This is a genomic window from Kineosporia sp. A_224 (assembly GCF_002198655.1).
Taxonomy (GTDB): Bacteria; Actinomycetota; Actinomycetes; order Actinomycetales; family Kineosporiaceae; genus R-H-3.
On record NZ_MWLN01000202.1, the window covers coordinates 1 to 57,671 of the forward strand.

At 72.8% G+C, this 57,671-nt stretch carries 45 protein-coding genes, 3 rRNA genes and 1 other RNA gene (1 of these 49 running past the window's edge); 11 read left to right on the forward strand and 38 right to left on the reverse strand.

Going from position 1 to position 57,671, the window contains the following annotated elements:
* Window positions 1–240: 240 nt before the first annotated feature.
* Window positions 241–610: a transfer-messenger RNA gene (gene ssrA / locus EDJALFJO_RS24160) on the reverse strand.
* Between the two features lie 281 nt (window positions 611–891).
* Here ssrA and EDJALFJO_RS24165 point away from each other — a divergent pair.
* Window positions 892–3,351 carry a bifunctional diguanylate cyclase/phosphodiesterase gene (locus tag EDJALFJO_RS24165; RefSeq protein ID WP_158220553.1) on the forward strand — a complete coding sequence of 820 codons (2,460 nt, stop codon included), beginning with the start codon at window positions 892–894 and terminating at the stop codon, window positions 3,349–3,351.
* Between the two features lie 23 nt (window positions 3,352–3,374).
* On the opposite strand, the gene smpB is transcribed toward EDJALFJO_RS24165, so the two are convergent.
* From smpB to ftsE, 4 genes are all read right to left on the reverse strand, one after another.
* Entirely contained in the window at window positions 3,375–3,845 is a 471-nt protein-coding gene (gene smpB / locus EDJALFJO_RS24170; RefSeq protein ID WP_143448768.1) for an SsrA-binding protein SmpB, read from the reverse strand.
* 163 nt (window positions 3,846–4,008) lie between these two features.
* Complete coding sequence (locus tag EDJALFJO_RS24175) at window positions 4,009–5,406, reverse strand: M23 family metallopeptidase (protein ID WP_088288882.1); 1,398 nt, start codon at window positions 5,404–5,406, stop codon at window positions 4,009–4,011.
* A gap of 103 nt (window positions 5,407–5,509) precedes the next feature.
* On the reverse strand, window positions 5,510–6,427 hold the full coding sequence (gene ftsX, locus EDJALFJO_RS24180; RefSeq protein ID WP_088288883.1) for a permease-like cell division protein FtsX: 918 nt from the start codon (window positions 6,425–6,427) through the stop codon (window positions 5,510–5,512).
* Between the two features lie 16 nt (window positions 6,428–6,443).
* Window positions 6,444–7,133 carry a cell division ATP-binding protein FtsE gene (gene ftsE / locus EDJALFJO_RS24185; protein ID WP_088288884.1) on the reverse strand — a complete coding sequence of 230 codons (690 nt, stop codon included), beginning with the start codon at window positions 7,131–7,133 and terminating at the stop codon, window positions 6,444–6,446.
* Between the two features lie 404 nt (window positions 7,134–7,537).
* Here ftsE and EDJALFJO_RS24190 point away from each other — a divergent pair, with 404 nt between their 5' ends.
* Window positions 7,538–8,503 carry an RIO1 family regulatory kinase/ATPase gene (locus EDJALFJO_RS24190; RefSeq protein ID WP_088288965.1) on the forward strand — a complete coding sequence of 322 codons (966 nt, stop codon included), beginning with the start codon at window positions 7,538–7,540 and terminating at the stop codon, window positions 8,501–8,503.
* Window positions 8,504–8,602: 99 nt separating this feature from the next.
* Here the strand turns inward: EDJALFJO_RS24190 and EDJALFJO_RS24195 are convergent, their stop codons facing one another.
* Window positions 8,603–9,316 (reverse strand): AIM24 family protein, encoded by a 714-nt coding sequence (locus EDJALFJO_RS24195; protein WP_088288885.1) that lies wholly within the window; start codon window positions 9,314–9,316, stop codon window positions 8,603–8,605.
* Window positions 9,317–9,431: 115 nt separating this feature from the next.
* Window positions 9,432–10,544: a peptide chain release factor 2 gene (gene prfB, locus EDJALFJO_RS24200; RefSeq protein WP_088288886.1), complete on the reverse strand. Its 1,113-nt coding sequence runs from the start codon at window positions 10,542–10,544 to the stop codon at window positions 9,432–9,434.
* A gap of 99 nt (window positions 10,545–10,643) precedes the next feature.
* Here prfB and EDJALFJO_RS24205 point away from each other — a divergent pair, with 99 nt between their 5' ends.
* The gene (locus EDJALFJO_RS24205; RefSeq protein ID WP_088288887.1) at window positions 10,644–10,931 is read left to right on the forward strand and encodes a hypothetical protein; all 288 of its coding nucleotides are present in this window, start codon (window positions 10,644–10,646) and stop codon (window positions 10,929–10,931) included.
* 78 nt (window positions 10,932–11,009) lie between these two features.
* On the opposite strand, the gene EDJALFJO_RS24210 is transcribed toward EDJALFJO_RS24205, so the two are convergent.
* The 8 genes from EDJALFJO_RS24210 to EDJALFJO_RS24245 form a co-directional block, all read right to left on the reverse strand.
* Window positions 11,010–11,711, reverse strand: coding sequence for an SDR family oxidoreductase (locus EDJALFJO_RS24210; protein WP_233150011.1), 702 nt, complete (start codon window positions 11,709–11,711; stop codon window positions 11,010–11,012).
* Window positions 11,712–11,767: 56 nt separating this feature from the next.
* Entirely contained in the window at window positions 11,768–12,292 is a 525-nt protein-coding gene (locus tag EDJALFJO_RS24215) for a pilus assembly protein TadG-related protein (protein ID WP_143448755.1), read from the reverse strand.
* Window positions 12,293–12,300: 8 nt separating this feature from the next.
* Window positions 12,301–12,768, reverse strand: a complete 468-nt coding sequence (locus EDJALFJO_RS24220; RefSeq protein ID WP_233150012.1) for a pilus assembly protein — start codon at window positions 12,766–12,768, stop codon at window positions 12,301–12,303.
* 32 nt (window positions 12,769–12,800) lie between these two features.
* Window positions 12,801–13,148, reverse strand: a complete 348-nt coding sequence (locus EDJALFJO_RS24225; RefSeq protein WP_198950598.1) for a TadE/TadG family type IV pilus assembly protein — start codon at window positions 13,146–13,148, stop codon at window positions 12,801–12,803.
* A 139-nt stretch (window positions 13,149–13,287) separates the two neighbouring features.
* Window positions 13,288–13,500: a hypothetical protein gene (locus tag EDJALFJO_RS24230; protein ID WP_198950611.1), complete on the reverse strand. Its 213-nt coding sequence runs from the start codon at window positions 13,498–13,500 to the stop codon at window positions 13,288–13,290.
* A 103-nt stretch (window positions 13,501–13,603) separates the two neighbouring features.
* Window positions 13,604–14,596: a type II secretion system F family protein gene (locus tag EDJALFJO_RS24235; protein WP_198950599.1), complete on the reverse strand. Its 993-nt coding sequence runs from the start codon at window positions 14,594–14,596 to the stop codon at window positions 13,604–13,606.
* The gene (locus tag EDJALFJO_RS24240) at window positions 14,593–15,468 is read right to left on the reverse strand and encodes a type II secretion system F family protein (protein ID WP_088288891.1); all 876 of its coding nucleotides are present in this window, start codon (window positions 15,466–15,468) and stop codon (window positions 14,593–14,595) included. Before EDJALFJO_RS24240 ends, EDJALFJO_RS24235 begins: the two co-directional genes overlap by 4 nt.
* 7 nt (window positions 15,469–15,475) lie before the next feature.
* The gene (locus EDJALFJO_RS24245) at window positions 15,476–16,699 is read right to left on the reverse strand and encodes a CpaF family protein (RefSeq protein ID WP_088288892.1); all 1,224 of its coding nucleotides are present in this window, start codon (window positions 16,697–16,699) and stop codon (window positions 15,476–15,478) included.
* A gap of 183 nt (window positions 16,700–16,882) precedes the next feature.
* On the opposite strand from EDJALFJO_RS24245, the gene EDJALFJO_RS24250 reads away from it, so the two are divergent.
* The 4 genes from EDJALFJO_RS24250 to EDJALFJO_RS24265 all read left to right on the forward strand — a co-directional run bounded on the left by EDJALFJO_RS24250 (window position 16,883) and on the right by EDJALFJO_RS24265 (window position 23,245).
* Window positions 16,883–21,256: an FtsK/SpoIIIE domain-containing protein gene (locus tag EDJALFJO_RS24250; RefSeq protein ID WP_158220554.1), complete on the forward strand. Its 4,374-nt coding sequence runs from the start codon at window positions 16,883–16,885 to the stop codon at window positions 21,254–21,256.
* Window positions 21,257–21,288: 32 nt separating this feature from the next.
* On the forward strand, window positions 21,289–21,912 hold the full coding sequence (locus tag EDJALFJO_RS24255; protein ID WP_088288894.1) for a GNAT family N-acetyltransferase: 624 nt from the start codon (window positions 21,289–21,291) through the stop codon (window positions 21,910–21,912).
* 134 nt (window positions 21,913–22,046) lie between these two features.
* Window positions 22,047–22,454 carry an ATP-binding protein gene (locus EDJALFJO_RS24260; protein WP_088288969.1) on the forward strand — a complete coding sequence of 136 codons (408 nt, stop codon included), beginning with the start codon at window positions 22,047–22,049 and terminating at the stop codon, window positions 22,452–22,454.
* A complete protein-coding gene (locus tag EDJALFJO_RS24265; protein WP_158220555.1) occupies window positions 22,454–23,245 on the forward strand; it encodes a SigB/SigF/SigG family RNA polymerase sigma factor in 792 nt (263 codons plus the stop codon). The genes EDJALFJO_RS24260 and EDJALFJO_RS24265 overlap by 1 nt, the downstream gene beginning before the upstream one ends.
* Before the next feature lie 37 nt (window positions 23,246–23,282).
* On the opposite strand, the gene EDJALFJO_RS24270 is transcribed toward EDJALFJO_RS24265, so the two are convergent.
* Window positions 23,283–23,576 (reverse strand): hypothetical protein, encoded by a 294-nt coding sequence (locus EDJALFJO_RS24270; RefSeq protein ID WP_088288896.1) that lies wholly within the window; start codon window positions 23,574–23,576, stop codon window positions 23,283–23,285.
* Window positions 23,577–24,090: 514 nt separating this feature from the next.
* Between EDJALFJO_RS24270 and EDJALFJO_RS24275 the strand changes: the two genes are divergently transcribed.
* Window positions 24,091–24,342 carry a WhiB family transcriptional regulator gene (locus tag EDJALFJO_RS24275; RefSeq protein ID WP_088288970.1) on the forward strand — a complete coding sequence of 84 codons (252 nt, stop codon included), beginning with the start codon at window positions 24,091–24,093 and terminating at the stop codon, window positions 24,340–24,342.
* A 235-nt stretch (window positions 24,343–24,577) separates the two neighbouring features.
* Here EDJALFJO_RS24275 and EDJALFJO_RS24280 read toward each other — a convergent pair whose 3' ends face one another.
* Window positions 24,578–26,113 carry a histidine kinase N-terminal domain-containing protein gene (locus EDJALFJO_RS24280; protein ID WP_088288897.1) on the reverse strand — a complete coding sequence of 512 codons (1,536 nt, stop codon included), beginning with the start codon at window positions 26,111–26,113 and terminating at the stop codon, window positions 24,578–24,580.
* An 86-nt stretch (window positions 26,114–26,199) separates the two neighbouring features.
* A complete protein-coding gene (locus EDJALFJO_RS24285) occupies window positions 26,200–31,188 on the reverse strand; it encodes an NAD-glutamate dehydrogenase (protein ID WP_088288898.1) in 4,989 nt (1,662 codons plus the stop codon).
* Between the two features lie 280 nt (window positions 31,189–31,468).
* Here EDJALFJO_RS24285 and EDJALFJO_RS24290 point away from each other — a divergent pair, with 280 nt between their 5' ends.
* The gene (locus EDJALFJO_RS24290; protein WP_233150013.1) at window positions 31,469–31,966 is read left to right on the forward strand and encodes a DUF2505 domain-containing protein; all 498 of its coding nucleotides are present in this window, start codon (window positions 31,469–31,471) and stop codon (window positions 31,964–31,966) included.
* Between the two features lie 90 nt (window positions 31,967–32,056).
* On the opposite strand, the gene pruA is transcribed toward EDJALFJO_RS24290, so the two are convergent.
* Window positions 32,057–33,685: an L-glutamate gamma-semialdehyde dehydrogenase gene (gene pruA, locus EDJALFJO_RS24295; RefSeq protein WP_088288900.1), complete on the reverse strand. Its 1,629-nt coding sequence runs from the start codon at window positions 33,683–33,685 to the stop codon at window positions 32,057–32,059.
* A gap of 223 nt (window positions 33,686–33,908) precedes the next feature.
* On the opposite strand from pruA, the gene EDJALFJO_RS24300 reads away from it, so the two are divergent.
* Window positions 33,909–34,850, forward strand: a complete 942-nt coding sequence (locus EDJALFJO_RS24300) for an alpha/beta fold hydrolase (protein ID WP_143448758.1) — start codon at window positions 33,909–33,911, stop codon at window positions 34,848–34,850.
* Window positions 34,851–34,910: 60 nt separating this feature from the next.
* Here EDJALFJO_RS24300 and EDJALFJO_RS24305 read toward each other — a convergent pair whose 3' ends face one another.
* The 7 genes from EDJALFJO_RS24305 to EDJALFJO_RS24335 all read right to left on the reverse strand — a co-directional run bounded on the left by EDJALFJO_RS24305 (window position 34,911) and on the right by EDJALFJO_RS24335 (window position 44,220).
* Window positions 34,911–35,597: an alpha/beta fold hydrolase gene (locus EDJALFJO_RS24305; RefSeq protein WP_088288901.1), complete on the reverse strand. Its 687-nt coding sequence runs from the start codon at window positions 35,595–35,597 to the stop codon at window positions 34,911–34,913.
* A 124-nt stretch (window positions 35,598–35,721) separates the two neighbouring features.
* Entirely contained in the window at window positions 35,722–36,144 is a 423-nt protein-coding gene (locus EDJALFJO_RS24310) for a VOC family protein (protein ID WP_088288902.1), read from the reverse strand.
* A gap of 87 nt (window positions 36,145–36,231) precedes the next feature.
* A 5S ribosomal RNA gene (gene rrf, locus EDJALFJO_RS24315) occupies window positions 36,232–36,348 on the reverse strand.
* A gap of 184 nt (window positions 36,349–36,532) precedes the next feature.
* Window positions 36,533–39,641 (reverse strand): 23S ribosomal RNA (locus EDJALFJO_RS24320).
* 473 nt (window positions 39,642–40,114) lie between these two features.
* Window positions 40,115–41,630, reverse strand: a 16S ribosomal RNA gene (locus tag EDJALFJO_RS24325).
* The 16S, 23S and 5S rRNA genes sit together here, the layout of an rRNA operon.
* Window positions 41,631–42,215: 585 nt before the next feature.
* Entirely contained in the window at window positions 42,216–43,490 is a 1,275-nt protein-coding gene (gene tyrS / locus EDJALFJO_RS24330; RefSeq protein WP_088288903.1) for a tyrosine--tRNA ligase, read from the reverse strand.
* Window positions 43,491–43,557: 67 nt separating this feature from the next.
* Window positions 43,558–44,220, reverse strand: a complete 663-nt coding sequence (locus EDJALFJO_RS24335; RefSeq protein WP_088288904.1) for a DNA-3-methyladenine glycosylase — start codon at window positions 44,218–44,220, stop codon at window positions 43,558–43,560.
* Between the two features lie 39 nt (window positions 44,221–44,259).
* Between EDJALFJO_RS24335 and EDJALFJO_RS24340 the strand changes: the two genes are divergently transcribed.
* A complete protein-coding gene (locus EDJALFJO_RS24340) occupies window positions 44,260–45,009 on the forward strand; it encodes an alanyl-tRNA editing protein (RefSeq protein ID WP_088288905.1) in 750 nt (249 codons plus the stop codon).
* 72 nt (window positions 45,010–45,081) lie between these two features.
* On the opposite strand, the gene argH is transcribed toward EDJALFJO_RS24340, so the two are convergent.
* The 12 genes from argH to EDJALFJO_RS24400 all read right to left on the reverse strand — a co-directional run.
* The gene (gene argH, locus EDJALFJO_RS24345; RefSeq protein ID WP_088288906.1) at window positions 45,082–46,569 is read right to left on the reverse strand and encodes an argininosuccinate lyase; all 1,488 of its coding nucleotides are present in this window, start codon (window positions 46,567–46,569) and stop codon (window positions 45,082–45,084) included.
* A 77-nt stretch (window positions 46,570–46,646) separates the two neighbouring features.
* Window positions 46,647–47,183 (reverse strand): arginine repressor, encoded by a 537-nt coding sequence (locus EDJALFJO_RS24350; RefSeq protein ID WP_233150014.1) that lies wholly within the window; start codon window positions 47,181–47,183, stop codon window positions 46,647–46,649.
* Window positions 47,180–48,121 (reverse strand): ornithine carbamoyltransferase, encoded by a 942-nt coding sequence (gene argF, locus EDJALFJO_RS24355; protein ID WP_088288907.1) that lies wholly within the window; start codon window positions 48,119–48,121, stop codon window positions 47,180–47,182. The genes EDJALFJO_RS24350 and argF overlap by 4 nt, the downstream gene beginning before the upstream one ends.
* A gap of 30 nt (window positions 48,122–48,151) precedes the next feature.
* Entirely contained in the window at window positions 48,152–49,408 is a 1,257-nt protein-coding gene (locus EDJALFJO_RS24360) for an acetylornithine transaminase (RefSeq protein WP_088288908.1), read from the reverse strand.
* Window positions 49,405–50,394, reverse strand: coding sequence for an acetylglutamate kinase (argB, locus tag EDJALFJO_RS24365; RefSeq protein ID WP_088288909.1), 990 nt, complete (start codon window positions 50,392–50,394; stop codon window positions 49,405–49,407). Before argB ends, EDJALFJO_RS24360 begins: the two co-directional genes overlap by 4 nt.
* The gene (argJ, locus tag EDJALFJO_RS24370; RefSeq protein ID WP_233150015.1) at window positions 50,391–51,575 is read right to left on the reverse strand and encodes a bifunctional glutamate N-acetyltransferase/amino-acid acetyltransferase ArgJ; all 1,185 of its coding nucleotides are present in this window, start codon (window positions 51,573–51,575) and stop codon (window positions 50,391–50,393) included. Before argJ ends, argB begins: the two co-directional genes overlap by 4 nt.
* Window positions 51,572–52,045: an ACT domain-containing protein gene (locus tag EDJALFJO_RS24375; protein WP_198950600.1), complete on the reverse strand. Its 474-nt coding sequence runs from the start codon at window positions 52,043–52,045 to the stop codon at window positions 51,572–51,574. Before EDJALFJO_RS24375 ends, argJ begins: the two co-directional genes overlap by 4 nt.
* 185 nt (window positions 52,046–52,230) lie before the next feature.
* Window positions 52,231–53,280, reverse strand: coding sequence for an N-acetyl-gamma-glutamyl-phosphate reductase (gene argC, locus EDJALFJO_RS24380; RefSeq protein WP_088288912.1), 1,050 nt, complete (start codon window positions 53,278–53,280; stop codon window positions 52,231–52,233).
* 83 nt (window positions 53,281–53,363) lie between these two features.
* Window positions 53,364–54,923 (reverse strand): GGDEF domain-containing protein, encoded by a 1,560-nt coding sequence (locus tag EDJALFJO_RS24385; protein WP_088288913.1) that lies wholly within the window; start codon window positions 54,921–54,923, stop codon window positions 53,364–53,366.
* Between the two features lie 168 nt (window positions 54,924–55,091).
* Window positions 55,092–55,919 (reverse strand): SDR family NAD(P)-dependent oxidoreductase, encoded by an 828-nt coding sequence (locus EDJALFJO_RS24390; RefSeq protein WP_088288914.1) that lies wholly within the window; start codon window positions 55,917–55,919, stop codon window positions 55,092–55,094.
* 88 nt (window positions 55,920–56,007) lie between these two features.
* Window positions 56,008–57,054, reverse strand: coding sequence for a CapA family protein (locus tag EDJALFJO_RS24395; RefSeq protein ID WP_198950601.1), 1,047 nt, complete (start codon window positions 57,052–57,054; stop codon window positions 56,008–56,010).
* Between the two features lie 107 nt (window positions 57,055–57,161).
* Window positions 57,162–57,671, reverse strand: partial view of a CapA family protein gene (locus EDJALFJO_RS24400; RefSeq protein ID WP_088288915.1) — the final stretch only. Its footprint extends 582 nt past the window's final position; only the last 510 of its 1,092 coding nucleotides appear in the window; the start codon falls outside the window, past its right edge; the stop codon is at window positions 57,162–57,164.

The window sequence follows — 57,671 nt, forward strand, 5'->3', positions numbered from 1 at the left end:
TTGCGGGGTGGGCTCGCGGCTTCGCCGCATTGCGGGGTGGGCTCGCGGCTTCGCCGCATTGCAGTTGGTTCTTCGGCCCTTCGCGGCTTCGCCGCGACGTGGAGGTGGCGGGATCCGTCGCGCATGCTCTGCGGCTCGTGCCTCGCCGCAGAGCATGCGCTCCTCCCGATTCCCACGGGCTTCATGAAATGGGTCGAGGCCCCTCGCACGGTGGTGCTGTGCGAGGGGCCTCGACCCATTTCGTGGAGGTGGCGGGAATCGAACCCGCGTCCGTCGGCGGTGAACCAGGTCTTCTCCGGGCGCAGCCTGCTACGGCTTTTCTCAGCCCCGGCGATCCAGCATGCATGTCGCCGAGCCGGGCTCAGTCACTGTTGGTGTCGCCGCAGATCCCGTGACCGGACCCTTGGCCAGTGGCCTTCTAGCTGACGCCAGCGACCGGGCCGAAGGCGTGCCCGGGCTGACGGACTATCACACTCGCTCAGGCGGCGAGGGCGTAGTCGGCGCTGTTTGTGTTAGCACCTATTGGTTTGCGACGAGGTTTACGAGATCACGTCACCTTCTCGGCCCGCTTCTCCTGGAACGACGTCCAACGTCGAAACCTGTCACCCCCTGTGCAGTTGTCAACCACGGGCCCCGAAGGCCCCGCACCGACACTGTAGCCGCCGCGCCGGACAGGCCGCGACGTCCTCTCGGTCCAACAGCCGGCGCCCGGCGCCTGTTCCCGGCGGCGCGCGGGGACGCCACGCGGGGCGATACCGTCCCGTGCCATGTCCGCAGTAGCCCGGACGGGTGATCCAGGATCACCCGGGGCGGGCCGAGACCACACATGTGACGACATCCGCCGCGCGCGACAGCCCCATGCCGCCGACGCCGCGCGCCGGTGACGCCGCCATGACCCCGCGCACGGCCGCCGGCCGCGTGCCGGTCCCGCACGGCCCGGCAGGCCCCGGGACGAGGCCGTCCCGACCCGGCCCTGCCGCGCTCGACGACACCCGGGGCGACGACGCCGCCCAGCTCGGCCTGCTCTTCGACCGGCTCGCGCAGGGCATGCTGCTGCTCTCGGCAGACGGCGTCGTCCTCGACGCCAACCCGACCGCCGCGGTTCTCCTCGACGTCCCCCGTGACGCGCTGCTCGGGTCGCACCCCCCGTTCGACCTGCCCGCCGACCCCCTCGGCCACCGCCGGCTCGTCCCGGTCACGACGTCCGCCGGGCCCCGCTGGCTCTCCGCCGCGACCACCGCCGTGACCCCTCGGATGCACGCCGCCGCCGCGTCCGTCGTCACCCTCGTCGACGTCACCGAGGACGTCGCCGTCGCCGGTGACGCGTCCGAGGCGCAGCGCCACCTCGCCGTCGCCCGCAAGCTCACCGGGATCGCGATCTGGGAGTGGGACCTGCGCAACGACACGATCCACTGGTCGCCGCAGATGTTCGCGCTCGTCGGTCTCGACCCGGGCACCCCCGTCGACCTCGACGCCTGGAGCACCTGGCTCGACCCGCAGGACCGGGAGCGCACCCGGCTCCAGGAGGAGGCGTGCCTCGCCGCCGGGGTCGGCTGGCGCAACGAGTTCCGGACGACGCCCCCCGACGGCCGGCCCCGGACCCTGCGCGCCTGGACCGAACCGGTCCACGACGGCGAGGGGAACATCGTCGGCATCATCGGCGCGACCCTCGACGTCACCCAGGAGGCCGAGCACGTCGCCGTCCTCGAGCTGAGCCGGGAGAAGTTCCGCCTCGCCTTCGACGAGGCCCCGATCGGGATGGTCATGTTCGACGTCGCCCCGGACGGCACCCGGTCCGCGCACCGGATCAACCGGGCCATGAGCGACCTCCTCGGGCGTGACCTGCCGGAGCAGCCCACGGGGCTCGCGGCCGGGGTGATCCACCCCGAGGACCGCGCCGCCGTCGCGGCCTTCCTCGGCAGCCTCACCGGTCCCGCCCCGCAGAGCTCGCTCGAGGTCCGTGCCGTCCGCGACGACGGGCGCGACATCCCCGTGTGGGTGCACGCCGCGGTCGCCGACGTCCGCCGGGACGGCACGACCCGGGTGCTGCTCCACATCACCGACATGACCGCCAAGCGGGCGGCCGAGGAGGAGCTCCAGCGGCTCGCCCTGACGGACCCCGTCACCGGCCTCGGCAACCGGACCTGCCTGGAGCAGCAGCTCGAGCAGGCGCTCGCCGTCGCCTCGCCCGCGCACCCGGTCGGGCTGCTGCTCCTCGACCTCGACCGCTTCAAGGTCGTCAACGACTCCCTCGGCCACGTCGCCGGCGACGCCCTGCTCGTCGAGGTCGGCCGCCGCCTCGTCGGGCTCGCACCGAGCGGCGCGACCGTGTGCCGGCTCGGCGGCGACGAGTTCGCCGTCCTGCTCGACCCGGCCCCCGGGGACGCCGCCCTCCTCGTCGTCGCGACGAGCGTGCGGGAGCGGCTCTCCGAGCCCTTCGTGCTCGCGGACGGCGCGTCGCTCGTGACGACGGCGAGCGTCGGCGTCACCGGGTGCGCCGAGCCGGGCCGGTCCGTCGTCGACCTCTACCGGCAGGCCGACCTCGCGCTCTACCAGGCCAAGGACGCCGGCCGGGACCTGTGCGCCGTCTTCGACGACGCGCTGCGGGCCCGCGCGGACGCCCGGATCGAGTCCGAGCTCCGGCTGCGGACGGCGCTCGCGCACGACGGCGTCCGGCTGCACCTGCAGCCCGTCGTCGACCTCGGCAGCCGGGACCAGGTCGCGGGTGAGGCCCTCGCCCGCCTCGAGCACCCGGAGCACGGGCTCATGCAGCCCGGCGAGTTCATCTCGGTCGCCGAGGACACCGGCCTCGTCGTCGAGATCGACAGCCGGATCACCGAGCTCGCCGTCGCCTACCTCGCCCGGCCCGACGTCCCCGGGCACCTGCGCGTCGCCGTCAACGTGTCGGCGCGCACGCTCGACGACCCGACCTACCTGCGACGGCTCTCGGCCGCGCTCGCGGCGCACGACGTCCCCGCCGACCGGGTGCTCGTCGAGCTCACCGAGTCCAGCCTCCTCGACGCGACCGGGCGGCGGGCCCGCGAGGTGCGCCGGCTCAAGGACCTGGGCGTCCACGTCGGCCTCGACGACTTCGGCACCGGCTACTCGGCCCTGGCCTACCTCGACCGCTTCCCGCTGGACTTCCTGAAGATCGACCGGTCGTTCGTCAACCGGCTCGGCACGAGCGCCCGGGCGGACGCCGTCGTGTCCGCGATCGTGTCCCTCGCGCACGCGCACGGGCTCGTCGTCACCGCCGAGGGCGTGGAGACCGAGGAGCAGGCGGACGCCCTGCGCCGCTACGGCTGCGACCGCGGCCAGGGCTGGCTGTTCGGCCGCCCGCAGCCGATCTGACGAACGAACCCCCGGGAGCGGGGTCAGCGGTCGGCGCGCGTCGACATCGCGCGGTCGGCCTCGCGGCGGTCCTGACGCTCGCGGAGCGTCTGCCGCTTGTCGTACTCCTTCTTGCCCCGGGCCAGGGCGATCTCGACCTTGGCCCGGCCGTTGAGGAAGTACAGCTGCAGCGGGATGAGCGTGAAGCCCTTCTCCTTGGACTGCGAGGCGAGCTTGTCGATCTCGAGGCGGTGGAGCAGGAGCTTGCGCTTGCGGCGCGGCGCGTGGTTGGTCCACGTGCCCTGCGCGTACTCGGGGATGTGCACGCCCTCGAGCCAGATCTCGCCGTTGTCGACCGACGCGTACCCGTCGACGAGGGACGCCCGCCCGGCGCGCAGCGCCTTGACCTCGGTCCCCATGAGGACGATGCCCGCCTCGTAGGTGTCGTCGATGTGGTAGTCGTGCCGGGCCTTGCGGTTGCTCGCCACGAGGACGCGCCCCGCGCCGTCCTTGATGCTCGCCTTCTTGGCCTTGCGGGCCTTCTGGTCTGCTGCCCTGCCCACGGCTGCGCCCTCCCTCCGGCGTCACGCGGCCCGCGCGGTACGGGCCGACGGACGAGTCTACGAGCCGGGCGCCGTCCACGTCGTCCGGGATTCCCGGACGACGCGGCCCCGCGGCTCAGAGCCAGCGCATCGGGTTGACCCGGGAGCCGTTCTGGTAGACCTCGAAGTGCAGGTGGCAGCCCGTCGACAGACCGGTCGTGCCCGTGAGGCCGATGACCTGCCCGCGCCGGACCCGGCCGCTGTGGACGTAGATCCGCGACAGGTGGTTCATCGAGGACGAGAGGTCGACGCCGCGGACGTACCCGTGGTCGACGACGATCTGGTTGCCGAAGCCGCCCGCCCAGCCGGCCCGGACGATCGTGCCGTCCGCCGGCGCACGCAGCGGGGTGCCGCACGCGGCACCGAAGTCGGTGCCGCCGTGCAGGCGCCAGTAGTGCAGGATCGGGTGGTAGCGCATGCCGTAGCCGGAGGTCACCCGGGCGTTGACCGGGTACGACAGGTACCCGCCGCGGTTGGTCTGCGACCCGCCGGACCCGGCGCTCGTGCCGCCGCCCGAGCCGCCTCGCGAGCTGCCGCCGGAGCTGCCCCCGGACTTGCCCCGGTCCCGCCGCTCACGGGCCTCGCGGGCCTCGCGCTCCTTGCGGGCCTTCTCGGCACGGGCGCGCAGGATCTTCTCGAGCTGGTCCTGCTCGGACTGGGCCTTCGCGAGGCGGGCCTTCTCCTGCGCCTGCTTGTCCTTGATGACCCCGAGCGCCGCGGTCTGCGCGTCGACGAGGCGGGTCTGCTCGGCCTCGGCCGCGGCGGCCCGGGACTGCGCCGCCTCCCGCTCCACGACGACCTGCGCCGCGAGCTTCTTGAGCTCGGCGGTACGGGCCCGCAGCGCGGTGAGCTTCGCCGTCCGCGCCCGCATCTCCGACCGGGCGACGACGAGCCGGTCGACCTCGCTGTTCTCGCTGCGCATGACGGCCCCGGCGACGGCCATCCGCTCGGCGAACTGGTCCGGGCTGTCGGCCTGGAGAGCGATCGAGAGGCCGGTCATCCCGGAACCCGAGTACGCCTCGCGGGCCAGGCGCCCGAGCTGGGCCCGGGTCTGCGCCTCGGCCTTCGCCTGCTCGTCGAGCGCCTTGACGGCCTTGGCCTCCTCCTCGCGGGCGACGGCCAGCTCGGTCGCCAGCTCGGCGTCCCACCTCTCGGCCGCGGCCAGCGCGGCCTGGGCCGCCGCGAGCTCGGCCCGCACGGTGACCAGGCCCGCCTCGGACCGCTTGAGGGCGACCGCGGCGTCGACGAGGTCGGCGGAGGTGCCCTCGAGGGTCTCCCGGATGTCGTCGATCTGCTTGTCGAGGTCGTTCTTGCGCTCGGTGACGCGGTCCGACCTGGCCGGACCGCCCGCGGCGGCCACGGCCGGTGCGGCCGCTCCGGCCGGGGCGGCCGACGCGGTCGAGGACGTCAGACCCGTGACGACCAGGGACGTCGCGGCGAGCACGACGACAGCACGCAGCCCGGTCGGGCGCATGGGCACTCCTCCACCGGCGTCCGCGAACGACGCCGCACACCTCGCCGTCCGACGTGGTGCTGGGGAAGTCGCCGTCGGGCAAGTCTCGACAACTTGTCGAGACTTACACCTTGAGGTATCGCCGCAGCGAGAGGAACGACGACACGCCAGCGATCAGCAAACCGACCACGAAAAGGAAGGGGACGATCGACAGCGCGTCGCCGACGGTGACGTAGTTCTCGACGAACCGCAGCGAGTTCTTCAACCAGCCCTGCACCGCGAAGTGCGTGAACGCGACGAGCACGCCCGAGGCGAGGACGGCACCCAGGAAGGCCGCGATCATCCCCTCGAGGACGAACGGCAGCTGGATGACGAGGTTCGAGGCGCCGACGAGCCGCATGATGCCGGTCTCCCGGCGCCGGGTGAACGCCGTGAGCCGGATCGTCGTCGCCACGAGCAGGACCGTGCAGAGCAGGGTCAGGCCGGCGACGAACCAGGCACCCCACTTGAGGCCGTTGAGGAGGGCGAAGAGCCGGTCGAGGAGCTGGTTCTGGTCCTGCACCCGTTCGACGCCGGGCTTGTCCCGGAAGGCGTCCGAGACGACCTGGTACTGCTGCGGGTCCTTGAGCTTGACCCGGAAGGACTCGGGGAGCTGGTCCGCGACGACGTTGTCCGCGAGGACGCTGCCCTTGAACTGCTCCTTGAAGTGCGCGTACGCCTCTTCCTTCGACTCGTAGTACACGGTGTCGATGTAGGGCTTGAGCGCAGGCGAGCCGAGGTCGGCGCGGATGGCGGCGGTCTGGTCCTGGGTGACCTCGCCGTCGGCGCAGCTCGTCGAGTCGGAGTCCTTGCCGCACAGGAAGATCGAGACCTGGACCCGGTCGTACCAGTAGCTCTTCATCGCCGAGACCTGCTTCTGGGCGAGGATCCCGACGCCGAGCAGCAGGAGCGACACGGTCGTCACGAGGATGACCGAGATCGTCATGGACAGGTTGCGCCGCAGGCCGATCCCGATCTCGGACAGCATGAACTGGAACCGCATGGTCTGTTCGCCTCTCTCAGCGCGCGTAGCCGTAGACGCCGCGGTCCTGGTCCCGGATCAGGCGGCCGTCCTCGAGCTCCACCACGCGCTTGCGCATCTGGTCGACGATCTCGTCGTCGTGGGTCGCCATGACGATGGTCGTCCCGGTCCGGTTGATCCGGTCGAGCAGCCGCATGATGCCGACGCTCGTCGTGGGGTCGAGGTTGCCGGTCGGCTCGTCGGCGAGCAGGATCGCCGGCCGGTTGACGAACGCGCGCGCGATGGCGACGCGCTGCTGCTCACCACCGGACAGCTCGTGCGGGAAACGCTGCTCCTTGCCGGCGAGCCCGACGAGGTCGAGCACCTCGGGCACCGTGTGGACGATCGCGTGGCGCGGCTTGCCGATGACCTGGAGCGCGAACGCGACGTTCTCGAAGACCGTCTTGTTCGGGAGCAGCCGGAAGTCCTGGAAGACGACGCCGATCTGGCGCCGCAGCTGCGGCACCTTCCACCCGGGGAGCCGGGCGACGTCCTTGCCCGCGACGTGGATGACCCCGCGCGTCGGCTTCTCCTCCTTGAGGCTGAGCCGGAGGAACGTCGACTTCCCCGATCCGGACGCACCGACGAGGAAGACGAACTCCCCCTTGCCGATCTCCAGGCTCACGTTGTCCAACGCGGGCCGGGTGGTGCCCTGGTAGATCTTCGTGACGTTCTCGAAGCGGATCACGGAAGGTCGTCCTCGGCCGGTCTCGGGGTCAGGTCCGTCGTCACGGAACGTATCCGCAGCGACACTGTGTAGCAGGCGTACGTCGTCCGGCCTGATCAACTCTATGCACACGGAGCGGGCCGGGCGGTCCGCCACGCACGCGGCGGACCGGGGTCCAGTGTCACACGCCCGTAAAACCAGTTGCGCGCACCGGGCCGCGCGCGTCACGCTCACGACGTCCGCGTCGAGGACAACCGCGCCCTCCCCCGGGTGCGCACCGATCGGAAGGAGACACGTCATGGCGCCTGTCAAGGGCTGTGCCCTGCCCCTGTCCTTCCGACCGAGGAGTTCCTCCGTTGACCACGTACGACCTCTCGCACGACCTGGACGACCTGTCCGACGACCCGTCTGACGACGGCAGCCACATCCCCGCGCGCCGCAGGCGCGCCGGCAAGAACGGACGCCGGGTCACGGCGTCCGACCTCGAAGGCCCGGCCCCGGGCGAGCCGCCGGGGCGCGGCCGCCCGGACGACCGATCCGACGGCTTCGACGACCCGTCCGGGCTCCCACCGGACGGGCTCACCGAGGACGACCTGCCGGACGGCGTCACGTACTCCTCGTGGTTCGGGTCCGAGCACGGCCCCACGCCACGCCCGGAGTGGGTCATCACCGACCACAACGCGCTCGACGTCGAGCGGGGCGTCGTCAAGACGGGCAAGGAGGCCGACGTCCACCTCGTGGAGCGCTGGCTGCCCGGCACGGACGCCGTGACCCTGCTCGCCGCCAAGCGCTACCGGTCGAACGAGCACCGCCAGTTCCACCGCGACGCCGGCTACCTCGAGGGCCGCCGGGTGCGCCGGTCCCGCGAGATGCGGGCGATGCAGCGGCGCACCGAGTTCGGCCGCGAGGTCATCGCCGGGCAGTGGGCGCGCGCCGAGTTCGGCGCCCTCTCCCGGCTGTGGTCGATCGGCTTCGCCGGCGGCCGCGCGCTCGTGCCCTACCCGGTGCAGCTCGACGGCACCGAGATCCTCATGGAGTTCATGGGGACGCCGGACGGCGTGGCCGCACCCCGGCTCGCCGCCCTGCGGCCGGACGTGGCGCTGCTCGCCGACCTCTGGGAGCAGATGCTCGACGCGCTCGGGACGCTGGCGCTCGCTGGGTACGCGCACGGCGACCTGTCGGCGTACAACCTGCTCGTCCACGAGGAGCGGCTCGTCCTCATCGACCTGCCGCAGGTCGTGGACGTCGTGGGCAACCCGCAGGGCCCGGCGTTCCTCGCCCGTGACGTGCAGAACGTCGCGACGTGGTTCGTCGGCCACGGGCTGCCGGAGCACCTCGCGGACGTCGGGGAGATCACCGCGCGGCTGCTCGGCGACGCCGGGCTGCGCTGACCGGGCAAGAGCCCCGCGTCGCCGGGCACGACGGACGGCGACCGGCAGCAGGTGCTGCCGGTCGCCGTCCGTGCTGCGCCGTGCGGGCCGTGCGGAGGGTCAGCTGAAGAGCTGGCCGAGCCCGCCGGCCTGCTGCTGCTGGCCGCCGCCCGGGCCGCCGAGGGGCTGGCCCTCGCTCGGCTGGACGACGACGAAGCCCGGGCCGTGGAAGGCGAACTGGAACGCCTCGCCGGAGCCGCCGCGCAGGAGCGACTTCATGTTCATGCTCGACACGACCTGCGGGGAGAGGTTCGCCGACCAGGCGACGGCGGCCTGCATGTCGACGAACGTCGGCTGCTGCGAGCAGTCGAGGATCATCGGCGGGCCGTCGCTCGTGATGGCGACGTTGCCCTGGCCCTGGATGATCGTGTTGAACGACCCGCCGGAGAGCATCCCCGCGCCCTGGACGCGGTGGACGTCCCAGGAGAGGTTCGCGTCGAACGCCAGCAGGTTGGTGCCGTTGATCGAGATGCCGTCACCCTCGAGCTGGATGAAGAAGATGTCCTCCGCCATCCGCGCGAAGAAGACCTCGCCCTGGCCGGCGACCCGCATGAGCGGGGTGTCCTCGTTGGTGAGCGCCCGGCGGATGAATTTGCCGACGCTGCCGGAGCCCTCGTGGTTGAAGGTCACCTGCCCCTGGTAGGCGACCATCGCGCCCTTCACGGCCAGGACGTCCTGGCCGAGACTCACCTTGACCATCTTGCTGTTCTGCTTGACCCACCGCTCCTGGGTCTGGACCTCGGCGTTCGCCGTGTCGAACAACTGGCTGCGCACCCTGCGCTCCTCTCGGACGGGCCCGGACCCCTGGGCCCTGCGAACTGTCGCCGGGATCATCCCAGCGTCACGCGGGTACCGACGACCAGTTGGCCGAACCGGTTCCGTGCCGTCGTCAGCCGGCGGCCTTCTCCGAGTTGAGCCGCCAGCGGATCCCGGACTCGAGGAAGGCGTCGATGTCGCCGTCGAAGACCGCGGTCGGGTTGCCGGTCTCCTCCTCGGTCCGCAGGTCCTTGACCATCTGGTACGGGTGGAGCACGTAGGACCGCATCTGGTTGCCCCACGAGCTGCCGCCGTCGCCCTTGAGCGAGTCGAGCTCGGCCTGGCGCTCCTGGCGGGCCCGCTCGAGGAGCTTGGCCTGGAGCACGCGCAGCGCGGACGCCTTGTTCTGCAGCTGCGACTTCTCGTTCTGGCAGGTGACGACGACGCCGGTCGGCAGGTGGGTGAGGCGGACGGCGGAGTCGGTCGTGTTGACCGACTGGCCGCCGGGGCCGGACGAGCGGTAGACGTCGACCTTGATGTCGTTCTCGGGGATGTCGATGTGGTCGGTCTCGGCGACGACCGGAAGCACCTCGACGCCGGCGAACGACGTCTGCCGGCGGCCCTGGTTGTCGAAGGGGCTGATCCGGACGAGCCGGTGGGTGCCCTGCTCGACGGAGAGCGTGCCGTAGGCGTACGGCGCGGCGACCTTGAACGTCGCCGACTTGATGCCCGCCTCCTCGGCGTACGAGGTGTCGAAGACCTCGGTCTTGTAGCCGTGCCGCTCCGCCCAGCGCAGGTACATCCGCAGGAGCATCTCGGCGAAGTCGGCGGCGTCGACGCCGCCGGCCTCGGAGCGGATCGTCACGAGCGCCTCGCGCTCGTCGTACTCGCCGGAGAGCAGGGTGCGGACCTCGAGCCGGCCGAGCGCCTCCTTGACCTTGACGAGCTCGGTCTCGGCCTCGGCCAGGGTGTCGGCGTCGCTCTCCTCGGTCGCCATCTCGACGAGGGTCTCGAGGTCCTCGATCTGGCTGACCATGGCGCTGAGCCGGTCGAGCTCGGCCTGGACGTGCGACATCTTGCTCGTCACCTGCTGGGCGTGCTCGGGGTCGTCCCAGAGGTCGGGGGCGGACGCCTGCTCGGAGAGCTCGGCGACCTGCTTCTCGAGCGCGCGGACGTCGCTCACCTCGAGGATCGAGCCGAGGGTCTGGCGGAGCTCACGCAGTTCTGCGGGGAAGTCGACGGCCACAACCGGTCAGGTTACGCGGAGGGCGGCCCGGGGCACGAACCAGATGCCGCCCAGCCCGCTCCCAGCGACTTCCCAGCCGGGTACCCCCAGACTGGTCCCATGGAGGAGCGAGAGGCACAGCGCATCGCCGACGGCCTGCGCAAGCACGGGATCATGGCGGCGGTGGCCCGGCCGGCGGCGTTCCGGTTCGGCATCCGGGTGCCGCTCGGTGACGGGCGCGAGGCGCTGTGGGACGTCGACGGCGCCGCCGGGCTCGAGGCGCAGGTCATGGCGAACGGGGTGCTCGTCGGGTTCGTCCCGCAGATCCCCGGTTCGGACCGGTTCACCGAGGAGCAGACCGTCGAGGCCATCGCCCGCGCCGACTACGGCAAGCCCCCCGGCACCTGACCCCCCTCCCCCGAGTTACTAGCCCGTATGACCCCTTTGCTGGGTCATACGGGCTAGTAACTCGGGGATCGCGCGGGGTCAGAAGGCGGACGAGGGGACGTCGCGCTCGTCGTCGACGATCGCCGCGAGGAGGCGGGCCACGACCTCGTCGGGGGTCTTGCCCTGCGGCAGCGTCGGCGATCGGCCCGCGATCGGGCGGGTCGCGAGGCCGGTCTCGGTGTGCGGCGGGCGGGCGTCGACGAGCCGGATCCGGCTGCGCCGCAGCTCGCGGCCGGCCGCGGCGTCGAACGCCGCGAGCCCGGCCTTGGTCGCCGTGTAGGCGGCCATCCCGGCCATCGGCTGCTCGGCGACGACCGCCGAGACGTTGAGGACGAACGGCGTCCGGCCCTCGGCGGCGCTCACGTGCAGGTGCGGGTAGGCGGCCCGGACGAGCCGGATCGGAGCGAGCAGGTTCGTCGCGACGAGCCGTTCGAGGGTCTCGTCGTCGGTCTCGACGGCCGGCCCGAACGCGACGACGCCGGCCACGTAGACGACACCGTCGAGCCGCCCCCAGGCCGCGACGGCGGCGTCGACGCACGCCTGCGGGGCACCCGGTGCGGTGAGGTCGACGGCGTGCGCGGCGGCCTTCTCGACCCCGACCGCGGCGAGCCGCCCGGCGTCCCGGCCGACGAGGGTGAGGTTCGCGCCCCGGTCGGCGAGCAAGCGGCTCAGCGGGGCGCCGAGGCCGCCGCTCGCTCCGGCGACGAGGACGCTGGCTCCATCGAGGGGGGTCAGGCGCACGACGCTGCCACGGGTCGGTGGTCTCGGCACGTCGGAGCCTTCGGCCGGGGGCGCCCTCAGCCGGCGCGGGCGCGGGCCCGGGCGGTGACGGTGACCCGGACGCCGTCCGCCCATGGCCGCAGCACCGAGGAGACGAGCGGGATCCGGGCCGTCGTGGTGAGGGTGACCTCGGCGGTGACGCCGTCCGGGGTGCCGGTGCCGGTACCGACCTGCGGCGCCGGGAAGGGCTGCAGCGGGGCGGCGACGGCGAGGTAGCCGGTGACGCTCGCGCGGACGCTCGCGTCGCTCAGCGGGACGGGGTCGGGTGCGGTCTGCTGTTCCGACCCGCCCGGTGCCGGCCCGCCCGCGCCGGCGCCGCTGGTGTAGAACCGCTCGGTGTCGATCGCGTCGGCGGCGTCGAGGGCCGCGGCGTCGGCCAGGCCCATGAGCCGGTGCCGGGTCAGGTGCACCGACGTCGCCGCCGCGACGACCGTCACGAGGAGCAGGACGACCACCGCGTAGCCGAGGATCAGCAGCGTCACCTGGCCCTCGTCGTCCGCCCGCCGGCGCCGCGGGCCGGCCCACGACCTGGCGCTCGTCACGGCGCGAGTCACGGCGCGACCGCCCGGAACGCGTCGACGGTCGCCACCTGGGTGCTGCGGATCGTCACGTGCGTCGGCACGACCGCGTCGAGCGCCGCCGGGACCCCCGGCAGCACGACGTCCACGGACACCCGGACGACGACCCGCCCGCCCGGGGTCAGGCACGGCTGCTCCGAGCACTCGACGGCCAACGCGTCCGGACCCGCTCCGAACCCCTGGTCGAGCAGGGCCAGCCGGACCGCCGCCTCCGCGGACGCCGACGCCGTCGCTGCGTCGGGGGCCGCGACGAACGCGCGCGCCGCGGCCCGGGCCCCGCCGTCCGTCGCGAACGACGCCGCCTGGATCCGGCCGAGCGTCACGACGAGGTAGACCACCGGCAGCAGCACGAGCACCCCGAGCGTCACGAACTCGACCAGGGCACTGCCCTCGTCGCGGTGCGCCCGGCCGCCCCGACCGCCCACGCCCCGACGGCCCACGCCCCGACCGTTCCCGTCGGCCCGCACGCCCCTCACGGCGCCTCCGCGACGGCATGCCCGTGCACCGTGAGCACCTGCCCCGCGCCGAGCAGCCCGACGAGCGGCAGCGGCGCCCGCACCGTCACGACGACGGTGTCCAGCCCGCCGAACCGCTCCCGCCCGGCCGTCACCGACCGCGCGTACGCCGGGGACAGGTCCGCCGCGATGAGCTCACGCGCCCGCGCCGCACCGGCGTCCGGGTCCCGGTCCGCGAGCGCCCCGAACCGGGCCCCGTCGCTCGCGCAGTCGACGAGCGTGTTCCGGACGTGCAGCACGACGGCGAGCTGGACGACCGCGACGAACACGAGCGTGACGAACGCACCGACAAGCGCGAAGTCCACGACCGCCGTCCCGCTCTCCCGGCCCGCGCCGCTCTCCCGGCCTGTGCCGCTCTCCCGGCCTGTGCCGCTCTCCCGGCCCGCGGCGCTCTCCCGGCCTGGGCCCGGGCGCCGGCCCGCGGCACGGCCGCGACGGCGCACCTCAGCCGCCGGTGACGCTGCTGACCGCCTGCTCGAACAGGGTCGTGAGCCGGTCCTGGGCGACCTGCCAGATCGCGAACACGAGCCCGGCGGTCATGAGGGTCACGAAGACCCAGCCCTGGATCTCGCCCGCGTCGTCGTGCCGCCGCCGCCCCGCCCGAGCCCGGAGCGCCCGCGCCCCGCGCGACAGCACCGCCGTCAACGTCCTCACCATGTCTCCCATCCGTAGGAACAAGTGCATCCATACATCCGTGCCGCCATGCATCCGTACTGTCGTGCGCCCGTCCGCCACCCGGGTACCGCTGCTGCTCACCGCGTCACCGGCCGAGGTCGAGGATCGCCAGCCCCGGGTACGCCGCGAAGAGCACCGTCACGGGCAGCACGAGGAAGACGACGGGGATCATCATGAGGATCTCCTTCTTGCCGCCCTCCTCGATGAGCCCGCGCCGGGTCAGCTCCCGGACGTCCTGCGCCTGCGCCCGCAGCACGTCGGCGAGCGGTGTGCCCCGTTCCAACGCAACGGCGATGCCGTCGACGAAGCGCGCGAGCACCGGCAGGCTCGTCCGGTCCGCGAGGCCCTCGAGCGCCTGGACGAGCGACGCCCCGGCCCGGGCGTCGGCCAGGGTGCGCCGCAGCTCGTCGGTCAGCTCGCCGTGGCACGTCCGCGCGACCCGCTCGAGTGCGCCGACGGCGCCCTCCCCCGCCACGACCGACAGCGCGAGCAGCTCGGCGACGGTCGGGAACTCCGCGAGCATCCGGCGCTCCCGGCGGCGGACCTGGGTCGTCAGCGCCTGGTCGCGGCCGAGCGCACCGCACAGACCGCCGACGACGAGGAGCGCGACGACGGGCACCGCGGACAGCCCGCGCCCGGCGGCCGACGACACCGCCCCCAGCGCGCCACCGGCCGCGGCGCCGGCGACGGCCCACACGACCTGCTCGGCCCGGAACTGCTCGAGCGTGCGCCCCGGCGCGAGCTGGTCGAGCCGGCGGCGCACGCTCGCCGACCCGCCGAGGAGCCGCTCGACCCATGCGACGGCGTCCGTCATGACCGGTGCGAGGAGCCGTTCGAGCGGCGCGAGCGGACCCCGCTGGTCCGGACGGGCAGCGGACGGCGCCCCGAGCAGCCGGGACGGCGGTGCGGCGTCGCGCAGGTACGGCGCGAGCCGGTCGTCGAGGACCGGCCGGCGCAGCCACGGCACCCGGGTCACGACGAGGAGCAGCCCGATGCCCGCGACGAGCCCGAGCAGGGCCCCCGTCGGCGACAGGTCACCGAAGGCGGCGTGCACGACGGCGCCGACCACGCCGGTCACCGGAGCACCCGTTCCTCGTCGGGCAGCCGACCGAGCCGCAGCATGAGCCGGTAGGCGCCGAGGCAGACGGCGCCACCGGCCGCGAGCACGCCGGCCCCCGTCGCGGAGTCGTACGCCGCGACGGCCTGCGGCCGCGACGACAGCATCGCGAGCACGAGCCACGGGGCGGCGACGGCGAGCCGGGCCCCGTTGACGGTCCACGTCTGGCGGGCCAGCAGCTCGCCCCGGGTCCGGGCGTCCTCGCGCAGGAACGTCGACAGGCTTCGCAGCAGCCGCCCGAGGTCGGACCCGCCGACCTCGCGCGTCACGCGCAGCGCCTCGCAGATCCGGTCCGCGACCGGGTCGCACAGCCGGTCCTTGAGCGCGTCGAGGCTGTCGCCGAACCGCCCCGACGCTCGGTAGTCGCGGGCGAAGGCGGCGAACGGCTCCCGCAGCTGCTCCGGGCCGCGCTCCTCCAGCTGGCCCAGGGCTTCCGGCAACGACAGCCCCGCTCGGACGGCCGACGTGAGGTTGTCGACGACCTCCGGCCACAGGTCCCGCAGGACCGTGCGCCGCCGCCGGGCCCTGGCCCGCACGTACCCGATGGGCCCCCAGCCGGCGATGAGCGCGAAGGCCGACCCGACGACCACGGACCGGCTCACCCCGACCGCGAGGAGGAACGCCGTGGCGGCCGCCCCGAGGCAGCACGCGACGAGCGCCGCCGGCGACACGGCCTCGATCCCGGCCTGCAGCAACGTCTCCCGGAGCCGGGCCGAGGGTCCGCGGGAGCCGGGCGGGGCGTCGTCCGCCGCGCCCGCGTCGTCCGGCACCCAGCACGACCACCAGACGAGGAACAGCCCTGCCCCGAGGAGCAGCCCGACGACGACACCCATGCCGGTCTCACGCCGCCAGGAGCGTCGCGAGGTCGAGCCCGACCCGCGCGAACCGGTCGGGGTGCGGCGGGTACCCGTCCGCCCGGACGAGGTCCGCGCCGCCGCGGCGGGTGAAGACGTCGGCCGTCTCCACGACGTCCGACTCGACCCGCCCGGGGACCGCGACGATCTCCTCGACCCGCCGCACGCCGTCCGGGTCGAGCGCGACGTGGACGACGAGGTCGACGCTGCTCGCCACGGTCGGGACGACGAACCGCGAGCCGACGTTCTCCCCGGCGAGCAACGGCAACGTGCACATCTTGACGATCGCCTCGCGCGCCGAGTTCGCGTGCAGGGTGCACATCCCGGGCAGACCCGAGTTCAGGGCGATGAGCAGGTCGAGACTCTCCTCCTGGCGCACCTCCCCGACGACGAGCCGGTTCGGCCGCATCCGCAGCGCCTCCTTGACCAGGCGCCGCAACGGGACGTCACCGGTGCCCTCGAGACTCGGCTGGCGGCACTGCATCCCGACGACGTCCCGCAACGGGACGCGTAGCTCGAAGACCTCTTCGCACGTGACGACCCGCTCCCGGGGCGGGATCGCGGCTGCGAGACAGTTGAGCAGGGTCGTCTTGCCGGCCTGGGTGCCGCCCGAGACGAGGATGTTCAGCCCGGCGGCGACGGCCCCGGTGAGGAAGCGCGCGGCGTGCGGGGTGAGGGTCCGCAGGGTGACGAGGTCCTCGAGCCGGGTGGCCCGCACGGTGAACTTGCGGATGTTCACCGCGACGTGGCGCCGGGTGATGTCGGGGACGACCACGTGCAGCCGCGAGCCGTCGGGGAGCATCGCGTCGACGAAGGGCGAGGACAGGTCGACCCGGCGCCCGCTCGTCTTGAGCATCCGCTCGACGAGGTCGCGGACCTCCTCCTCGGTGAGGATCGTCGTCGTCAGCTCGCTGACCCCGCCGCGTGCGACGAAGACCTTGCCCGGCTCGTTGATCCAGACCTCCTCGACGTCCGGGTCGTCGAGGTACGGCTGCAACGGACCGAACCCGGCGACGTCGTCGAGCACCCGCTTCACCGCACCCGCGGCGTCCGCGAGCGGCGGCAGCGCACCGGACACCGACCGGTCGTCGTAGTCGGCGACGACGTCCTCGACGAGACGACGCACGCCGCCCGGGTCCCGGGCCGGGTCGAGCCCGCGCCGGCGGATCAGCTCGCGCACCTCGTCGGCGACGATCGCCACCGCGTCCACGCCACCTCCCGGGGCTCGCCGGGGCCCTCGCCCGGCGGAGATCACGCAACCTATAGGTGATCTTCGAACTCGTCATCGGCTGTCCACAGGTCCGTGACGAACGGCATGACAACGGGGCGGTTATCCACAGGCCGGCGGCCGCGGGACGCGGATCGTCGGTCCCCCGGCGCAGACTCCCCGGCCATGACGACCACCTCCGCGCCACGGTCCACGGCGCCGCCCGGGGCGGCTCCCCCACCGGTCGGGCGGCTCGCCGTCCGGCTCACCGTCGTCGACCGCGGCCGGACGGCGGCGCCGTGCGACGTCGTGCTCGAGGCCCCGGCGGGCACGGGCCTCGCCGTGGCCCGCCCTGCCCTGGAGGCGGCCGCCGGCCTCGCGCCCGGCCGCCCGATCTCCGTCGGCGGCATCGCGCTGGACGGCGAGGCGGTCGTCGGGCGACCGCCGCTGCTCGACGGTGCGGTCCTCGTCGCCGGGCCGCCCGGGCCCACGGCGGCCGCCGCCCCGCTGCTCGAGGTGCACGTCGTCGCCGGGCCGGACGCCGGCCGCCGGGTCGCGCTCGGCCCGGGGCGATGGGTGGTGGGCCGGGGACCGGACGCGACGGTCCGCGTCGACGACCCCGACCTCTCGCGGGCGCACGCGGTCATCACCGTCACGCCGGGCGAGGTCGTCGTCGAGGACCTGGGGTCGACGAACGGGACGGCGCTCGCGCCACCGGGCGGCGTGCCGGAGCAAGTCCCGGACGGCGCCCCGACCCGGTGGGAGGACGGCGTGCACCTCGTCGCGGGGTCGTCGCACCTCGTGCTGCGCGGCCCGGACGACGACGAGCCGGCGGCAGCCGTCCCCGACGGGCTCGGCCACCTGCTCGTCAACCGGGCACCCCGGGTCCGGGTGGACGACCCGGAGCCGACCGTGCGCTTCCCCGACCCGCCGCCACCCGCGCGGCCGCCACGGCTGCCGTGGCCCGCGCTCGTCGTCCCGGCCGTGGTCGCCGTCCCGATGGCCCTGGTCTGGCACCAGCCGGCCTTCCTGCTCCTCGCGCTCCTCACGCCGCTCGCGCTGCTCGGGCAGCACCTCGTCGAGCGGCGGGGCGGACGGCGGGACGCGCGCCGGGCCGCCGCCGAGCACGCGACGGCCGTCGCCGACGCTTCCGAGGCCCTCGCCGTGGCCCTCCGCCTGGACGCCGCGCGCCTGGACAGCACCCACCCCGACCTCGGGCGCCTCACGACCTCTGCGGCTGGGCCGACCCGCCGGCTGTGGGAACGGGCGGCCGGCGACGACGACGCGCTCGTCGTCCGGGTCGGGCTCGGCCCCGTGCCCGCCCGGGTCCGCGTCGAGGGGCCGCAGGCGCCGACGGCCGAGCACACCCTCGGCCCGGTCACGGTCGACCTGCTCGTCGCGGGCGTCCTCGGCATCGCCGGCGCCCGCGGGCCGGCGAACGACCTGGCGCGCGCCGTCGTCGCCCAGGTCGTGACGCTGCACACGCCGCAGGAGGTCCGGGTCGTGGTCCGGTCGTCGGACCGTGACCGCAGTGCCGGGTGGGCCTGGACGGGCTGGCTGCCGCACCTCGACGGCGCTCCGGACGGCGCCCTCGCCACCACCCTCGGGGACCTGATCGCGGCAGGCGCACCGGGCGGCCCCGCGGTGGTGGTCGTCGTCCTCGACGGAGCGCACGACCTGCGGCGCGACGCCGCTGTGGCCGAGGTGCTCCGCCGGGCCGCCGCGCAGGCCCGGGCCACGGACCACCGCAGGGAGGTGCCGCGGTCCAGGGTCGTCGCCCTCTGCCTCGACGACGATGTGTCCCGGCTGCCGGCGGAGTGCCTCGCCACGGTCGTTCTCGGGGCGCCCAGGACCGGGGCGTCGGGCGTCGAGGCCGTGGTGCGCCACGACGGGCGGTTCCGCCGCTGCGTCCCGGACGGGCTCGGCCCCGGGACCGCGGCCCGGCTCGCCCGCGACGTCGCCCGGCTCCGGGACGCCACCCCGCGGCCGGACGGCTCCGCGCTCCCGGCGAAGGTCACCCTGCCGGAGGTGGCCCGGCTGCCCGGTCCGCCGGCCCGCTGGGGCGCCGCGATCGCACGCCGTTGGACGCGGCCGCCCCGGACCCCGCCCCCGCTGCGGGTCGTCCTGGGCCGCGGGCCGGACGGCCCCTGGACGGTGGACCTGCGCGCCGACGGGCCGCACGCCCTCGTCGCCGGGACGACCGGCGCCGGCAAGTCCGAGCTCCTGCGGACGTTCGTCGCCGCACTCGCCGTCGAGCACCCGCCGACCGAGGTCGCCGTCCTGCTCGTCGACTACAAGGGCGGGACGGCGTTCGCCGGGCTCGAGGACCTGCCGCACGTCTGCGACCTGCTCACCGACCTCGATGCGCACGGCGCCCGCCGTACGCTCACGGCGCTGCGGGCGGAGCTGCGCCGACGGGAACGGGTGCTCCGGGCCGCGGGCGCCGCCGACCTCGACGGCTTCGACCGGCTCGCCGCCGGAGACCGGGCGGGCGCCGCGCCGATGCCGCGGCTCGTCATCGTCGTCGACGAGTTCCGGGTGCTCGCCGAGGAGCTCCCGGACCTGCTCGGCGGTCTCGTCCGGGTCGCCGCCGTCGGCCGCTCGCTCGGGGTCCACCTCGTGCTGGCGACCCAGCGGCCCGGCGGCGTCGTCACCGCGGACATGCGGGCGAACCTCAACCTCCGGGTCGCGCTGCGGGTCCGTGACCGGACCGACTCCGACGACGTCGTCGAGGCCCCGGATGCGGCGGGCCTGCCCGCATCGGCGCCCGGGAGGGCCGTCGCCCGGACCGGCGGCGGCGACCTGCGGACGGTCCAGACCGCTCTGCTCGCGCTGCCGGACGCCGCGGACGACGCCACGGTCCGGGTCCGGGTGGCCGGGGCACCCGGCGGCGGTGCGGCCATCCGGACCGGTGCGCCCGGACCGGGCGGGGACGGGCCCCCGGACGCGGTCGCCGGCCTCGCCGCGGCGTGCCGGGAGGCGGTCGCACGCACGGGTGCCGCCGCACCGCCCCCGCCGTGGCTGCCGCCGCTGCCGGACGTGGTGCTCCTCGCGGACGTCCCACCGGACCACGCACCCGGCGCCGGAGCCGGCGACGCACCGGACGTCGTGCTCGGGCTGGCCGACCTCCCCGACGAGCAGCGCCGGACGGCACTGTCCTGGGACGTCGGCCGCGGCCACCTGGCCGTCGTCGGCGGCCCGCGCTCGGGGAGGACGACGGCGTTGCGGGCCGTCGTCGCCGGTCTGCTGGCCCCCAGCGGCACCGTGCACGTGCACGTGCTCACCGGACCCGGTGCACGGACCGTGCCGCCGGACCTGCCGGGGATGGGCACCGTCGTCACCGTCGACGACGTCGAGCGCGCAGCCCGGCTGCTGCGGCACCTGGCGACCGAACCCGTCCGGACCCGGTGGACGGTCCTCGTCGTCGACGGCTGGGAGCCGGTCGCGGACGCCCTGCGCGCGCACGACCGGGGCCGACCCTTCGACGACCTGGTGGCGGTCGCCCGTGACCGCGGCACCGACGGCCTGCGCGTCGTCGCCGCCGGCGGTCGCAGCCTGCTCACCGGCCCGGTCGGCACCCTGCTGCCGACCCGGTTGCTCCTGCCGACGGCCGACCCCACCGACCTGCTCGTCGCCGGGCTCGCGTCGCACGAGCTGCCCACCACGATGCCGCCCGGCCGGGTGCTGCGGCTCGGCACGGCGGGCGACGGTTCCCGGTCTGTCGTCGAGGCGCAGGTCGGGCTGCTCGACCGTGACCCCGCCCCGGCGGCGCAGGAGGCGGCGCTCGTCCGGCTCGCCCGTGCCCCGGCAGCCGGTCGTGGGCAGGGCGGGGCGCGGCCCCTGCGCCTGGTGCCGCTGCCCGGGCTCGTCGACGTCGCGGACCTCGACGCCTGCGAGGACCGTCTCATCCACCTCGGCGGCAGCCTCACGCCCGATGGCCGGGGCGGTCCCGGAGACCTGGGAGGCCCGGCGGGCGTCGTCGTCGGACTCGGCGGGGACGACGCCACGCCGGTGCTGCTGCCGCTGCCGCCCGGCGAGGTCGTCCTCGTCGCGGGGCCACCGGGTTCCGGACGGACGACGGCCCTCGCCACCCTGGGCCGCCAGGTCGGGCGGACCGGCCGGCCGGTCGTGGGAGCCGGGCCCGACGGAGTCGGCGCGGCGACCGCGACCGCGACCGCGACGCCGACGGCGACGGCGACGGCGACGGCGACGGCGAGACCGCACACCCAGGCGGCCGTCGTCCTTGTCGACGACCTCGACCGGCTTCCGGACCACGTCCAGGCCCAGATCGAGGACCTCGTCGCGGCCGGTGCGACCGCCGTGGTCGCCGCGACCGCGGCGGACGCCGTCGTCGCCTTCCGCGGCCTGCTCGCCGCGGCGCGCCGGTCGCGGTGCGGGCTGCTGCTCGGCACGTGCGGCCCCGGCGAGGCGGAGGTGCTCGGCGTCCGTGACGCACTGCCCCGCACCACGGTCCCGGGCCGCGGCGTCGCGGTCGTCCGCGGCCGCGCGACGCCGGTCCAGGTCGCGCGCGCACCCGCCGACGCCGCGATGGGAGAGTGATCAGGCAGCAGCATCACCGACAGGAGGCCGACGTGACGACGAGGACCCGGGTCCGGGCCGCCCGCCCCGAGGACGTCCCGGCGATCCTCGGCCTGGTCCGCGAGCTCGCGGAGTACGAGCGCGAACCGGACGCCGTCGAGGCCGACGAGGGCGACTTCCGCACCGCGCTCTTCGGCCCCGCCCCGCGCGTGCACGCCTTCGTCGCCGAGGTGCTGCCCGACGACGACACGGCCGGCGGCAGCACCGGCCCCGGCACGGCCGGCGACACCGACGCCGCCCGGTGGGAGACGCACGCCCGGATCGCCGGGACGGCCGTCTGGTTCGTCAGCTTCTCGACCTGGCGCGGCCGGCACGGCATCTGGCTCGAGGACCTCTTCGTCCGCCCTGTGTACCGCGGCCTCGGGCTCGGGCAGGCCCTCCTCGCCGAGCTCGCGGCGGAGTGCGAGCGACGGGGCTACGCCCGGCTGGAGTGGAACGTCCTCGACTGGAACGAGCCCGCGCTCGGCTTCTACCGGCGGCTCGGGGCCGAGCCGCTCGAGGAGTGGACGGTCCACCGGCTCACCGGCGACCCCCTGCGAGCGCTCGCCCGGCAGACCCCCGACGCAGCCGGGACGGCGGGATCACCTGGAACGTCGCCGGCCCAGGATCGCCGGTAGCGTCGGATCGACTCAGCCCGTTACAGGCACGGGACGTGGTCGGTCGTACGGTCTGTGTAACACCCCCGGCCGCTCGGCCGATGTGCAGCCAAGGGCACGCAACGGGTCGCACGGGGCAGCGAGGGGTAGATTCCATGATCACAGTCGTCGGGCAGAGCGGGAAGACCAACGTGACGGATGTCGTCGAGCTCCGCGTGCCCGCAGATCCTGCCTACCTCACGGTCATCCGGACGGCGAGCGCAGGCCTCGCGGCGCGGCTCGACCTGACCCTCGACGAGATCGAGGACCTGCGGATCGCCGTCGACGAGGCCTGCGCGCTGCTGCTCGGCCACACGACGCACCCCGACGCGCACCTCTACACGGAGTTCACGATCCGTCCCGGCGCCCTCGACGTGCACGTCCGTGGCCCGGCCCGGACGCTCCCCGACCGGTCGAGCTTCGCCTGGTCCGTCCTCGAGGCACTCGTGGGGCGGGTTGAGACCGGGGCCACCGAGGAGGGATGCTGGATCCGGTTGAGCCACACCGGGGGTCGGAGGGCGTAGTGACGAGGGACGGCAGCGCGGCACGCGCGGCGACCGAGCCGTCCCCGCAGCTCCATCCTGCGGACGCCGCGGTGGTCCCGTTGCTGCGGCGGCTGTCGACGATCGACGCCGACGACCCGGCGCACGCGGTGCTCCGTGAGCAGATCGTGGAGAGCCAGCTCGCCCTGGTCCACCACCTCGCCCAGCGCTTCCGCGGGCGGGGCGAGCCCTACGACGACCTCGTGCAGGTCGGCACGATCGGGCTGCTCAACGCCGTCGACCGGTTCGACGCGAGCCGCGACTCGTTCACCGCCTTCGCCGTCCCGACGATCCTGGGCGAGATCCGCCGGCACTTCCGGGACCGGGGCTGGGCCCTGCGGGTGCCGCGCCGGCTCCAGGACCTCAGCCGCCGGGTCGCCGAGGCGCGCGAGACGCTGACCCACTCGCTCGGCCGCTCCCCGACCGTCCCGGAGCTGGCCCGCCACCTCGACGCCGACGCCGACCTCGTGCTCGAGGCGATCGACACCGGCTCCGCCTACGCGACCGTCCCGCTGCCGAGCGTCCCCGACGACACCCAGCCGACGCTGGGCGAGGTCGACTCCGGGATGGAGCTCGTCGAGAACCGCGAGACGCTGCGCCCGCTCCTCGAACGGCTCCCGGCCCGCGAGCGCACGATCCTCGCGCTGCGCTTCGGCCGCGGGATGTCTCAGTCCCAGATCGCCGCCGAGGTGGGCGTCTCGCAGATGCACGTCTCCCGGCTCCTCGCGCGCAGCCTGTCCACGCTGCGGGAGAACCTCTCCGACGAGGCCTGACCGGTCGGTCCCGGTCGAACATCGCTCCGGTCGGGCGTCAGTCCCGGTCGAGCGGGGTCCGTCCGTCCGCCGGCTCCTCGACGACGCCGGGCGTGAAGGCACCCACGGCCACGAGGACCGCGGCGACCAGGAGCGGTACACCGATCTGCGGCCGCGAGCCGAGCGCAGGCACCGCCACCGAGGCCTGCAGCACCTGCCAGACGAGCGCCGGCGAGCGGGACCAGCGCTGCCCCCGCCACAGCCCGACGGACACCGAGGCAACCCCCGCGCCCAGCAGCACGACCAGGAGCGCGAGGAACGCGGAGCCGACAAAACTGGCGGGTCGGTCCACGAGTGTTTCAATCCCCAGGACGAATCCGTAAACGACGACGACAATGGATTCAGCACAAACGATCGCAGCGACGATCTGACGGACACGGTGAGTCTCGTGACCGTCACCGGTCCGCTCGCGAGTCATGATTCGTCACATCCTGTCACCGTCAGGAGACGTTCACCACGTCTCAGGGCCACCGTACAGGGCTCGGACCCGCACCCAGGACCCCGGTCGCAGGGCATCTGAGCAGCAGTCATCACAACAAGTGCATGAACGAACACAGTTCCTCGCGCTCAGCGAATTCACAGCGGACGGTGACGAAAAGTTGTCCCGTATCCCTTGTGAAAGCGGGCACAAGGATGTGAGGCTTGGCGTTGGATACAGGGAAGCGCGAAGAGGCGCCTTCCACGACCGAGGCGACAGGCGCGAACGGATGCCGTTGCGGACGTCGGGACACCAGCACTCACTGCAATCGCGCAGACACCGAAAGCGACGAGGCCCCCCGCACGGGGCTGGAGGAGTGGAACACCTGATGGCGGATTGGCGGCACAAGTCAGCGTGCCTTGACGAGGACCCTGAGCTGTTCTTCCCGATCGGGAACACGGGTCCTGCCCTGCTGCAGATCGAAGAGGCGAAGGCCGTCTGCCGGCGTTGCGACGTCGTCGAGACGTGCCTGCGCTGGGCAATCGACTCCGGCCAGGACGCCGGCGTCTGGGGCGGTCTCTCGGAGGACGAGCGTCGCGCTCTCAAGCGCCGCAACGCCCGCGCACGTCGCGCGAGCTGACCTTCCCGAACGACAGCACCTGCACCGACGAACGGCCCGCACGAACGATCGACCTGCACGATCGAACCAACCACCGAGACCCCTGGTAGGCCGGGGCGGCAGCGTCCGCCCCGGCTCGTGATCCCGGGACCGGTATGCAGACCAACGACGAACACCGGCGGCAGACAACGGCCGTCGGTGCTTTCGTCGCGCCCGGCGCCGAGCGACATGGCGGGTCCCCGACGCGCCGGTACGGCTAGACGCCGGCCGGCACACCGTCCCCGGCACCGCCCGACACGGTTCCCCCGGAGTCCGGCTCGTCGTCGCCGTCCACCCGGTGCACGGTCACCTCGACGCTCACCTCGGTGCCGCCCTCGGGCGGCGTCGTCCAGATGATCCGGCCGCGCATCTCTCCGCCGACGAGCGCCTGGACGATCTGCGTCCCCAGCCCGTCGACCCCGGCGCTGAACCCCTCGGGCAGCCCCGCACCGTCGTCCTTGACGACCGCCCGAAGACTGCGGCCCTCGCGGTGGGCGATGACCGTGACCGTCCCGCCACCGGCCGCGAGCCCGTGCTCGACGGCGTTCGTCACGAGCTCGGTGAGCACGAGCGCCAGCGGTGTGGCGTTCTCGGCGCGCAGCTCGCCGAACCGGCCCTCCCGCTTCACGGCCACCGGGGCCTGGGCCCCGGCGAGCTCGACGGCGAGCTTGACGACCCGGGCGACGACGTCGTCGAAGTCGACCGTCTCGCCGAGCCCCTCGGAGAGCGTCTCGTGGACGAGCGCGATCGTCGCGACCCGGCGCATCGCCTCCTGGAGCGCGGCGCGCCCCTCCTCCGACGGGATCCGCCGGGCCTGCAGCCGCAGCAGCGCGGCGACGGTCTGGAGGTTGTTCTTGACCCGGTGGTGCACCTCGCGGATCGTCGCGTCCTTCGTGAGCAGCTCCCGCTCGCGGCGGCGCAGCTCCGAGACGTCGCGCAGGAGCACGAGCGCGCCGATCCGGTGCGCCGCGGCCGCGAGCGGGATCGCCCGCAGCGACAGCGTCGTCCCCCGGGCCTCGACCTCGCTGCGCCACGGCGCCCGGCCGGACAGGACCAGGGGCAGCGACTCATCGACGGGCCCGCTCTGGTCGAGCAGCGGCGTCACGATCTCCGCGAGCGACCGGTCGAGGACGTCCCCGACGTACCCGAGCCGGTGGACGGCGGACAGCGCGTTCGGGCTCGCGTAGCTGATCCGGCCGTCCCGGTCGAGCCGGATGAGGCCGTCCCCGACCCGGGGCGCACCCCGCCGGGAGCCGGTCGGGGCGCCCGCGACCGGGAACTCCCCCGTCGAGATCATCCGGGCCAGGTCGTCGGCGCACTGCAGGTACGTCAGCTCGAGCCGGCTCGGGGTGCGCGCCGCGGCGAGGTTCGTGTGCCGGGCGACGACCGCGATGACCCGGTCCCGCCGGACGACGGGCACCGCCTCCTCACGGACCGGGACGTCGTCGTGCCACTCCGGGTCCCGCTCGCGGCAGATCCGGCGCAGGTCCCACGCGCGGTCGACCTGCACGCGGCGCCCGCGCGGCACGTGGGTGCCGACGACGTCGTCGTAGTAGACGGTCGGGCCCGTGCTCGGCCGGCAGTGCGCGACGGCGACCCAGCCGTCCGACGCGCGGTCCGGCACCCACAGCACGAGGTCGGCGAACGAGAGGTCCGAGATCATCTGCCAGTCGCCGACGAGCAGGTGGAGCCACTCGACGTCGGCCGCCTCGAGGTCGGTGTTCGCGGCGACGAGCTCGCTCAGGGTCGGCACGACTCAACAGTAGACGGCGGCACAGCAGGCCAGCGCCCGCCGCCGGGGTGGCGACGGGCCGCCGGCCCGCCGCCGCCCGGCGTGCGTCAGGCCGTCGTCCGCACCACCCCGCGCAGGGTCCGCAGCGCGACGGACAGCGACGCGAGGTCGCCCTTCTCGAGCCGGCGCACCTCCTCGAGCGTCTGCGTGGCCCGGGCGACGGCCGCGGCGTTCTCCCGCTCCCAGCGCTCGATCCGCGCGACCGGCTCGGCCCCGGGCGGCGTCGAGCCGAGCACCGCGAGGGTCAGCGACTCGAGGGCCGCGTACAGGTCGTAACGCAGCGCCGCCCGGGCGAGGGACTGCCAGCGGTCCTGCCGCTCGAGGCCGCTGATCCGGGTGAGCATCGCGTCGACCGCGTACCGCTCGGACAGCGTGAGGTACACCCGCGCCACCTCCTCGGCGGGCAGCTGCGCCTGCTCGGCGATCTGCGCGACGTCGAGGAGCTGGAACACGTTGAGCAGGCACGCGCCCGACAGCGCGAGCTCGACGGGGACGCCGACCTTCTCCAGGCGGGCGGCCTGCTCGACGAGCGCCTTGTGCTCGGCACCGACGATCATGTCCTGCAGCTTCGGCCCCAGCTCGGCGACGACCGGCGCGAACCGCGCGACCTCGGCGCCGATGTCGAGCTGGCCCGGCCGGGCCTGGAGGAACCAGCGGACCGAGCGGTCGAGGAGCCGGCGGAACTCCAGGTAGAGCACCGTCTGCGCCTCGGTCGGCACGACGTTGTCGAGCGCCTCGACGGCGGCGACGAACTCGCGCAGCCCGAACACCTCGCGGCAGACCGTGTACGCCCGAGCGACCTGCTCGGGGCTGGCGCCCGTCTCCTCCTGGACCCGGAAGGCGAACGTGATGCCGCCCCGGTTGACCATCTCGTTGACCAGGCAGGTCGTGATGAGCTCGCGCCGCAGGGGGTGCTGGGCGAGCCGGTCGGTGTACCGCTCGACGAGCGCCGGCGGGAAGTAGTCGCGCAGGGTCCGCGCGAACCACGGGTCGTCGGGCAGCCCGGACGCGACGACGTCCTCGGTGAGCGCGATCTTCGCGTACGCCACGAGGACGGCGAACTCGGGCGAGGTGAGCCCGCGCTCGTCGTCGTCCCGCTCGGCAAGCGTCGCGTCGTCCGGGAGGAACTCCAGCGCCCGGTCGAGCGCACCGCGCGACTCGAGCGACCGGATGAACCGCTGGTGCACGGTGAGCATCGAGTGCGACTGCTTGCGCGCGTTGCCGAGCAGCACGTTCTGCTCGTAGTTGTCGCGCAGCACCATCCGGCCGACGTCGTCGGTCATCTCTGCGAGAAGAGTGTTGCGCTGCTTCTCCGTGAGGTCCCCCGCCGCGACGACGCGGTCGAGGAGGATCTTGATGTTGACCTCGTGGTCGGAGCAGTCGACACCCGCGGAGTTGTCGATGGCGTCGGTGTTCACCCGCACGCCGTGCAGCGCCGCCTCGACCCGGCCGAGCTGGGTGAGGCCGAGGTTGCCGCCCTCGCCGACGACGCGCACCCGCAGGTCGCGGCCGTCGACCCGGATCGCGTCGTTCGCCTTGTCGCCGACATCGCCGTGCGACTCCGCCGACGCCTTCACGTACGTGCCGATCCCGCCGTTCCACAACAGGTCGACGGGGGCTTTGAGGATCGCCCGCATGAGCTCGGCCGGGGTGAGCGCCGAGGTCGATGCCGGCAGGCCGAGCCGGACCGCCACCTCGGGCGACACCGGGACGGACTTCGCCGTCCGCGGGTAGATCCCGCCGCCGGCGGACAGCAGCGAGGTGTCGTAGTCCGCCCACGACGAGCGCGGGAGGCCGAAGAGCCGCTGCCGCTCGACGAACGACGCCTCGGCGTCCGGGTCGGGGTCGAGGAACAGGTGCCGGTGGTCGAAGGCCGCGACGAGCCGGATGTGCCGGGACAGGAGCATCCCGTTGCCGAACACGTCACCGCTCATGTCACCGACGCCGACGACGGTGACCTCCTCGGTCTGGGTGTCCCGGGCCAGCTCGCGGAAGTGCCGCTTGACCGACTCCCACGCACCCTTGGCCGTGATGCCCATCGCCTTGTGGTCGTAGCCGACGGACCCGCCGGACGCGAAGGCGTCCCCGAGCCAGAACCCGTACTCCTTCGCGACGCCGTTGGCGATGTCGGAGAAGGTCGCCGTCCCCTTGTCGGCCGCGACGACGAGGTAGGTGTCGTCCTCGTCGTGCCGCACGACCTGCGGCGGCGGCGACACCACCTGGGCGACGACGGCCCCGGCGCCGTCCGACTGCGCGGGCGCCGTCGTCGGGTCGGTGACGAGGTTGTCCGTGATGTCGAGGAGCCCGCGGACGAACGTCTTGTAGCAGGCGACGCCCTCGGCGAGCCAGGCCTCCCGGTCCACGCCCGGGTCGGGGAGGTTCTTGCAGACGAAGCCGCCCTTGGCGCCGGTCGGCACGATGACGGCGTTCTTCACCATCTGCGCCTTGACGAGCCCGAGGATCTCGGTGCGGAAGTCCTCGCGCCGGTCGCTCCACCGCAGACCGCCGCGGGCGACCTTGCCGAAGCGCAGGTGCACGCCCTCGACGCGCGGCGAGTAGACGAAGATCTCGAACTCCGGCCGCGGCTGCGGCAGCTCCGGGACGGCCTGCGGGTCCAGCTTGAACGACACGTACGGCGTGGGCTCGCCGCCGGTGGTCTGGAAGAAGTTCGTCCGCAGCGTCGCGAGCACGAGGCCGAGCAGCGAGCGCAGGATCCGGTCCTGGTCGAGGCTCGCCACCTGGTCGAGCGCCTCGCGGACCTTCGTCGCGAGCTCGTCGGCCGCGTCGAACCGCTCGACGTCGCGGCTGCCGCTGGTCCCGGTCCCACCGAAGCGGTCGGGGTCGAAGCGCACCTCGAAGAGCCGCACGAGCATCCGGGCGATGCCGACGTTCGCCGCGAGGCAGCGCTCGATGTAGTCCTGGCTGAACGTCGACCCGGTCTGCCGCAGGTACTTCGCGTAGGCGCGCAGGACGACGACCTGGCGCCACGTGAGCCCGGCGAGCATGACGAGCCGGTCGAAGCCGTCGCTCTCGGCGCGGCCGCTCCAGGCCGCCGAGAAGGCCTCGCTGAACAGCTCGCGCGCCTTCTCGGGCTGGTCGGCGGCGACCCCGGCCGTGGCGTCGTACCGCAGCCCGAAGTCGTAGATGTAGGCGATCGCGCCGTCGCCGCGGACGATCTCGTACGGCCGCTCGTCGACGACCTCGACCCCGAGGTTGCTCAGGTACGGCAGGACGGCGGTGAGCGAGAGCGGTGCGAGCCGGTAGAGCTTGAACCGGCGCTCCCCCGCCGGTGCGCCGACGGGCTCGTAGAGGTTCATCCCCAGCGTGGCGTCGGCCGCGGCCCCGGCCGGGGCAGCGGGGACGTCGTCCGGTGCCGGCAGCGCCTCGATCCGGCGCAGGTCCGCGACCCCGACCCGCGCCGGGAAGTCCTCCTTGTACGCCTCGGGGAAGCCGCGCGCCCAGGTGCGCAGCAGCCGGGCCGCCTCCTCCTCGCCGGCCTCGATCCGCAGCGCGTCCGCGAGGTCCTCGTCCCAGGACCGGGTCGCCTCGACGAGCCTGGCCTCGACCTCGGCGGCGTCGACCTCCGGCAGCGGGACCCCGGGGTCGACCCGGATGACGAAGTGCAGGCGGGCGAGGACGGACTCGCTGACCCGCGTCGTGTAGTCGACGTGCGAGCCGCCGAACGCGTCCCGCAGGATCGCCTCCATCTTCAGCCGCACGGACGTCGTGTAGCGGTCCCGCGGCAGGAAGACGAGGCACGAGACGAAGCGGCCGTACTCGTCGTACCGCATGAAGAGCCGGGTCCGGCGACGCTCCTGCAGGTGCATGACGGAGACCGCGATGTTCGTGAGGTCGTCGGCACCGATCTCGAAGAGCTCGTCACGCGGGTACGTCTCGAGGATCTGCAGGAGGTCCTTGCCGGAGTGGCTGTCGACCGAGAAGCCGGTGCGGCTGAGCACCCCGGCGACCTTGCGGCTCACGACGGGGATGCGCCGGACGCTGTCGGTGTACGCGGACGACGCGAACAGGCCCAGGAAGCGGCGCTCGCCGACGACCTCGCCGGCCGCGTCGAAGGTCTTCACGCCGACGTAGTCGAGGTACGCGGGCCGGTGGACGGTCGCGCGGCTGTTCGCCTTCGTGAGGACGAGCAGCGTCTTCTCCCGCGCCTTGGCCCGGGCCTGCGGCGTGAGCCGGTCGAAGCTCGAGGACGCCGCGTGCTGGTCGTAGCGCAGGATGCCCAGGCCGCTGCCGCTCTCGGCGACGAGCACGTCGTGGCCGTCCCGGACGTCGAGCCGGTACTCCCGGTACCCGAGGAAGGTGAAGTGGCCGTCGGCGAGCCAGCGCAGGAGCTGGGTCGCCTCCTCGACCTCGTCGGCCGGCAGCCCGGCGGGCGGCTCGGCGTCGAGCGCGTCGGCGGTCTCCCGGGCGCGCTGCTGCATCCGCGGCCAGTCCTCGACCGAGACCCGCACGTCCTCGAGGACGCCGCGCAGCCCGCTCGTGATCTCGTCGATGTGCTCGGGGTCGGTGACCCGGTCGACCTCGACGTGGATCCAGGACTCCACGAGGCTGTCCCGCGGGTGGTCGGACGACGCCCAGCCGTTGGAGCCCTGGTCGAGCACCTCGAGCAGGGTGCCGGCGATGTCGCGGCGGACGACGACCTGCGGGTGCACGACGAGGTGGATCGCGCGGTCCTGCCGGGAGAGCTCGGCCTGCACCGAGTCGACGAGGAAGGGCATGTCGTCGGTGACGATCTCGACGACGGTGTGCCCGCACGACCAGGCGTGCTCGTCGACCGTCGGCGTGAAGACGCGGACGTTCGCGGTGCCCTGGGGCCGGTTGGCGGCCAGCTGCCGCTGCGACAGCGCCGCCCCGGCGAGGTCGACGGGGTCGCGCTCGGCGAGGTCCTCGATCGACACGTGGCGGTAGTAGCGCTCGAGGAGCTGGGAGAGGTTGGGCTCCCGGCACCCCTGTCGCAGGCCCGCCTCGGTGGCCCGCTCGAGGATCTGCGTCCGTTCAGCGTCCTGGGTGTGCGCCATCGCGCGCCTCACTTCGCACCTCTCGAACGGCGTGCGCCGTTGCACGCCGTGTGTCGACCATACCCACGCTGCGGGACGGCCCCGCGTGGGGATACCGCCCGGCGGGCGGCAAAGATCGGTCCCTCTCACCCTGTCGGCGGATCGGCCGCCGACCTGGAGCGTTCCGCGCAGTACATCGTCCGCCCGTGACCTGCTGCGCCGGGTCGTCGGGGCAGGGGCGGCGCACGTCGCTACGCTTCGCGCAGGACCGGCGCGCATGCGCCTGACGGAGGGACCCACCGTGCGACTCACCGCCGACATCCGCTACGACGCGGCCCCGGACGCGGTCTTCGCGATGCTCTGCGACGAGGACTTCCAGGCGCAGCGCTGCATCGCGACGGGCGCCCTGGCGCACGACGTGACCGTCGAGGAGTTCGACGACGGCGGGGTCGTCGTCACCGCCCACCGCACGATGCCCACCGACCAGGTCCCGGACTTCGTCCGGACCTTCGTCGGCCAGACGCTCGTCGTCTCCGAGATCCAGGACTGGCAGGCCGCGGACGACCACGGCAGCCGGGAGGGGACCCTGGTGCTCGAGATCAAGGGCGCCCCGATCCGGATGACCGGCACGCTGAGCCTCGTCGCCGAGGGCACGGGCGCGGTCGAGGTCATCGACTGCGACCTCAAGGCGTCGGTCCCGCTCGTCGGCGGCAAGATCGAGAAGTCCGTCGAACCCGCGATCCGGTCCGCGATCCGGGTCGAGGAGCGCGAGGGCCGCGTCTGGCTCGCACGCGGCTGACCGCCCGCCCGCCCCTGACGGGCGGACGGACGGCTGCCTCGCCGGCGACGCTGTCGGCGCGCTGCGGCGGGTCATGTCCGGTCGACCGCCTCAGCCCTGGTGCGGGTAGCGGTGGTCGGTCGGCGGCACGAACGTCTCCTTGATGGAGCGGGTCGACGTCCATCGCATGAGGTTCTGCAGGGCGCCGGCCTTGTCGTTCGTGCCGGACGCACGCGCGCCCCCGAACGGCTGCTGCCCGACGACCGCGCCCGTGGGCTTGTCGTTGACGTAGAAGTTGCCCGCGGCGTACCGGAGCACCTCCTGCGCGTCGACGATCGCCTGCCGGTCCTGCGCGATGACGGCACCGGTCAGCGCGTAGGGCGCGATCGACTCCATCTCGCGCAGCACCCGGTCGTACTGCCGGTCCGGGAAGACGTGGACGGCGAGGATCGGCCCGAAGTACTCGGTCGTGAAGATCTCGTCGGTCGGGTCGCTGCCCTCGATGACCGTCGGCCGCACGAACCAGCCCTCGCTGTCGTCGTACGTGCCGCCCGCGAGGACCTTGAGACCGTCGGTCGTGTGCGCCCGGTCGATCGCGGCGGAGTGCTTGGCGAACGCCCGGTCGTCGATGACGGCGCCCATGAAGTTCGACAGGTCGGTGACCGGGCCCTGGGTCAGGGAGTCGGTCGCCGAGACGAGGTCGTCCTTGAGGCGGCGCCACACCGACCGGGGGACGTAGGCACGCGAGGCCGCGGAGCACTTCTGGCCCTGGTACTCGAACGCGCCGCGCACCATCGCCGTCCGCAGCACGTCCACGTCCGCACTGGCGTGGGCGACGATGAAGTCCTTGCCGCCGGTCTCGCCGACGACCCGCGGGTAGCCCCGGTACAGGTCGAGGTTCTCCCCGACGGTGCGCCACAGCGTCTTGAAGGTCGGCGTGGAGCCGGTGAAGTGGATGCCTGCGAGGTCCGGGTCGCGCAGGACGACGTCCGAGACCGCGATCCCGTCGCCGGTCACGAGGTTGATGACGCCCGGGGGCAGCCCGGCCGCCTCGAGCAGCTTCATGGTGAAGTGCGCGGAGAACTGCTGCGTGGGAGACGGCTTCCAGACGACGACGTTGCCCATGAGCGCCGGCGCCGTCGGCAGGTTGGCGCCGATCGCGGTGAAGTTGAACGGTGTGACCGCGTAGACGAAGCCCTCGAGCGGGCGGTGGTCCGTGCGGTTCCAGATGCCCTTGGAGTTCGCGGGCGGCTGCTCCTCGATGAGGCGGCGACCGAACGCGACGTTGAAGCGCCAGAAGTCGATGAGCTCGCACGCGGCGTCGATCTCCGCCTGGTAGACCGTCTTGCTCTGACCGAGCATCGTCGCCGCGTTGAGCGGCTGCCGCCACGGCCCGGAGAGCAGCTCGGCGGCCTTGAGGAAGATCGCGGCCCGGTCCTCGTACGCCATCGCGCGCCACCCCGGCGCGGCCGCCTTGGCTGCGGCCACCGCGGCCGCGGCATCGGCCTTCGTCGCGTGCCGCAGCGTGCCGAGGACCTTGCGACGGGCGTGCGGCTGGACGACGTCGAACCGGCGGCCCGTGCCCATCACCTCGCGCCCGCCGATCGTCATGGGCAGGTCGATGCGGGCCGAGCCGAGGTCGGCGAGCGCCGCCTCGGCGGCAGCCCGCTCGGGACTGCCCGGGGCGTAGTCCTTGACTGGTTCGTTGACCGGGGCGGGAACGGAGGTCACGGCGTCCATGGCAGGCCCTTCGAGACGGGAACTCGCGGTTGCTGGCAGCACGATCTCGCGCCTCGGGGCCGAGCGCACGGACGCAGGGCCAGCCGGGCACGGAAATTCATAGGACGAATCTTGGTATACAACTCTGCATACAGCAATCCCGCGATCATGTCGGTCCCGTCACACGTGGCCGCACGCCGCACCGGGGGTCGAGATCGTCGGACCTCGGGTGTTGGATGACCGGGTGGACGACGGGGCGGGCGACAGGGTGGACGGCGGGCAGGACGCTGCGGACGGCCGGGCGGCGCCCGCGGCCGGGGCGGACGACGACCCCGAGGCCGGCCGGCCGGCGGCCGCCTCCGTCCGCACGGTCCGCACCGCCGACGGCCCGGTCTCCGTGCACGTCTTCCCCGGGGTACCGGTGCCGCGCGGTGTCCGGCGGCCGGTGCTCGTGGCCTTCCACGGCTGGACGGACTCCGGGGAGTGCTTCGCCCCGCTCGCCGAGGCCCTCGGCCGACGCTGGCCCGTGCTCGCTCCCGATGCCCCGGCGCACGGCGGCACCCGCTGGGAGCCCGCCGCCGAGTACGTCGTCGCCGACCATGCGCGGGGCGGCGTCGCCGTCGTCGACGCCGCGATCCGGCTCGCCGGCAGACGCGGCCCGGTCGTCGTCCTCGGTCACTCGATGGGCGCGCTCACCGCCGCCCGGGTCGCCGCGGCCAGGCCCGGCGTCGTCCGCCATCTCGTGCTGGAGGACCCGGCCCGGACGACGATGCGACGGCTCCGCTCGTCGGCCGCCCGGCTCGCGGTGCTCGAGCGGCTCCAGGGGATGTCCGACGACGCGCTGCGCGCGGAGATCGCCGCCGACGCCCCCGGCTGGCCCGACGACGAGTACGGCCCCTGGGTCGCGTCCAAGCGGCAGGTCGACCTCGCACACGTCGCCGTGCCGGTGGACTGGGGCGAGCCGCTGGCGGCCCTGCTCGCCGATGTCCGGTGCCCCGTGACGCTCGTCCGCGGCGACCCGGCGCACGGCGGGATCGTCTCCGCGACCGGCGCCCGGCGCTGCGCCTCGGTCTGTCCTGGTGGCTGCGACGTCGTCGCGCTCCCCACCGGCCACAACCCCCGGCGGGAGGCACGCACCCGCTTCGTCGCGACGCTCGCGGCCACCCTCGGACGCCACGAGCGCTGAGCCGGGCCGAGCCGTCCCGGCCGCCGCACGGCCGGCAGCGGTCGTCCACGGGTCACACGGTCAGAGACCGTCCGCGACGCCGGCGAGGAGTCCGGCCAGCTCGACGGGCCGGGTGAACATGGGCCAGTGCCCCGAGTCGATGTCGACGAGGTCCACCCGCTCGGCCTTGGCCAGCTCGGGTCCGTGCCCGCCTGCGATCCACGCGCGGGCCTGGGCAGGCGTGAACTCCGGGCAGACGACGGTGACGGGCACGCGGAACCGACGCTCGTCGGTGAGCCTGACAACTCCCCGGGCGACGGGTCCGGGCACCGGCACCGCAGACGCGGCGATCCGCTGCCGCGTCTGCGTGTCGAGATCGGCAGCGTCCGGCCCCTCGAACGGCTCCCACCCGGGGAAGGGCACGACGCCGTCACGCTCCGGGAAGGAGTCCGCGTAGTGGTCACCGTCGGACGCCGGGAAGCCACCGACGAGGACGACGGCCGCCACCGAGCCGGGTCGGGCGTCGGCGGCCTGCCAGGCGAGCGTGCACGCAGCGGAATGCCCCACGACGACAAGCTGCCCCGAGCATGCGTCGACAGCCGCGACGACGGCGGCCACCTGGTCGTCCAGCGTCGCCGTGGGCGCCCCGTCACCCTGCCCCGGCAACGTCAGCGGGCGCGCGCGATGACCGCGACGGTCGAGCTCCGGCACGACGGCGTCCCACGCTGATCCGTCGAGCCAGAGGCCGGCGAGCAACACGATGTCCATGGTGGGCGAACTCCTCAGGTGTCGGGTAGGACCGCCTCTGTCGACGCGGCCGGGCGACACCGTACGGAGCATTGCGGACGATCGCCGTCCGGCTATGCACGGACCGTTCCGCGCGTCGAGAGCGTCACTCTTCGCCGGCGAGCTCGTCGGCGACGTCATCGGCGACGAGCTCGACCTCGAAGCCGGACCCGTCCTCGAGGTAGGCCGCGTAGTGCTGGGGGCCACCCGCATGCGGGTGTCGGTCAGGGAACATGAGCCGCCACCCGTGGGCACCGCACCCGGTGACGAACCGGTCGACCTGTGCACGGGTGCCGGCGTGGAATGCCAGGTGGTTCAGGCCAGGTCGGGTGCGCTCGTGACCGCCCTCGCTCACGTCGGGACCGGCCTCGAGCACGAGGTACGTGTCACCGTGACGCCACGAGCGGCCCGCCGACCACGAGCCGTCCTGCGACCAGCCGAGCTCCGTGAGCAGCCAGCCCCAGGAGCGCACGGCGGCCTCCAGGTCGTCGACCCAGATCTCGAGGTGGTGGAGGCCGCCTCCGGCCATGAGTCGTTCCTCCCCAGGAGACGGACCTTCGTTGGTGCCAAAATGCGTGATGGCCACCCCGTGTGGGGTGGCCATCATGCGGTGGGTGTCCGGCGGCGTCCTACTCTCCCACCCAGTCCCCCGGGCAGTACCATCGGCGCAGGCAGGCTTAGCTTCCGGGTTCGGAATGGGACCGGGCGTTTCCCTGCCGCTATGGCCGCCGTAACTCTGTCGAACTGTCAACACGCGGCCCCGCCGGCAGCAACCTGGAGTCAGGTTGGCGACACGCGGGGGTGTTGGTGGTTCGGGAACCGCACAGTGGACGCGAGCAGTGCTTGAGTACCAGATCCCCTCCAAGCATCCCCGCCGGTCGTGGGCTCGAGAGCCCTCCGGTGTGGGGGTGGTGGGGTGTGGCAAGTTATCGGCTTATTAGTACCGGTCAGCTACACGAGTCTTTCGTCCTCGCGTCCACATCCGGCCTATCAACCCAGTGGTCTAGCTGGGAGCCTCTCAGACCTAAGTCCATGGAGACCTCATCTTGAAGCGAGCTTCCCGCTTAGATGCCTTCAGCGGTTATCCCTTCCGAACGTAGCTAACCAGCGGTGCCCTTGGCAGGACAACTGGCACACCAGAGGTTCGTCCGTCCCGGTCCTCTCGTACTAGGGACAGCCCTTCTCAAGTCTCCTGCGCGCGCAGCGGATAGGGACCGAACTGTCTCACGACGTTCTAAACCCAGCTCGCGTACCGCTTTAATGGGCGAACAGCCCAACCCTTGGGACCTACTCCAGCCCCAGGATGCGACGAGCCGACATCGAGGTGCCAAACCATGCCGTCGATATGGACTCTTGGGCAAGATCAGCCTGTTATCCCCGGGGTACCTTTTATCCGTTGAGCGACCGCGTTTCCACATACCACGGCCGGATCACTAGTCCCGACTTTCGTCCCTGCTCGACATGTCTGTCTCGCAGTCAAGCTCCCTTGTGCACTTACACTCGACACCTGATTGCCAACCAGGCTGAGGGAACCTTTGGGCGCCTCCGTTACCTTTTAGGAGGCAACCGCCCCAGTTAAACTACCCACCAGGCACTGTCCCTGATCCGGATCACGGACCGAAGTTAGACATCCAGAACGACCAGAGTGGTATTTCAAGATTGACTCCACAACCACTGGCGTGGCCGCTTCACAGTCTCCCACCTATCCTACACAAGCCGTTCCGAACACCAATACCAAGCTGTAGTAAAGGTCCCGGGGTCTTTCCGTCCTGCTGCGCGTAACGAGCATCTTTACTCGTAGTGCAATTTCGCCGAGTTCGCGGTTGAGACAGCGGAGAAGTCGTTACGCCATTCGTGCAGGTCGGAACTTACCCGACAAGGAATTTCGCTACCTTAGGATGGTTATAGTTACCACCGCCGTTTACTGGCGCTTAAGTTCTGAGCTTCGCCTTGCGGCTAACCCGTCCCCTTAACGTTCCAGCACCGGGCAGGCGTCAGTCCGTATACATCGTCTTGCGACTTAGCACGGACCTGTGTTTTTAGTAAACAGTCGCTTCTCCCTGGTCTCTGCGGCCTTCAAGAGCTAGCCGGCAAGCGGCTTCACCCCTCAGGCCCCCCTTCTCCCGAAGTTACGGGGGCATTTTGCCGAGTTCCTTAACCACGATTCACTCGATCGCCTTGGTATTCTCTACCTGACCACCTGAGTCGGTTTGGGGTACGGGCGGCTCGAACCTCGCTAGATGCTTTTCTTGGCAGCATAGGATCACCCTGCTTCCCGCTGATGCGGTCACCATCAGGTCTCAGACTCCACATTGAAGTGAGAGGTGCGGATTTGCCTACACCTCGCCCTACACCCTTGGACGTGGACTACCATCGCCACGCGGCGGCTACCTTCCTGCGTCACACCATCGCTTACCTACTACCGGATCGGATCCCACGCTCCGCCACCCCATCCCGAAGGACGAAGCAGTTTCAGGTGGTTAGCATCACCGGGTTCGATATGGGCGGTTCTTCGCCGGTACGGGAATATCAACCCGTTGTCCATCGACTACGCCTGTCGGCCTCGCCTTAGGTCCCGACTTACCCAGGGCGGATTAGCCTGGCCCTGGAACCCTTGGTCATTCGGCGGACGGGTTTCTCACCCGTCTTTCGCTACTCATGCCTGCATTCTCACTCGTGTGGCGTCCACGACTGGGTCACCCCGCCGCTTCACTCGCCACACGACGCTCCCCTACCCATCCACACGCCTGGATCCGAAGACCTGGCACATGCGTGAATGACACAGCTTCGGCGGTGTGCTTGAGCCCCGCTACATTGTCGGCGCGGAATCACTTGACCAGTGAGCTATTACGCACTCTTTAAAGGGTGGCTGCTTCTAAGCCAACCTCCTGGTTGTCTGTGCAACTCCACATCCTTTCCCACTTAGCACACGCTTGGGGGCCTTAGCTGGTGTTCTGGGCTGTTTCCCTCTCGACTACGGAGCTTATCCCCCGCAGTCTCACTGCCACGCTCTCACTTACCGGCATTCGGAGTTTGGCTGACGTCAGTAACCTTGTAGGGCCCATCGGCCATCCAGTAGCTCTACCTCCGGCAAGAAACACGTGACGCTGCACCTAAATGCATTTCGGGGAGAACCAGCTATCACGGAGTTTGATTGGCCTTTCACCCCTACCCACAGCTCATCCCCCAGGTTTTCAACCCTGGTGGGTTCGGTCCTCCACGCGGTCTTACCCGCGCTTCAACCTGGCCATGGGTAGATCACTCCGCTTCGGGTCTAGAGCATGCGACTCAAACGCCCTATTCGGACTCGCTTTCGCTACGGCTTCCCCACACGGGTTAACCTCGCCACATACCACTAACTCGCAGGCTCATTCTTCAAAAGGCACGCCGTCACCCCTAAAGGCTCCGACGGATTGTAGGCACACGGTTTCAGGTACTATTTCACTCCCCTCCCGGGGTACTTTTCACCTTTCCCTCACGGTACTTGTCCGCTATCGGTCACCAGGGAGTATTTAGGCTTACCAGGTGGTCCTGGCAGATTCACACGGGATTTCTCGGGCCCCGTGCTACTTGGGAACACCCTCAGGAGGCCACGCCATTTCGTCTACGGGGGTACCACCCTCTATGCCGGGCCATTCAAGACCCTTCGACTATGACGCGACTTTCTCACTCCTTAGCAGTTCGGCAGAACCACTCGAAAGGTCCCACGACCCCGACCACGCAACGCCTGCCGGCTTGAACACGCAATCGGTTTAGCCTGTTCCGCTTTCGCTCGCCACTACTCACGGAATCACTGTTGTTTTCTCTTCCTGTGGGTACTGAGATGTTTCACTTCCCCACGTTCCCTCCACACGCCCTATATATTCAGGCGCGGGTCACCGGGAATGAACCCGGCGGGGTTTCCCCATTCGGAAATCCTCGAATCACAGCTCGGTTGCCAGCTCCTCGAGGCTTATCGCAGGCTCCTACGTCCTTCATCGGCTCCTGGTGCCAAGGCATCCACCGTATGCCCTTACAAACTTGACCACAGATACAAAGATGCTCGCGTCCACTGTGCAGTTCTCAAACAACCAACGACCCCAACCCCTGACCCAGCACCCACACCCACACGCTCAACGAGCACGGGATGCGGTATGACTGAGGAGCCGGTCCGCGACCGAAGCAACACACCGCCCCACAACCCCCACCAAGCGAACCTGGCAGGACCTGCGGGGCCGGTCTGTTCCTTCAGGACCCAACAGCGTGCTCCCCACACCACCAGCCACCCCCTCGAAGAGACTCCGAAGAAGACAGCCGGCATGCGGATGGCCCCCACACCCCACCGAGCACCCGTTCCTTCCAACCCCCGAAAGAGTTGGCGTACTAGGGATGAGCTCTGCAGGACCCGAAGGCCGTAGTCGATGTTCCACCCATGAGCACCACACCCGGAACATTCGCCCAGGTCGTGGTCCCTGACCCCGCCACACACCAGGTGCGGGCGAGGTAGGAGTGCTCCTTAGAAAGGAGGTGATCCAGCCGCACCTTCCGGTACGGCTACCTTGTTACGACTTCGTCCCAATCGCCAGTCCCACCTTCGACGGCTCCCCCCCTTACGGGTTGGGCCACCGGCTTCGGGTGTTACCGACTTTCGTGACGTGACGGGCGGTGTGTACAAGGCCCGGGAACGTATTCACCGCAGCGTTGCTGATCTGCGATTACTAGCGACTCCGACTTCACGGGGTCGAGTTGCAGACCCCGATCCGAACTGAGACCAGCTTTTTGGGATTCGCTCCACCTTACGGTCTCGCAGCCCTTTGTACTGGCCATTGTAGCATGCGTGAAGCCCAAGACATAAGGGGCATGATGATTTGACGTCATCCCCACCTTCCTCCGAGTTGACCCCGGCAGTCTCCCATGAGTCCCCACCATTACGTGCTGGCAACATGGAACGAGGGTTGCGCTCGTTGCGGGACTTAACCCAACATCTCACGACACGAGCTGACGACAACCATGCACCACCTGTGAACAGCCCTTACGGACCCGACATCTCTGCCGGATTACTGCCCATGTCAAGCCTTGGTAAGGTTCTTCGCGTTGCATCGAATTAATCCGCATGCTCCGCCGCTTGTGCGGGCCCCCGTCAATTCCTTTGAGTTTTAGCCTTGCGGCCGTACTCCCCAGGCGGGGCGCTTAATGCGTTTGCTGCGGCACGGAACTCGTGGAAAGAGCCCCACACCTAGCGCCCAACGTTTACGGCGTGGACTACCAGGGTATCTAATCCTGTTCGCTCCCCACGCTTTCGCTCCTCAGCGTCAGTTACGGCCCAGAGACCCGCCTTCGCCACCGGTGTTCCTCCTGATATCTGCGCATTTCACCGCTACACCAGGAATTCCAGTCTCCCCTACCGCACTCTAGTCTGCCCGTACCCACTGCAGGCCCGGAGTTAAGCCCCAGGTTTTCACAGCAGACGCGACAAACCGCCTACGAGCTCTTTACGCCCAATAATTCCGGACAACGCTTGCACCCTACGTATTACCGCGGCTGCTGGCACGTAGTTAGCCGGTGCTTCTTCTGCAGGTACCGTCACTTTCGCTTCTTCCCTGCTGAAAGAGGTTTACAACCCGAAGGCCTTCATCCCTCACGCGGCGTCGCTGCGTCAGGCTTTCGCCCATTGCGCAATATTCCCCACTGCTGCCTCCCGTAGGAGTCTGGGCCGTGTCTCAGTCCCAGTGTGGCCGGTCGCCCTCTCAGGCCGGCTACCCGTCGTCGCCTTGGTAGGCCATCACCCCACCAACAAGCTGATAGGCCGCGAGCCCATCCCTGACCGAAAAACTTTCCACACCCCACCATGCGACAGGGCGTCATATCCGGTATTAGCCACCGTTTCCGGTAGTTATCCCAGAGTCAGGGGCAGGTTGCTCACGTGTTACTCACCCGTTCGCCACTGATCCACCCCGAAGGGCTTCACCGTTCGACTTGCATGTGTTAAGCACGCCGCCAGCGTTCGTCCTGAGCCAGGATCAAACTCTCCGTTGATGCCTAACCGCTAACACCCCCGAAAGGGCGCCAACACAACTAGACACAATACGAACAAATAATCCCAGCCGAAACACAGAACGAGCATCTAGCTCAATCTGCAATCAACCAAGCAAACCCAAGACCCACAAGACACCAACCAACCAGACGGCCAGCCAGCACCCCACAAGCCAAGGCTCTTGGCATCGACTACAAAGCACGCTGTTGAGTTCTCAAGGAACAGACGCACCCGAGTACTTCGACCTCTCGGTCGTTTTCGCGGGGCTTCGTTTCCAGCCTAGCCTACCCGGTACTCGGTGTCACATCCGGCTACCCAGCGTGACCTCGAGAGAGGGTTCACCCACAGAAGACCCGCGCAGACCTTGCGGCCGGCGCCGAATCTCTTCCGAGGGGTGGTGCCCCGGGGGACCGTCCACCTCGCGGTGTCCGTTCCTCCCCGTCGGGGCGACGAGGTGAAACATTAGGCAGGCACGGAGCGCGAGTCAAATCGGGGTGCGACGACCGTCGTCCGTGTGTGGCAGGGGCCGGCGGAACCGCCCCGCAACGACTCGGCAACGAGCCCGAAACCTGTTGCGGGGCAGGCGATCAGCCCACCTCGACAGCCGCGAGCGAGCGCCGTCCGCGGCGCAGCAGGATCCACCGGCCGTGCAGCAGGTCGGCCCCACCGACGGTCGCGTCCTCCCCCAGGACCTTGGTGTTGTTCACGTAGGCCCCGCCCTCCGCGATCGCCCGCCGTGCGGCGGACTTGCTCTGGACGAGCCCCGTGGCAGCGAACAGGTCGACGACGGGGTGCTCCCCGGCCGGTACCGAGGCCGACGGCAGCTCGGCGACCGCGTCCCGCAGCGTCGCGACGTCCAGCAGGGCGAGGTCCCCCCGCCCGAAGAGCGCCTGGCTCGCCTCCTGCACGCGGCGCGTGGCCTCCGCACCGTGGACGAGCGTCGTGACGTCCTCGGCGAGGGCGCGCTGCGCCTCCCGGGCCTGCGGCTTCTCCCGCGTCGCCTCCTCGAGCGCCTCGATCTCCTCCCGCGTGCGGAACGAGAAGATCTTCAGGTAGTCGCCCACCTTGGCGTCCTCGGCGTTGAGCCAGAACTGGTAGAAGGCGTACGGCGACGTCATCTCCGGGGCCAGCCAGATCGCGCCGCCCTCGGTCTTGCCGAACTTCGTGCCGTCCGCCTTGGTGACCAGCGGCGTCGCGAGGGCGTGAACGCTCACCCCCTCCGCGCGGTGCACGAGGTCCGTCCCCGCGGTGAGGTTGCCCCACTGGTCCGAGCCTCCGGTCTGCAGCGTGCAGCCGTGCCGCTTCCACAGCTCGTGGAAGTCCATCCCCTGCAGGATCTGGTAGCTGAACTCGGTGAAGCTGATCCCGGCCTCGGAGCTGAGCCGCGCGCTGACGGCCTCCTTGGCGAGCATCCGGTTCACCCGGAAGTGCTTGCCGACGTCACGGAGGAAGTCGATCGCCGACATCGGCGCGGTCCAGTCGAGGTTGTTGACGACCTGCGCCGCGTTCTCCCCCTCGAACGACACGAACCGCTGCACCTGGTCGCGGATCCGCTCGACCCAGCCGGCCACCGTGTCGCGCGAGTTGAGGACGCGTTCCCCGGACATCCTCGGGTCCCCGATGAGCCCGGTCGCCCCTCCGACGAGCACGAGCGGGCGGTGCCCGAACTCCTGCAGCCGGCGCATCGTGACGAGCTGCACGAGGTTGCCCATGTGCAGGCTCGGCGCGGTGGGGTCGAAGCCGCAGTAGAACGTCACGGGGCCTGCCGCCAACGCGGCCCGCAGGGCCTCCTCGTCGGTGGACAGTGCGACGAGCCCGCGCCAGGCGAGCTCGTCGAGGGCGTTGCCCCGGGGGTCACTCACGGCTTCTGCCGTCCTCTCGGTCGGACGCCGGCGGCACCGGCGCCTCTCGGTGGTCGCTCAGAGCGTCTCAGACACCGCCCGCCGAGGGCGACGCGATACCCCGGCGGCGCGTCACTCCCGGGCGGAACGTCGAGACCGTCGGCTCGTCGTGCAGCCAGAACCGCCAGGGGAAGGCGACCGCGTCACCGCCGGCCCCGGCGACCCCGACCCGCGGGCCGGTCCGCAGCCGGGCCGGGTCGTACGGCTCCCCCGCGTCCAGCCGCAGGGCGCCGTCCGCCACGCACAGGTCCGCGCCGTCCTCGGCCTTCGCGATGCCGAGCGCCGTCGCCAGCCGGGCCGGACCGCGCGCGAGGTCGACGTCCTTGCGTGCCGACGGCCGCCGCGACCGCGCGACGTCCAGCCCCTCGACGACCTCACCGGCGCGCAGCAGGACGGCGCTCGCCTCGCCGTCCGGGCCGCACACGACGTTGGCGCACCAGTGCATCCCGTACGTGAAGTAGACGTAGAGGTGCCCTGGCGGGCCGAACATCACGGCGGTGCGCGGCGTCCGGCCGCGGAACGCGTGCGAGCCCGGGTCGTCGCCGCTCGTGTACGCCTCGACCTCGGTGAGCCGGACGCCGACGCGCCCCTGCGGCGTGGCATGCACGAGCACTGCCCCGAGCAGCGCCGGGGCCAGGTCGAGGGAGACCGCCGAGAGGTCGCGCCGGGTGAGCCGTCGTCGCCGAGCCACCCGGCCACCCTACGAGGACAGGGCCTACGCTGACCGGCCGTGGCAGCGAACAGCGCGGACCTGCACGGCCGCACGCACCGGCTCGAGCTCGGCGACCAGACCCTGCGCGCGTGGGACGCCGTCGTCCTCGTGAGCGACCCGGAGACCGGCGTCGTCCTCGACCGGTCGGCGTTCTACCCGGGCGGCGGCGGGCAGCCGCCCGACCACGGCGTGCTGCTGTGGGGCGGCGTCCAGACCCGCATCGTCGGCGTCCGCAAGGGCGACGACCTCGCCCTGCTCCCGGCGGACGGCGACCCGCTGCCGCCGGTCGGCACCGCCGTCCGCGGCGCCGTCGAGGACGACCGCCGGACGGCGCTCATGCGCACCCACTCCGGCCTGCATCTGCTCTCCGGCGTCGTGTTCCGCGACTTCGGCGCGCTCGTGACCGGCGGGAACATGGAACCCCTCGAGGCCCGGATGGACTTCAACCTGCCCGAGGTGCCCGAGGGCTTCCGGGACGCGGTCGCCGCGGCGTGCGCGGCCGAGGTCGGTGCCGACCGCGCGATCACGACGACGACGCTCCCCCGCGACGTCGCGTTCTCGACCTACCCGGACCTCATCCGTACGGCGACGAACCTGCTGCCCGACGACCTCGAGATCGTCCGCGTCGTCGACATCGCCGGGCTCGACACCCAGGCGGACGCCGGCACGCACGTCGCCTCGACGCGACAGATCGGCGGCCTCGAGATCGTCAAGATCGAGAACAAGGGCAAGGGGTTCCGCCGGCTGCGGGTGCGCATCGTCGACTGACGATGCTCGCGCCCGGTACCGGAACCCGGCGCCGGAGCGGCCAGGAACGGTACCGACCGCGGGCACGAGCGGTCAGCGGGCGGCTTTGGTGGCCGCGCGCGCGACCGGGGTGACCGGTCTGGTCGCCCAGCCTCGCAGCGCGGCCAGGCGGTCGTGGAGGCGCTGCCGCTGCTCGGCGACGCGCACCGGAGCGGTGCCGCCGACGCCGTCCCGGGAGGCCAGCGACCCGGCCACGTCGAGAACGTCACGGACCGCCGGGGTCAGGTGCGGGCTGACCGCCGCGAGGTCGGCGTCCGAGAGGTCGGACAGCTCGATGCCGCGGCCCTCGCAGACCTGCACGCACTCCCCCGCGACCTCGTGCGCGACCCGGAACGGCACGCCCTGCCTGACGAGCCACTCCGCGACGTCGGTCGCGAGCGAGAAGCCGGCCGGGGCGAGCGCCGCCATCCGGTCGGTGTCGAACCGCATCGTCGCGACGAGCCCGGAGAACGCCGGCAGCACGAGCAGCATCTGCGTCACCGAGTCGATGACGGGCTCCTTGTCCTCCTGGAGGTCGCGGTTGTACGCCAGCGGCAGCGCCTTGAGGGTCGTGAGGAACCCGGTGAGGTTGCCGACGAGCCGGCCGGCCTTGCCCCGTGCGAGCTCGGCGACGTCCGGGTTCTTCTTCTGCGGCATGATCGACGACCCGGTCGCGTAGGCGTCGTCGAGGCGGGCGAACCCGAACTCGGCGGTCGTCCAGACGACGACCTCCTCGGCGATCCGGGAGACGTCGACCGCGGCCATCGCGAGGACGAACGCGACCTCGGCGACGACGTCCCGGCTCGAGGTGCCGTCCATCGAGTTCTCGCTGGAGCGCGAGAACCCGAGCTCGCGGGCGACGGCGGCGGGGTCGAGGCCGAGCGACGAGCCGGCGAGGGCGCCGGAGCCGTAGGGCGACTCGTCGGCGCGGCGGTCCCAGTCGACGAGCCGCTCGACGTCCCGTGCGATCGCCTGCGCGTGCGCCTGGAGGTGGTGCGCGAGGAGCACCGGCTGGGCGTGCTGGAAGTGCGTGCGCCCCGGCATCGGCGCCTCGGGGTTCTCGGCGGCCCGCGCGACGAGGACGTCGGCGAGGTCGAGCAGGCACAGGGCGACGTCCCGGGCGCGGTCGCGCAGGTACATCCGGTAGAGCGTCGCGACCTGGTCGTTGCGGGAGCGGCCAGCGCGCAGCCGGCCGCCGATCTCGGCGCCGACCCGCTCGATGAGGCCGCGCTCGAGGGCGGTGTGGACGTCCTCGTCCGCGGGCGTCCCGACGAAGGCGCCGCTCGCGACGTCCGCCTCGAGGGCCTCGAGCCCGGCGAGCATCGTCGTCAGGGACGCGTCGTCGAGCAGCCCGGCCGCCGCGAGCACCCGGGCGTGCGCCCGGGAGCCGGCGAGGTCGTACGGCGCGAGGACCCAGTCGAAGTGCACCGACGCCGACAGGGCCTCGAGCGCGGCCGACGGGCCCGAGGCGAACCGGCCGCCCCACAGCTTGAGCGGCGCACCGGGTGCGGGCGTCGTCGGGTGCTCGGGTGCCTGGGTCACGGGACGTTCTCCTGTCGGGACGTGCGGGTCCGGCGGAACCGGACGGTGTCGGGCTGCGGTGGACGACGGTACGCGGGTCAGCCGCGGCCCTCGCCGTGCGACGCGAGGGCGAGCAGCCGCGCGGCGACGTCGGCACCGCCGGCGGGCTCCCGGGTCACGACGAGCACGGTGTCGTCGCCGGCGATCGTGCCGAGGACGGCGGGCAGCACGGACTGGTCGATGGCGGAGGCGAGGAACTGCGCAGCACCCGGCGGGGTGCGCAGGACGACGAGGTTCGCCGACGCCTCGGCCGTGACGAGCAGCTCCTCGCAGAGCCGCTCGAGCCGGGCGTCGAGCCACTCGGCGTCGATGCCGACCCGCGGGGTGCGGTCGCCGCCCTCGCCGGGGACGGCGTAGACGAGCCCGCCCTCGTGGCGGACCTTGGCCGCGCCGAGCTCGACGAGGTCGCGCGACAGCGTCGCCTGGGTGACGACGAACCCGTCGGCGGCGAGCAGCTCGGCGAGCTCGACCTGGGAGCGCACGGTCGTGCGCCGCAGCACGGCGACGATGTGCCGGTGCCGGGCGGTCTTCGTCGTCGCGTGCGTCTCGACGGGCACGGGCCGGGCGCCGGTCACCGCGACCGCCCCGCCCGGGACTTCTCCAGGAGCCAGACGAGGAGCGCCTTCTGCGCGTGCAACCGGTTCTCCGCCTCGTCCCAGACCGCCGACGCGGGACCGTCGATGACGGACGCCGCGATCTCCTTGCCGCGGTAGGCCGGCAGGCAGTGCAGGACGACGCACCCGGCGGCCGCGCGGACGAGCGCCGCCTCGTCGACGGCGAACGGCACGAAGGGGGCCGACCGGTCGGCTGCCTCGCCCTCCTGCCCCATCGAGACCCAGGTGTCCGTCGCGAGGACGTCCGCGCCCTCTGCCGCAGCCGGGTCGTGCGTGACGACGACTGAGCCGCCGGTGAGCTCGGCGCGGGCGGCGGCCGCTGCGACGACCGCCGGGTCGGGCAGGTAGCCCTCGGGGGTGCCGACCCGGACGTGCATGCCGGCGTTGGCCCCGGCGAGCAGGTAGGAGTGCGCCATGTTGTTCGCGCCGTCGCCGAGGTACGCCAGCCTGAGCCCGGCGAGCCGGCCGTGCCGCTCCCGGACCGTCTGCAGGTCGGCGAGGAGCTGGCACGGGTGGAACTCGTCGGTGAGAGCGTTGACGACCGGGACACCGGCCGCTGCGGCCATCGCCTCGACGCGGTCCTGGCCGAACGTCCGCCACACGACGGCGGACACCTGACGGCCGAGGACCCGGGCGGTGTCCTCGATGCTCTCGCCACGGCCCATCTGGCTGCCCTGGGCGTCGATGACGAGCGGGTAGCCGCCGAGCTCGGCGACGCCGACGCTGAACGAGACCCGGGTGCGGGTCGAGGACTTGTCGAAGATGACCGCGACGGCCTGCGGGCCCTCGAGCGGACGGGCCGCGAACCGGTCCTTCTTCAGCGCGTCGGCGAGGTCGAGCACCTCGAGGAGCTCGGACGGCGACAGGTCGTCGTCCCGGAGGAAGTGGCGCAGCGTCATGGGGGTCTCCTGGTCAGGACCGGCGGGGCGTCACAGGGCCGCGGCAGCGGCGTCGAGGGCGGCGGGCAGGGCGGCGACGAACGTGTCGGCCTGCTCCGCGGTGAGGATGAGGGGCGGGGCGAGGCGCAGCGCGTCCGGGCCGACGGCGTTGACGACGAGACCGGCCTGCAGCAACGCGTTCGCGGTCGCGGCGGCGACCGGTGCGCCGAGCTGGACGGCGACGAGCAGGCCCTCGCCGCGGGTGCCGGTGACGAGCGGGTGCCCCAGCCCCTCGACGCCGGAACGGATCCGGGCGCCGACGGTGCGGGCGTTCTCGAGCAGGCCGTCGCGCTCGACGACGTGCAGGGTCGCGAGCGCGGCCGCCGCGGCGACCGGGTTGCCGCCGAACGTCGTCCCGTGCTGGCCGGGGCCGAGCAGGCTGCCCGCGCGCTGGCCCAGGCCGACGACGGCGCCGACCGGGATGCCGCTGCCGAGGCCCTTGGCGAGGGTGACGACGTCCGGAACGACGACCGGCCCGGTGCCGGCGACGTCCGCGCCGAGGTGCGGGTGCTGGTGGGCGAACCAGCGCCCGGTGCGGCCGACCCCGGTCTGCACCTCGTCGAGGACGAGCAGGGCGCCGGCCGCCGACGTGATCTCCCGGGCCGCCGCGAGGTAGCCCGCCGGTGCGGGCCGGACGCCGGCCTCGCCCTGGACGGGCTCGAGGACGACGGCCGCCGTCCCCGGACCCACCGCAGCACCGAGCGCGGCGACGTCCCCGAACGGCACGTGGACGACGTCCCCGGGCAGCGGCTCGAACGGCTCGCGGTACGCGGGCTTGTGGGTCAGCGCGAGGGCGCCCATGGTGCGGCCGTGGAACGCGCCCTCGGCGGCGACCATGCCGCTGCGGCCGGTGCGGCGTGCGAGCTTGAACGCGCCCTCGTTGGCCTCGGTGCCGGAGTTCGTGAAGAACACCCGCGAACCGGCGGGCGCGTCGAGCAGCTCGAGGATCCGCTCGGCGAGGGCCACCTGCGGGGCCGTCGCGAAGAAGTTCGAGACGTGCCCGAGCGTGGCCAGCTGGGCGGTGACCGCGGACGTGAGGAACGGGTGCGCGTGACCGAGGACGTTGACGGCGATGCCGCCGAGCAGGTCGAGGTAGCGGGTGCCGTCGGCGTCCCAGACGTAGCAGCCCTCGCCACGGACGAGGACGCGCTGGGGCGTGCCGAAGGTGTTCATGACCGCCGAGGAGTACCGGCGCGTCCAGGCCTCGCCGCTGAGGCCGGCGGCGGACTGCTGCAGGTCGGCGGTCATGCGGTGGCTCCTGGGAGATCGGGGCTGTGCAGATCGGGCGGCAGATCGGGCGGCAGATCGGACCGGGGGTCGGGCAGCACCATCGTGCCGACGCCCTCGGGCGTGAAGACCTCGAGCAGGACGCTGTGCGGCACGCGGCCGTCGATGACCGTCGCCTCCGGGACGCCGCCCTGCACGGCGCGCAGGCAGGCCTCCATCTTCGGGACCATCCCGGACTCCAGGGACGGCAGCAGCTTCTCCAGCTCGGTGGTCGTGATGCTCGACAGGAGCGAGGAGCGGTCCGGCCAGTCGGCGTAGACACCCTCGACGTCGGTGAGGACGACGAGCTTCACCGCGCGCAGCGCCACCGCGAGGGCCGCGGCGGCGGTGTCCGCGTTGACGTTGAGCACCTGGCCGTCGTCGTCCGGCGCGACCGTCGAGACGACGGGGACGCGGCCGGCCTCGATGAGGTCGAGCACCGCGGCCGGGTCGACCTCGACGACGTCCCCGACGAGACCGACGTCGACGACCTCGCCGTCGACGACCGCCCCGCGGCGCTCGGCGCGGAACAGCCCGGCGTCCTCGCCCGACAGCCCGACGCCCCGACCGCCGTTCGCGTTGACGAGGCCGACGAGCTCGCGGCCGACCTGCCCGACGAGCACCATCCGGACGACGTCCATCGCCTCGGGCGTCGTGACCCGCAGCCCGCCGCGGAACTCGCTCGCGATCCCGAGCCGGCCGAGCATCGACGAGATCTGCGGCCCGCCGCCGTGGACGACGACCGGCTTGAGGCCGACGGACCGCAGGAAGACCATGTCTTGCGCGAAGGCGTGCTTCAGGGTGTCGTCGACCATGGCGTTGCCGCCGTACTTGACGACGACGATCTCGCCCGCGAACCGCTGCAGCCAGGGCAGCGCCTCGACGAGGACCTGCGCCTTGGCGCCCGGCGGCAGGGCCGCGACGGCGGCGGTGTGGTCGGCGGTGTTGTCGGTGGCCCGGTCGGTCATGTCGAGTAGGCGCTGTTCTCGTGGACGTAGTCGTGGGTGAGGTCGTTCGTCCAGACCGTCGCCTCGGCGGCACCGGCGTGGAGGTCGACGACGACGTGCACCTCACGGGCCGCCGCCATGTCGACCTTCGTGCGGTCCTCGCCGACGCCGCAGGCCCGGCAGACCTGGACGCCGTTGATGCTCACGTCGAGGGCGAGCGGGTCGAACTGCGCGGACGTCGTCCCGACCGCGGAGAGCACCCGGCCCCAGTTCGGGTCGTTGCCGAACACCGCGGCCTTGAAGAGGTTGCTGCGGGTCACGGCGCGCGCGACCTCGACGGCCTCGCCCTCGGTGGCCGCGTTGACGACCCGGACGGCGATGTCGTGGCTCGCGCCCTCGGCGTCCCCGACGAGCATCCGGGCGAGCGCGGCGCAGGCCTCCTCCACGGCGGCCGCGAAGTCCTCGGCGTCCGGGGCGACCCCGGACGCGCCGCTCGACAGCAGCAGCACGGTGTCGTTCGTCGACATGCACCCGTCGGAGTCGACGCGGTCGAAGGTGCGGGCGGTCGCGGCGCGCAGGACGGCGTCGAGGGCGTCCGGGTCGGCGACGGCGTCCGTCGTGAGGACGACGAGCATCGTCGCCAGCCCGGGGGCGAGCATCCCCGCGCCCTTGGCCATGCCGCCGACGCTCCAGCCGTTTCGGACGACGTGGACCGTCTTCGGGACGGTGTCGGTGGTCATGATCGCGACCGCTGCGGCCGGGCCACCGGTCACGGACAGCGTCGCCGCGGCCGCGTCGACGCCGGGCAGCAGCCGCTCCATCGGGAGCCGTTCGCCGATGAGGCCCGTCGAGCAGACGGCGACGTCCCCGGCGGAGACCCCGAGGACCCCGGCGACGTGCTCCGCCGTCCGATGGGTGTCGAGGAAGCCCTCGCTGCCGGTGCACGCGTTGGCCCCGCCGGAGTTGAGGACGACGGCGTCGACGCGGCCGTCCGCGAGGACCTGCCGGCTCCAGACGACCGGGGCGGCCTGCACCCGGTTGCTCGTGAAGACACCGGCCGCGGCGCGGGCCGGGCCGTCGTTGACGACGAGCGCGAGGTCCGGGCGGCCGCTCGCCTTGAGCCCCGCCGTGACCCCGGCCGCCCGGAAGCCCGCCGGGCCGGTCACCCCCGCTGGGGTGCCGGCTGCTGCCGACGCGCTCACGACAGCTCCGCGGCCTCGTCGCCGGGGACGACGACCGCAGGGACCCGCTCGGGGTGGCTCGAGTCGCCGGGGGCACCGGGGTGGTTGGAGCGGTCCTCGACGTCGTGCCCGGCCGCGTGCCAGACCGACGCCGCCGCCGCGGCCTTCGCCGCGGGCAGGAGCACCCAGTCGGTGTCGAACGTCGACACGGTGAGGACCGGGATCCCCGCGTCGGCGAGCGGCTTGAGCAGGGCGACGAGGATGCCGACCTGGCTGAACTCGAGCACCTCGTCGACGGTGACGGCGACGAGCGGACCCTCGACCGGGCCCGGGACGTCGTCCGGCACGCACGAGGTCGCGCAGACGACGGACGTCTCGTCCGCGGTTCGGGTGATGCTCACGAGCGGCGGCCCGACGGCCCAGTCGGGGTGGGGCGCGCCCGCCGGGAGGCGGACGACAGCAACAGCCTGGGGGTTGACGACGAGACGCACTCGATCTCCTCCGAGCACCGTGGCCGCAGGACGAGGGTGGCCCGTCGGCGCGGCGTTGTCGAGGGACGTCGGTCCGACGTCCCCGGCCGGGACTTGCGTTGCAGGGCCTCGCACGTCGTCGCGCGAGGTCGTGCGGGGTGCCGCCGCCGGACGGGCCGCGCCGGGAGGCAGTCCAGTGAGGGTACTCATGGTGCGAGCCCGCTGACCGGCAGCCCCCTGGCCTCGGCCAGGTCGAGGGCGAGGTTCGCGGACTGGATCGCGCCGCCGGCGGTGCCCTTCGTGAGGTTGTCCTCGCAGGCCACGACGACGACCCGGCCCGTCCGGGCGTCGACGGCGACCTGGAGCAGGACCGTGTTCGCGCCGAGCGTGTCGGCCGTCCGCGGCCAGCGGCCCTCGGGCAGGACGTGGACGAACGGCTCGTCGGCGTACTGCTCGACCCAGGCCGCGCGGACGGCGGCCGGGTCGGACGGCGCCCCGGCGGCGAGCCGCGCCGTGCAGGTCGCGATGATCCCGCGGGCCATCGGCGCGAGCGTCGGGGTGAAGGAGACCGAGACCGGGGCACCTGCGGCGAGGCCGAGGTTCTGCTCCATCTCGGGGGTGTGCCTGTGGACGCCGCCGACCCCGTAGGGGCTCATCGACCCCATCACCTCGCTGCCGAGGAGGTTCGCCTTCACGGCCCGCCCGGCGCCCGAGGTGCCGCTCGCGGCGACGACGACGACGTCCGGCTCGAGGAGCCCGGCGGCGAAGCCGGGCGCGAGGGCCAGGCTCACCGCCGTCGGGTAGCAGCCGGGGACGGCGACCCGCCGGGCCCCGGCGAGGGTCTCGCGCTGGGTGGAGCCGTCGGCCCGGACCAGCTCGGGCAGGCCGTAGGGCCAGGTGCCGGCGTGGTCGCTGCCGTAGAACTCCTTCCACGCGAGCGGGTCGGAGAGCCGGTGGTCCGCGCCGCAGTCGACCACGACGACGTCCGGCGGGAGCTCGGCGGCGATCGGGCCGCTGGCACCGTGCGGCAGCGCCAGGAAGACGAGGTCGTGACCCGCGAGCTGCTCGGCGTCGGTCGGCACGAGGACCCGGTCGGCGAGCTGCGGAAGGTGCGGCTGGTGGTCGCCGAGCAGGCTGCCGGCGCTCGACGCAGCGGTGAGGGCACCGATCTCGATGTCGGGGTGGCCGAGCAGGAGCCGGAGCAGCTCACCGCCTGCGTAGCCGCTCGCCCCTGCTACTGCCGCCCGGATGACCATGACGCATGACTATACATCGCAACGCATGTTCATGCACGTAGCCGGACCCCGGGCACACTCCGGGACCAGCGTAGCCCGGCCGTTCAGGCGTCCCGCAGGACGTACCGGCCGGTCCCGAGCCGTTTCGCCTCGTACATCGCGAGGTCGGCGCGGTGCAGCAGGTCCCCCGGCCCGGCGAGCCGCGCCGGGTGCGCCGCGACGACACCGCCGACGCTCGCACCGACCTGCACCGAGACGGCGGCGCGGTCGTCGGCCCTGCCGTCGAGCCGCACCGGCTCGGCGACGGCGTCGACGACCCGCTGCGCGACGAGGTCCGCGTCGGCCGCGCGACCGTGGACGACGAGCGCGAACTCGTCGCCGCCGATCCGCGCGACGAGGTCGCCCTCCCGGACGCAGGCACTGAGGCGCCGCGCGACGACCTCGAGGACCCGGTCCCCCGTCGCGTGCCCGTAGGCGTCGTTGACGGGCTTGAACCCGTCGAGGTCGAGGACGAGGAGCACGAGCCGGTCGTCCTCGCCCGCGGTGCCGATGGCCGCCTCGAGCACCTCCTCGAAGCGGGCCCGGTTCGCCAGACCGGTCAACGGGTCGTGGAACGCCTGGTGCCGGAGCCTCCCCGCGAGCCGGTCGCGGTCGCGCAGCGCGCGGTCCAGCTCGACGACCACGACGACCTGGCGGGCGACGACGAGCGCGGTGACGCAGACCGCCCCCACCGCGGCGACCCACCCGGGCCCGTCGAGCCCCCGGACGGCGAGCGCCTGGACGAGCAGCGCGTTCGAGATCACGACGGCCAGGAACGGCACGAGCGACAGCCGGCGCGGACCGGCGCGCCCGTCCCCCGCCCCGGTCCGGACGTGCACGAGCTGGACGGTGGCCGCGGCCGCCAGCAGCCCGTTGGCCACGACGTGCAGGAGGAGCACCGCGGACAGCAGGTCGCGGGCCACCAGGCCGGGACCGATCACCTGGAGGACGGTCTCGGCCCCCGCTGCGGCGACGAGCAGGAGACCCGCCGGCAGCGAGAACGGCCGGACCTGGCCGAGCGCGACCTTGGCGACGGCGAAGGTGGCGACGAGGAAGAGGCCCGGCCCGGTGAGGACGGCGAGCAGGGTGTCCGTCCGGCTCGAGCCGACGGTGACCCCCATGAGGTACGCGCCACCGGTCGCCGCCACCGCCAGGACGATCCCGAGGTCGAGGCAGAACCGCACCGCAGCCCGCCGCGACCCCAGCCGCAGCGGTTCGAGGAGGAAGGTGACGATGACGACGCCGGTGCCGGCGAGGACGAGCAGCCCCTGCACCGGGACGCCCACGGCCACGGCGAGCGTCACCTCCGGGCGGGTCGCGACGACGACCAGCTGGACGACGTCCCCGGCGAGGAAGGCCAGGCCGGAGACCGCGGCACCGCGCCAGACCCGGCGGGTCGCCGGCCCGGCGGTCGGCGTCCGGACGACCTGGTACGACCGGACGACGAGGGCGAGGTGGACCGCGGCGAGCAGGACCCAGACGAGGGCCACCCGGGCTCGCAGCGGGCCGAGACCGGCGAGGACCGCGACGGCCGCGCCGACGGCCACGGCGGCGGCGAGCAGGGCGGGCGGTCCGCCTGCCCGGGGCCGCGCCGCAGCGCGCAGCGTCGTCGCCGACAGGTTCACGGTGCTCCTCGCAGGGCAGCCCGATGACCTGGCCGGCGCGGGGCCACGCGCCGGTCACCCAGGACCCTGGCTGTCCCGGGACCGGGCAATCTAGCCGGTATCGTTCACATCCGAGGCATCCGGGCCGGATCGCCGCCTCGTGGTCGGCGGCCGGGGCGTTCCGGGACGTCAGCGGCCGACCGGGTCCCCCGGGCCGTACGCGTGGATGCCGAGCGTGCGCGCGTAGCGGCCGCGACCGTCGTGCGCCGCGGCCGCGAGGGTGCCCGGGGTGTCCAGCCCGGCCCGCAGGAAGCAGCCGGACCAGGCGTCGAGGTCGCCGCGGGCCGCGGCGGCGACGAGGGCGACGAGGTCGGCGGGCTCCGTCCACTCGGTGCGGTCGGCGTGCATCGCCATCGCGGCCGTCATGTCGGTGCGGACCGTCCCCGGCGAGATCTCGAAGGCGCGCAGGCCGCGGTCGGCACCCGCGAGGTGCAGGTTGCCCCCGACGCGCATGAGCCCGGCCTTCGCGGCGCAGTAGGCGGAGTAGATCGCGCGGTCCTCGGCACCGGCCCCCGAGCTGAGGTCGACGACCCGGCCGCCGCCCCGCGCGAGCATCCCGGGGACGACGGCCCGCACGCAGTGGAAGGGGCCGCGCAGGTCGACCTCGACGACCCGCCACCAGTCGTCCGGGTCGGCCTCCCACACCGGCACCTCGACCGGGTCGATGACGCCGGCGTTGTTGACGAGCAGGTCCGCGGGGCCGAGCGCCGCCTCGAGCACGGCGACGGCCGCGACCACCTCGGGGTACACGGTCACGTCGGCGGCGGCGACCGCGACGGTGCCGCCGGTGGCGCGGATCGCGTCGGCCACCGGGGCGGCGCGCGCGGTGTCCCGGACGAGCAGCCCGACGGCCAGGCCGTCCGCGGCGAGCCCCTCGGCGACCGCCCGGCCGAGGCCCCGGTTGCCCCCGGTCACGAGGGCGACACGGGCGGGCGGCGGGACGGTCGGGCTCGTCATGGGACCAGCGTGCCAGGGCGCGCGGGCCGGTGCGCCGCGGTGGCCGGGCGGGTGGGGTGCGCGTCCCGGTCCCGGCGCGGCGGCGTCCTCAGCAGCCCGCGCCGCGCGTGCGCTGGGCGGCGAGCGCGGTCGTCCGCGCCGCGCCCGTGAGCAGCTTCGGGCGGCCGGAGACGATGACCGCCGGGTCCCAGGCGGTGCTCTTGACGCCGCGGGCGGTCACGGTGAGCGAGAGGACGCCGGTCTGCGCACCCGCACCGGGGCGGGCGTAGAAGACGAAGTTCCCCATCCCGTAGTGGACGACCGCGCCGGCGACCTTCGTCTGCGGCTGCAGGACGTGGGCGTGGCTGCCGACCACCGCGTCGGCACCCGCCGAGGCGAGCGTGCGGGCCACGTCGGCCTGCCGGGCTGTCGGGCAGGTGCGGCGCTCGACGCCCCAGTGCAGCAGGACGACGACCACCTCGACACCGTCGGCCTTCTCGGCCCGGACGGCGCGGGCGAGCCGGGCCAGCCCGGTGCCCTTCGTCGTCGCCAGACCCGCGCGGGAGGTGGTCGCCGGCCACGTCGTCGTGGCGAACGAGTCGAGGACGTCGGTCGCGGCGAAGACCGAGACCCGAACGCCACGGATCGTCCGGCGCAGCGGCGCGAAGGCCGCCGCCGAGTCCGCGCCGGCGCCGAGGACGGGGAAGGACGCGTCCTTCGCCGCGGCGAGCGAGTCCCGCAGACCGACGCGCCCGTAGTCCATGCCGTGGTTGTTCGCCATGCTCACGGCGTCGACGCCCGCCGTGCGCAGCGCCGCGAAGGCGCGGGGCGGCGCGCGGAACGTGTACTGCTTCGGCTCCGGGGTGCCGCGTGTCGTGACGGCGGTCTCGAGGTTGACGACCGCGAGGTCCGCAGCCTTCAGCACCTTCGCCGCGGTCCCGAGGTTGCCGTCCAGGGCCGCCTCGGAGGCGCCCTCGAAGTGGACGTCACCGGCGAAGGCCAGAACGACCGGCTTCGGGTCCCGGACCGGGAGCGCGGTGGCGTCTCGGCCGGTCAGCACGAGCACCGAGCCGACGAGGGCGGTGACGAGGAACGCCCCGGCGGACCGGACCACGGTGGGGGCCGGGCGGCGTCGCAGTGCCGTCGCATGTCTCACGGCGCGCACTGTACGGATCAGGCCGGCGACGCCTGCCGTGCTGCGCCGGGACACGCCGCCCAGCAGGCCCGTCAGCAGGCCCGTCAGCAGGCCCGTCAGCAGGCCCGTCAGCAGGCGGTGCCGCGCTCCTCCTGCGCCCGCGCGGCGGCGGCCTTGTCGGCCCCCGTGAGCAGCACGGGCCGGCCGGCGCGGATGACGGCGGGTGCCCAGGTGCTGCCGCGCACGCCGGCACCGGTGACGGTCACGGTGAGGACGCCGGACTGCACGGCGGCCCCGCCCTTGGCGTAGAAGACGAAATTGCCCAGTCCGTAGGCGACGAGCGTGCTGCCGACGGTGGTCTGCGGCTGGAGCACGTGCGCGTGGCTGCCGACGACGGCGTCGGCACCCGCCTCCGCGAGGACGCGGGCCACCTCCTCCTGGCGTGTCGTCGGGCAGGTGCGCCGCTCGACGCCCCAGTGCGTCATGACGACGACGACGTCGGCCCGGCGGGCCGCGCCGCCGGCCTTCTCGGCCCGGACGGCGTCCGCGAGACGGGCCAGCCCGGCGTCCTTCACCGCGGCCAGCCCGGGCCGCTGCGGCGCGGCCGGCCACGAGGTGACGGCGAAGGAGTCGAGGAC

What these genes read in the sequence shown, in the direction of transcription:
- EDJALFJO_RS24165 (WP_158220553.1), top strand. Translation starts at nt 892, where the DNA reads ATGACCCCGCGCACGGCCGCCGGCCGCGTGCCGGTCCCGCACGGCCCG.
- EDJALFJO_RS24175 (WP_088288882.1), bottom strand. Translation starts at nt 5,406, where the DNA reads ATGCGCCCGACCGGGCTGCGTGCTGTCGTCGTGCTCGCCGCGACGTCC.
- ftsX (WP_088288883.1), bottom strand. Translation starts at nt 6,427, where the DNA reads ATGCGGTTCCAGTTCATGCTGTCCGAGATCGGGATCGGCCTGCGGCGC.
- EDJALFJO_RS24205 (WP_088288887.1), top strand. Translation starts at nt 10,644, where the DNA reads ATGGAGGAGCGAGAGGCACAGCGCATCGCCGACGGCCTGCGCAAGCAC.
- EDJALFJO_RS24230 (WP_198950611.1), bottom strand. Translation starts at nt 13,500, where the DNA reads ATGGTGAGGACGTTGACGGCGGTGCTGTCGCGCGGGGCGCGGGCGCTC.
- EDJALFJO_RS24240 (WP_088288891.1), bottom strand. Translation starts at nt 15,468, where the DNA reads ATGGGTGTCGTCGTCGGGCTGCTCCTCGGGGCAGGGCTGTTCCTCGTC.
- EDJALFJO_RS24250 (WP_158220554.1), top strand. Translation starts at nt 16,883, where the DNA reads ATGACGACCACCTCCGCGCCACGGTCCACGGCGCCGCCCGGGGCGGCT.
- EDJALFJO_RS24260 (WP_088288969.1), top strand. Translation starts at nt 22,047, where the DNA reads ATGATCACAGTCGTCGGGCAGAGCGGGAAGACCAACGTGACGGATGTC.
- EDJALFJO_RS24275 (WP_088288970.1), top strand. Translation starts at nt 24,091, where the DNA reads ATGGCGGATTGGCGGCACAAGTCAGCGTGCCTTGACGAGGACCCTGAG.
- EDJALFJO_RS24285 (WP_088288898.1), bottom strand. Translation starts at nt 31,188, where the DNA reads ATGGCGCACACCCAGGACGCTGAACGGACGCAGATCCTCGAGCGGGCC.
- pruA (WP_088288900.1), bottom strand. Translation starts at nt 33,685, where the DNA reads ATGGACGCCGTGACCTCCGTTCCCGCCCCGGTCAACGAACCAGTCAAG.
- EDJALFJO_RS24305 (WP_088288901.1), bottom strand. Translation starts at nt 35,597, where the DNA reads ATGGACATCGTGTTGCTCGCCGGCCTCTGGCTCGACGGATCAGCGTGG.
- EDJALFJO_RS24310 (WP_088288902.1), bottom strand. Translation starts at nt 36,144, where the DNA reads ATGGCCGGAGGCGGCCTCCACCACCTCGAGATCTGGGTCGACGACCTG.
- argF (WP_088288907.1), bottom strand. Translation starts at nt 48,121, where the DNA reads ATGACGCTGCGCCACTTCCTCCGGGACGACGACCTGTCGCCGTCCGAG.
- EDJALFJO_RS24360 (WP_088288908.1), bottom strand. Translation starts at nt 49,408, where the DNA reads ATGACCGCCGACCTGCAGCAGTCCGCCGCCGGCCTCAGCGGCGAGGCC.
- argB (WP_088288909.1), bottom strand. Translation starts at nt 50,394, where the DNA reads ATGACCGACCGGGCCACCGACAACACCGCCGACCACACCGCCGCCGTC.
- argC (WP_088288912.1), bottom strand. Translation starts at nt 53,280, where the DNA reads ATGGTCATCCGGGCGGCAGTAGCAGGGGCGAGCGGCTACGCAGGCGGT.
- EDJALFJO_RS24390 (WP_088288914.1), bottom strand. Translation starts at nt 55,919, where the DNA reads ATGACGAGCCCGACCGTCCCGCCGCCCGCCCGTGTCGCCCTCGTGACC.